A 50,397-nucleotide genomic window follows, 5' to 3' on the forward strand; every position below is an offset into this window, starting at 1 on the left:
TCCATCAAAGCCATGGCCTCCCAGGATGATGAACTGTACCGCTTGTTCATTCGATTCTTAACGTTCGAGACTTCGTATGGGGAGATGAAAATGGGCGATATATTGGCGAAGAGCCGGAATATCGTCGTTTCTTCTACGCTTGATGAATTCCGCCAAGTTGCCCGAGTGGCAAAGGCACAGGATGTCATGGTTATTAACGGCGGGTATGTGCATGACTTTGAACTGGTGCGCAAGCTTTCCGAGCTGGATGAGAATATTGAAGCACTCGTCCTTGATCCGATTAACTTCTCGAATTTTTTTATCACTATCGATCAAACGGATCAGCAGAGTGCAGCAGCGTTTTTGGAGCTGTCTGATCGGCTGCTTGCGCCGTTTCAATGCAGGAGTGTGCTGAAACGCTTTGAGCCTGCTGAGTTAGCAGCGCTCTATAATACAAATGATGAAGTGAATTTTCTGCGCATGGCGGAGCAAACGAAGGAAGAAGCGAATGATTTATTTTCGGAGATCATGGATATTGTCATAAACGAGCTTTATGAACAGCCTTTCGCCAGAATTTGCTACAATTTTAACAATCCGCTTATTCGCAAGGCCATTGCCTGTGACAATTCCGAAATGCAGAAGCTTTGCATTGAAACCGTATATACGCAAGCTTTGCTGCTTGGCAATTATCCGCTCGGTCCTGATGAGCTGAGGCTGTTAAATCAATCGTTTATGCAGGTGCTGGATATCGGACTCAGTCAGGCAGGTGAGCATTAAGGATGAAGCAGCGCTACAATCAGTTGCGAAACGAAGCTTGGAGTTTGCCGCAGGGCAAACAAAAGCTTGCCGTTTTGGAAGAAGTGATTCGGATTGCCGATCAATATATGACGAAAGAGGATACCTACTTCGAGCGGATGACGTATTCCGAAGCGGCGCTCGATTCCGGCTTCCAAGAAAGATTTCTTGTCTCCTTTACATGGTGCTTGACGCAGTTCGAAAAAGATCCTGGCGCTTATTCAAGTTTCTCAATCATCTGGCATTATAAATGGTTCATCAATCAAATTTGGCGCTTCCCGCAATTTGGCGCAGCCCAGATTGCGTTAATATTTGATGATTTCAAGGCAAAATGCTTACAATACGGACACAGCCTGCGTCCCTATTATCAATGCCAGCACCGCTATGCGCTCTCGAGAGGCGATTTGGAAGAGGCACAGAAGTATTACGAACTCTGGCGCAAAACAGCAAGGGACGGCATGTCAGATTGCAGAGCATGCGAACAAAATAGCTTCGGCTATTATCATTTTACAGCTGGCAGATACCGCCGCGGGCTGCAGACGATGAAGCCGATCATGGATGGCCGAATGACTTGTAAAACCATCCCTCAAAACACGTACAGCCATTTGCTTCTACCGCTCCTCGAGACCGATCAAGCAGATGAGGCGGTGAAGATGGCGAAGAAGGGTGCGCGCCTATTAAATGGTCCTGGCTTCCTGACGGAATACGGGAGCTTCCTTGCTTATTACACCGTAACGGATATTAACAAGGCGGCGAAGTGGTTTGAGAATACTATCAGCTTTGCGATGGAAACGAGGGTCGGGTGGGATCGCTTCTTGTACATGAGCTCAGCTCAAGCCTTTCTGCAATTATGGCAGCAGCAGAAGCGGCGCCGTAAGCTTAAAATTAGCAGTGAGCTTTCATATGAGCAGTTAAAACAGGAAACCGAACAGCTTGCCCTTGCTTTTGATCAAAGGAATCAAAATAATTATTGCGCCGAGCTGCTTGCGCAGAAGCTGAAGCAGGTAGAAAAGCTGAGCCGCAATTAATCCGTTTGTTGACGTATAGCGAATGGAAGTGGTTCAATTGAACGATCGGCTGCAGAGTGCTTATTTACCGTTTATTTTTGGCGAATGGTCCTCCGTATCAATTAAATAACAGAGTAACGGTAGTGAAGGAGCTGCGTTATGCTATTCGTTCTTATCGCATTGTGGGCTATTGCAGCCATCATATGGCTTTCCGATCGGAGAGCATCCGTTAATCATTGGCTGGGCGCTGTCGCGTTCAGCGGAGGAGCGGGTGCGCTTGCTGCCGTGTTGGATCTGCAATGGCTGCCTGCAGCGGCGGAAGCTGGGATGAATGAGGTTGCGCAGCAGCTGCTTTACCGTTTGCAGGCGGTCTCATCACTCATTTCGTATTATGGATTGCCCTATTCCTTCGTTTTATTCGCGATTGCGTATCGGCCTGTTCGTTTGTCTAAGCGTTTTCAGGGGCTATTGCCTTTCCTGCTGCTTGTTCCAATCGTATTATGTGTCGTATTTACTCCATTTTATACCATTTTATACCCCATCTCGTTCAAAATTGTAGTCTGGTGGGCTGTGCCTTATATTTTGTACGGGGCCGTTCAGGTTCTCTTGAAACGTCAGCTTCACGCTTCCTTTTCCCGTACGCACTGGATCATTTGCTCCGCAGTTCTTCCGCCAGTCATGTTTAGCATGGTCATGAATTACGTGCTGCCAAGCTTCGGGATGCTGCGAATGTGGGTCTATAATACGTGGATTGTCGGGCTAGGGGTTACCGTATTTGTTATTGCGTTGTTTACATACGGATTCATGGGTGTGCGCGTCAATATCGATCGCCGGAGATATGATTCCACGCTTAGAGCGGTCACGTCAGGAACGGCTATTCTCAATCACGCAATCAAGAATGATGCTGGGAAAATGCGGCTGTTCTCAGAGAAGATGAAGGCTTATGCGGTTGCTACGGATCAGCAAGAACTGCTTGCCGACATTGAAACGGTGCTAAACGCTTCACGCCACATGCAGGAGATGCTTCAACGAGTCCATCGGCGTACGGAAGATCTGGTGCTGCGAGTCGAGCCTGCGGATTTGGCAGCGCTTATCGAGCAGACTATAAAGGGATACGAACCTGTACTTGGCCAAATTAAGCTGAGTACTTCCCTCAGCCAAGGTTGGATCTGTCGCATTGATCCAGCGCAAGTGAGCGAAGCTTTAGGCAATATCGTTGCCAATGCCCTTGAAGCGATGAAGGATAAAGGTGAGTTGTTTATCCAATTAAGCGAAACGAAACGTGAGCTTATCATCGAAATAAAAGATTCAGGCCCTGGAATGAGCAAGAGTGAAATGACCAAGGTTCTCGAGCCCTTCTATACGACCAAAAGCGGCAGCGATACGAATTTTGGCCTAGGGCTGCCCTATGCCTATCATGTCATGCGAAAGCATAAAGGCTTTCTCAATCTTAGAAGCAAGCCGGAGGCCGGGACATCTGTTTATTTGACTTTCCCTAAACGAGCAGTCCAAGCAGGAAAATCAGAATCAGAATAAATTCATGAAGAGGGGAGGGAAACAAATGGATAATATTCGGGTATGGATTGTAGAGGATGACCTTGATTGGCTTCGCGGTCTAGTTGCCTATATCGATAAGGAGCCGGATATGAAGGTCATTTGGATTGCCAGCAAAGCCGAAGACGTCAGGCAAGCCTTACAGGAGGGAATACAGCAAACCTTGCCGCCTGATGTGGTGTTGATGGATATCATGCTGGAAGGCCGTCCGGAGGGTGTTTTGCTCGCCGAGGAGGCTTCAGTTACGACTGGGGCAAAGGTTATCATGCTTACCTCGATGGAGGAAAAAGATCTTATCTTCCGCTCCTTTCAGGCGGGGGCCATAGATTATCAGATCAAATCCGATTTCGAAAGCCTGCCGAATGCGATCAGATCAGCCTCTCGAAGCCAATCGCCCATTAACGCGGCCGTTGCGGAACGCATGCGGGAAGAGTTCCGAAGGCTGAAGCAGCTTGAACGCGAATTTGAGGCAAAGAAGCTTGGTGATCTAATTACCCCGTCGGAGCTGCAGCTGCTTGATTTAATTGATCAAGGCTACACGCAGCCGCAAATTGCCGATAAGCTGGTCGTATCCATACGCACAGTCAAAAATCATGTAAATCATATTTTAAAAAAGCTGAATCTGAGCGGTTCGCGCGAAGCAGCAAATAAAGCCAAAGAAATGGGCTTATTTCATAAGAAGAATGACGAGGATAGTACCATATAAAGTTGGTACTATTTTTTTTATGCCATTTTTCACAAAATGAAGCTAAGAAGTATAACTATAAAAATGGAAAGGGAGGGCAGTCATCATGGCATTTGAGATGTTTTCGGCTGCGCATTATGCGGCATTGGCTGTATTCATCGCAGCATCTGTTTTTATCGTTATTTTCAGAAAGCAAATACGCAAGCCGAAGCTGAATCAAACCATGCGCTATGGACTGGCAATCCTGCTCCTATGCAGCGAGATTTCACTTCAGCTTTCTTACGTTATTGAGCATCGCTGGGGGATTGGCTCTCTGCCGTTCCAGCTGTGCAGCTTGATGGTGCTAATAAGCGCGTTAGTGCTGATGAAGAAACACGAAGGTTTTTATGATTTGCTGTTTTTTCTTGGAAGCATGGGAGCGCTGCAAGCCTTGTTAACGCCGAATCTAGATGAAGCTTTTCCACATTTCCGGTATTTCCACTTTTTCATTGCGCATATCGGCATCATCGGCTCCTCATTGTTCATCATGGCTGTCGAACGATACCGGCCAACCTTTCGATCGGTGCTGCGGGCTATGCTTTGGCTGCATGTCCTCGCCATACCGGCAGCAATAACAAACAGCATCACCGGCACAACGAATTTTATGTTCTTGGCGCATAAGCCAGGCACCGCCTCCTTGCTTGATATACTAGCACCTTGGCCTTGGTATTTGCTGCAGCTTGAGGTCATTGCCTTTGTTTGTTTCGTTCTGCTGTATGCAGCCGTAAAAGCACTGGATTATTGGCGGGGCAGACTTGACGGGAGAACTCAAATGAATAAAACGGAGGAAGAGAAATGAAGGAAATCGTGTATAAGCATTGGACCTCACTGCTTGGCGTTTTATTCGTCATGACTGCGTTTATTACCTTGTTCAAATATTCGGTGGAACAGGGATGGATAACGGAAGCAATGAAAATTGGCTTTGGGCTTTTAGGCGGAGCAGGCATTAGCGTTATTGGCTTAAAGCTGGCAAGCCGGGTGCCTCGAAATCCGATCGGCGAGATCATGATCGGTATGGGCGCATGTATTTTATATGCCACGTTTGCATTTGCCGGCATTTATTATCGACTTTGGGATCCCATGACGATCCTGCTTGGAATGAGTGCAGTTACGATTGGTATTTCGTTATATGCCCTCAAGTATCAAGCTAGATTGCTGATGATCATGGCTATGCTGGGTGGTTTGTTGTCTCCGCTGCTTATGCGGCCGGAAACAGATCAGGTTTTTGCTTTATTTCTATACATGCTTGTACTGAACGTCGCTTTCTTTTTTCTCAGCATAACCCGCGGATGGCATGAGCTTCGAATCATTAGCTTTATTGGCTCATGGCTGATGTATATCGTTTATTTTATCCATTATGACCCATCGACCGAAGGCTTGTGGAGCATGCCGATTCGTTATGCGTTAGCCGCGTTTCTTTTTTATACGATCGGCTTAATGATCTCCTCGTGGCGAAATAAGCTGATCTTCGAAGGGACCGATCTTTACCTTAATGGAGTTAACGGTATATTGTTTGGCTTCTGGGCATTGCTGATTTTGCAAGGCGAGGTGCCTTATGGCTACATACTTATTTTTATCGGCATTGTCTACATGCTGGTCAGCTTCGTCATTTATCAAGCAATAGCTAAGATAACTCCCTCAGCAGCCGGCTTTTTTCTAGGAGGGTTGCTGTTGCTTCTCGTCTCTTTGAGCAGTATTGGAGGCGGTTATGATTCCAAACCTTTGGTTACGGTACTGCTATGGGGCATCATTGCCGTATTTGCCGCTGCCATAGGTCATGCGAAAAGTTGGCAGCTGCTTAGCTTGGGCTCGCTTGTTACCTGGTTTGTAGTGGGCTGTTATTGGTATGTCGTGACTTGGGATACGCCTCGTGGCGAGTGGTTCGGCATGTATATTCCATTCTTGAACTGGGGAGCTTTCGCATGGATTCTGCTTGCGGCGCTTGGTTTTTATTTCTCGAGAAAGCTGATCATTCCTCAGCTTACAGATCAGGCTAATCTCATTTTGGCACGAGTTTATGCGCTGCTAGCCCATTTAATCGTAGGCGGATTGTTGACAAGACAAATCGAAAATATTTTTACAGAATATATGCCGGATTCTTCTACCGTTTACTTGGCATTGGCTTTATCCGTGTCATGGGGCTGCTATTCGCTGCTGCTCATTTTATGGGGTGCTTTTTATCGGGAGCTGCTGTTCAAATGGTTTGGTTCCGCTGTCCTGCTGATTGTTGCAATCAAAGCCATCTTTATGGATTTGAGCGGACAAGAGGCGCTTTATAAAGTAGGGGTGCTGCTGACTCTTGGAGCAATTTCGTTTTTTGTGACATGGATTAATGGGAAATGGCGTATGCGTGACGGTGAAGCTGTGAGTTTATCGGATGATGCTGCCCATGAATCATAATTCTGAATGCGATGGGGATAATGTATCTGTTCGGCTTGACTTTATGTTACTGATAATATAAAGTTACTTACATAAAGTAATTAAATTGGATGGGATATGAATTCGCATTCGATAAAATAACACCACAATTGGGAGGCAGGAAAAATAATGACATCACAAGCATTTTTGGAAGCAGTAAAAACGAGACGTACGATTTACGGGATCAGCAAAGAGTCTGTAATTTCCGATGAAAAAATCGTAGAAATCGTACAAGACGCGGTATTGCACACGCCGTCCGCATTTAACTCCCAGAGCGCGCGGGTAGTCGTGCTGCTTGGCGAAAATCATGACAAGCTGTGGGATATTACGACAAACACACTGCGGGCAATCGTTCCAGCTGATCAATTCGAACCCACCGAGCAAAAAATGGGCGCTTTCAAAAGCGGGTACGGCACGGTGCTGTTTTTCGAGGATAAGAACGTCGTTAACGGCTTAATGGAAAGCTTCCCGTCTTACGCGCAAAACTTCCCGATTTGGTCGCAGCATTCTTCAGGCATGCATCAATTCGTAGTATGGACAGCGTTAGAAAATGAAGGCTTTGGCGCTTCGCTCCAGCATTATAATCCGCTGATTGACGAAGAAGTTAAGAAAACGTGGTCATTGTCCGATTCTTGGCAGTTGGTTGCACAAATGCCATTCGGCAAACCGACAGCGGCGCCGGGCGAGAAAGCTTTCCAACCAATCGAAGAGCGCGTGAAGGTATTCAAGTAAGCTGCTTTTGATTCCTAGATTTCACCATCAAGACCGTTCCTTTTTTCTGGGAGCGGTCTTTTTTTTCGGCTTGAAGGATGAACAGCAATTACTGGTCAATGCTGGTGGAAAGCTCTATAATGGAGATGGTTTTTATGCCTGAAGCGGTAAAAGCGAGTAAGGAGTGGAATTTGTGATAAAAGCGGTTTTTTTCGATTTGGACGATACATTATACGATCAGCTACAGCCTTTTCTGATGGCGATACAGACTGCTGGCATAGGCGGGCTTTTTAGCGATAGACTGCAAATAGAAGATTTATATAAACGGTTAAGACGACATAGCGACCGTTTGTGGGAGCGGCATGTAAGCGGGTTAATGTCGCTGGAGGAGCTTCGCTTCGAACGGACCGCCGCAGCCTTTTTGGATATCGGAATAAACATATCGGAACAGACCGCCTTGCAGCTGCAGCAAAACTACGAACGGGAGCAGAAGCAAATCGCTCTGAGAGAAGGAGTGGAGCCATTATTTGAGCAGCTTGAAGCATGCGGGATTCGCATTGGCTTGATCACGAACGGTCCCGTCGAGCATCAAATGATCAAAATAAGAGCGCTTGGACTTTTGAATTGGATGGACGAACAAGCGATATACATCTCGGACGGAATAGGCATAGCGAAACCTGATCCAGAGGTATTTCACCATGTCCGTTTGCAAACCTGCTGTGAGCCGGAGCGGCTTGTTTATGTCGGTGACGCTTGGCATAACGATATTGTGCCGTCCTACCGGGCAGGCTGGAATTCCATTTGGTTAAATGGCAGATTGCAGCAGCCGCGTGCGGAGGAAAGTGACGTGGAATATATGGAATGTCGGACGATCAATGAGATAATGCCCCTCATTCCTTCCAGCGGCAAAAGTGAAACTGGCTGTTTGCTCTAAAAAAATGTACAATGAAAACCGATAAACTATAATAATTAGATCATTCGTACAAACACATAAACAGACAGCCAGGAGGATATCATGAGTATTGACCCTCGTATTATTAAGACATTATTGCAGCTTCAGCTTGCTCCAAGCTTAGATTTAAAGGTTGCTTCTAACCCGCTGCAAGCTGCTTCAGGGGTTGGCTCTGCTTCCTTTTTCGATACTCTTTTATCACAATATATGTCGGACAGCGCATCAGAGGAAGAGACGGCGGCGCAGATCTTGCCTGCGGATGCGCTTTCCCAGCTTCAATCGCTTAACGGCCTAACGAATATTTCCTATAGCAGCGAAGGGGATTCGAACAGCGCTCCATCCGCCTATGATGATCTTATCCAGCAAGCATCAGCCAAATACGGTGTCGACCCCTCATTGATTCAGGCCGTAATCAAGACCGAATCTGGGTTTAATGCGGATGCGCAGTCAGGCTCTGGAGCCAAAGGGCTGATGCAGCTCATGGACGGTACGGCCAGAGGACTAGGTGTCACCAATTCATTTGATCCCGCGCAAAATATTGATGGCGGAACTAAATATTTGTCCATGCTGCTAAAGAAATATAACGGGAATGAACAGGTTGCATTAGCGGCATATAATGCCGGTCCGGGCAGGGTTGACCGTACGGGCATTAGAACGAACGAACAGCTGATAGAAAACCTCGAATCACTTCCGGAAGAAACCCGGCGATATGTCGCTAAAGTGCTTCAAGCGAAGTGAAACGGCAGCAATAAGATCACGGTTTAGCTCACTGCCCCAAAGGCTGGAGCAATCGATGATCTTTTTCTTTTTTGCAAAGGAGGGAGTATTATTATGTTATATTTTGATCATTGCGCCTCAACTCCGCCCTACGATGAAGTCGTGCAAACGATGATGGAAGTGATGAAGTCCGTTTATGCAAATCCGTCATCCCTTCACCGTGCCGGCGCCGACGCGGATAAATTAATCGAGCGCTCGCGCTCCGTTTTTGCTGAGCGGCTGCAAGCAACGCATGGCAATTGGTTATTTACATCAGGAGGAACAGAGTCTAATAATCTGGCTATAAAAGGGGTCGCACGCCAATATGCCGGCCGTGGAAAACATTTAATAACGACTCAAATTGAACATGCATCGGTTTATGAATCGTTTGCGCAGCTCGAGCAAGAAGGTTTTCGGGTCACGTATTTACCTGTAAGCAAAACAGGGCATGTACGGATCGAGCAATTGGAAGACGCTTTGACGGAAGAAACGATTTTGGTCAGCATCATGCATGTTAACAATGAGATCGGAACCATTCAGCCTATTGAGCAAATCGGCAGGCTGCTGCAGCGTTTTCCAAAAGTAATATTTCATGTTGATGCGGTTCAAAGTATAAGCAAGCTGCCTATTCAGATTAAAGACTGGGGCATTGACTTGCTCAGCGGATCATCCCATAAGCTAAGAGGCCCTAAGGGTGTAGGTTTTTTGTTTGTTCGAGAAGGCGTTTCGCTTTATCCGATGCTTACAGGCGGAACGCAAGAGAACGGATTTCGTGCAGGAACGCAGAACGTGCCGGCCATTGTCGCTTCTGCGAAGGCGCTTCGAATGTCAATGGAGTCGATGGCGCAGCGAGAGAGCAAGATGATGCGACTGAAGCAAATGCTCGTTAAGCTTATTGGGGAGATACCTGAGCTAAAGCTCAACGGAGCAGAGCCGGCCGCCTCACATATCATACATTTCTCGTATCCGGGCATGAAGCCTGAGGTTGTCATTCATATGCTGGAGCAGCATGGTATAATGGCATCGACCAAATCGGCTTGCTCCTCGAAGGATGATAAGCCGAGCCGCGTGCTGCTGGCCATAGGCGCAAGCCATGAGCAGGCAGCAGGAGGCGTTAGAATTAGTCTAGGAGATGAACATGAGGAGCGGGATATAAGCGCCTTGGCAGCAGGCTTGCGCCACGTTGTCGAGCAGTTGAAGCCGCTTGAGAGGAGATTGATTTAATTTTGCTTTACGATCAAATTGTTCTCCGCTACGGAGATTTAATGGTAAAAGGAAGAAACCGCAATAAATTTGAAAAGAGAATGCTTGAGCAGGTAAAGCAAGCGTTAATTCCTTATGAAAATATTACTTATTTTAAATCGTTCGGACGTTTGTTTGTTAAGCTGAACGGCCACCCGTTTGAGCCGATTGCAGATCGCTTAAAAGATTTGTTCGGTATCGTATCTTTAAGCCCGGTTGTAAGCACGGAGCTGGATCTTGAGGAAATAAGGTCAGCCGCGCTTGCACTGATGCAAGCATTGCCGGAGAAGCCCGCCACTTTTAAAGTAAGCGCCAAGCGCGCGTGGAAGAAATTCCCTCATAATTCACAAGAAATGAATCACCTGGTGGGAAGCCATGTACTTCGCGCCATGGCGGATCTCAAGGTGAACGTGAAAAAACCGGATGTCGAGCTGCGCGTTGATATCCAGGAGGAAGCAGCCTATGTATTCTATGATGTTATAGAAGGCGCCGGCGGCTTTCCTTTCGCATCGAACGGCAAAGCCTTGCTCCTGCTTTCCGGCGGCATTGACAGTCCTGTAGCAGGCTGGCTGGCGCTGCGCAAAGGGCTGGAAGTAGAGGCCGTACATTTTCACAGCTACCCGTTCACCAGCGAGCAAGCAAAGGATAAGGTTGTCGAGCTGGCTAAACGGCTCTCGTATTTTAGCGGTGAGCCCATAAAGCTTCATCTGGTGCCTTTTACCGAAATTCAAACGACTTTGGTACAGGCGAAGAGCGATAATCTCATTATCACGTTGATGAGGAGAGCGATGCTGCGCATTACTGAGCAGCTTGCCGAGCGCAATGGAGCGAGCGGTATCGTTACAGGTGAGAGCCTGGGCCAGGTGGCAAGCCAAACGCTGCCGAGCATGAATGTGATTGGACGCGCAACGGATCTGCCGCAGCTTAAGCCATTAATCATGATGGACAAGCATGAAATCATTCGTTTGGCGGAGAGAATAGGCACGTTTGAAACGTCGATTTTGCCTTACGAGGATTGTTGCACGTTATTTTTGCCGAAATCGCCCAGCACGAATCCGAATCTCAGAATTGTTGAGAAGATTGAGTCGCTCATCCCGAATTATAAACAGCTGCTAGCTGCTGCCGTCGATGGAACGGAGGAGCTCCTGCTCACTCCGCAGCTTCAAACCGCCGTGCAATCTGCTGGCGAGGACAGCTGGTTTTAAATGAAATTCAACAAAAAAAGCAGGAACCCCTTAATGGGATACGCTGCTTTTTTCTTGCGCATTTTTCTTGTTCCGTGAGTTCGTCCATAAACCGGCAGCGATGGTGATAATGATTACAAGAATGACGAAAGCCCAGAAGTACAGCTGGTTTTCGAAAAATTCCTTGAATGCTTTTTCATGCGTAATCATCTTCGCGGCTGTGTAAGCGAGAACCGCAGAACCGACATAAACGATCCATTCGAAGCGGTTGATCAGCTTGATAAAGAGGGTACTGCCCCATACGACGACGGGGACGCTGATAATTAGGCCAAGGATAACGAGCAGCGTGTCACCGTGTGCCGCACCGGCAACGGCGATAACGTTATCGATCCCCATTGCCGCATCAGCTATGATTATCGTTCGAATCGATTGCCAAAGCGTATTACCGGATTTAATCCCGTCATGCGGGTCTTCTTGTACAAGCAGCTTATAAGCGATCCATACTAAGAGCAGACCTCCGACAAGATTAAGCCAAGGTACATTTAGAAGCTGCACGACGAGAAGGGTGGCGATGATCCTTATACCGACCGCACCGGCAGTTCCCCAGATGACCGCTTTCTTTTGTTGATCCTTTGGCAGATTCCGAGCTGCCAGCCCTATTACAATGGCGTTGTCCCCGGCCAATATCAGGTCGATGAAAACGATGGTCAACAGGGCGGAGAAAAACTCAACTGAGAATAATTCCATAAGTAATTTCCCTCCTTCCATTAACTAACACTTCTTGAAGTCTACATTAAATACGGGCGGTAGAGAAGAGGGATTCATTTTTTTTTGGACATATTCACCACAGCTTGTTCATACCTCTGATAGAGGGGGTGTGAAACGTGGACAGCCTTATAATATTTATCGAAATCGTGCTTATTAATGTATTGCTTAGCGGTGACAACGCCATCGTCATTGCCATGGCGAGCGGGCAGCTGCCGCCTGAGCAGCGCAAACGAGCCGTGTGGTGGGGCGCTGCTGCCGCGGTCGGCCTAAGATGTTTGTTGACCCTCGTAGCCATCAAGCTGCTCCAAGTGCCGTACTTACAGGCCATAGGAGCACTGCTCTTGCTTTATATCGCAGTGAAGCTGCTTGCAGAGGCAGGGGGGCAGCAAGATAATCACAACGTTAAAAAAGCGAAAACGATCGGTGCGGCAATCTGGACAATTGTCGTCGCTGATTTTGTCATGAGCTTAGATAATGTTCTGGCTATAGCGGCCGTAGCCGATGGAGACCCTATTTTAATCTCGCTAGGCATAGCACTCAGCATTCCGATGATCATTTGGGGAAGCCAAATGCTGGGTACGCTGCTGCAAAAATTTCCGGCTCTTTCTTACATTGGAGCAGCGCTGCTCGCCTATGCAGCCGGAGAGATGCTCATGCATGATCCAGGCCTCGATCAGCTGTTATTTCACGGTTCCAAGACGCTTTCCGAAGCGGTTCCGCTGCTTTGCGTACCGCTTGTAATCGCGCTTGCAGTTGTCAAAAAGAAGCCAGTTTCAACATGATTATGACACGCTCCGTTCACGCAAAATAATGCGGAACGGTTTTTTTTTGTTCAGACCCCCGCTACGTACTGGTATTTTTGTCTCAGTTCCTATAAACTAATATAGATAAAAACTGTCGTCTTTCGTCACAATATGCGATTGGCGTTGTAAGGAGCGGAACGCGAATGCCTAATAACAAATATTCCGCTGGAATCATTTTGCTGTTAGCCGGGGTCGTTATTTTGTTGGGCAAGTTAGGTGTATTCAGCTTTTTGGGCGCAATCTTCTGGCCGCTGCTCGTCTTGATTCCCGGAGTCCTTCTGCATGTGCTGTACTTCGGCAGATTAGTTCCGGCGGTTGTGCTTGTCCCAGGCGGAATGCTCGTCGTATATGCCCTGCTGTTTGTCGTTTGCAACCTTTTTGGATGGGATAGCTTGAAATATTTGTGGCCGCTGTTTATTTTTGGAGTGGCAGCCGGCCTTTACGAATATTATTTGTTCGGTTCATCCAGACCGCGTGTTGTACTCACGGCATCGATTGCGCTTGCTGCCGCATCGGCTGTGTTTGTCGTTCTTGTGCTTTTGTGGAGCTGGGGGATTTATGCGATTGCTGTTGCGTTAATTGCGGCAGGTGTTTGGATGATGCTAAGCAAACGCAGACGTTGGTAAGGAATTAAATAAAAAACAATTGGAGTGGATTACTAGTTATGCAAGCAAGAGAGAATTTACGGAATATCGCCATTATTGCCCACGTTGACCATGGTAAAACAACATTGGTTGACAAGCTGCTACAACAATCAGGTACGTTTCGCGATCATGAAGCAGTACAGGAACGCGCAATGGATTCAAACGATCTTGAGCGTGAACGCGGTATTACGATTTTGGCAAAAAACACGGCAATCAATTACAAAGATTATTTGATCAACATCGTGGATACGCCTGGACATGCTGACTTTGGCGGCGAGGTTGAGCGTATTATGAAAATGGTTGACGGCGTGCTTTTGGTTGTCGATGCTTTTGAGGGCTGTATGCCGCAAACGAAATTCGTATTGCGCAAAGCGCTTGAATCGAATCAAACACCGATCGTGGTTGTAAATAAGATTGACCGTCCGAACGCAAGACCGCAAGAAGTTGTAGATGAAGTGCTTGACCTCTTCATCGAGCTTGGAGCAAACGATGAGCAGCTTGAGTTCCCTGTTGTTTATGCTTCAGCGCTCATGGGTACATCAAGCCTTGATCCAGAGAAGCAAGACGAGAACATGGAAGCTCTTTATGAAACGATCGTAAGCAACATTCCATCACCTACCGAGGATATAACACAGCCATTGCAATTCCTCGTTACGCTGCTTGATTACAATGAATACCTTGGCCGTATTGCCGTAGGCCGCGTCAACCGCGGAATTATTAAGCAAGGTCAAACCGTTGCGGTAATGACACGCGAGGGCGGCAATAAACAAGCGCGCATCGAGAAACTGTTCGGTTTCGTAGGACTTAAGCGCGTGGAGATTGAGGAAGCCGGAGCGGGCGATATCATTGCAATCGCAGGTATTCGCGAAATCAATATCGGTGAAACGATTGCTGATCCACAGAAGCCAGAAGCTTTGCCGGTTCTCAAAATCGACGAGCCTACGCTTCAAATGACATTCCTTGTAAACAACAGTCCGTTTGCAGGACGTGAAGGCAAATGGGTTACTTCCCGTAAGCTTCGTGAGCGCCTCTTCAAAGAGCTTGAGACTGACGTAGCGCTTCGCGTAGATGAAACAGACAGCCCGGATGCCTTTGTCGTTTCCGGACGCGGCGAGCTTCACCTAGGGATTCTAATCGAGAACATGCGTCGTGAAGGCTTCGAGCTTCAAGTATCCAAGCCTGAAGTAATTATCAAGGAGATCGACGGCTCGAAGAAAGAACCTTACGAGCGCTTACTAATTGATACGCCTGAAGAAAGCATGGGCGCTGTTATGGAAAGTCTAGGAACGCGCAAAGCAGAAATGCTTAACATGATCAATCACGGAAACGGCCAAGTTCGTTTGGAATTCAGAATTCCTGCACGCGGCTTGATCGGTTACCGTACGCAATTCTTGACATTGACACGCGGCTACGGCATTATGAACAACGCATTTGACAGCTATGGTCCACTTGCGGGAACAGGCGTAGGCGGCCGTCACCAAGGCGTTCTTGTAGCGAGTGAAAATGGTACTTCCACTTTCTACGGTATGATGGGCGTTGAGGATCGCGGAATCCAGTTCTTGGAGCCGGGTACTGAAATCTATGAAGGCATGATCGTGGGCGAACATACCCGCGAGAATGACATCATCGTTAACATTTGTAAAGTGAAACAGCTGAACAACATTCGTTCTGCTGGTAAAGACGATACCGTAACGCTTAAGAGCCCGCGTCTATTCTCGCTTGAGCAAGCGCTTGAGTACTTGAATGATGACGAGTATTGTGAAATTACGCCAAAATCGATTCGTCTTCGCAAGAAGATCTTGAATAAGAGCGAGCGCGAGCGTGCGGACAAAAACCGTAAAAATGCTCAAGCGAGCGTTTAAGAGCTGAACTTTAAACAAACGTAAGGTTTTGCGCATGCAGAGCCTTACGTTTTCTTTGAAAATATGTGGGATTATAAGTGATGAAACTTATAATCCCACTTATATTTCACAGTGATACTCGCGCGCTGTGCAACTAATTGGCGGCGAAAGCCGTTTACAATCACAGAAGGGGGATTAAGGCATGCAGGCATGGCTTAGCGACCATAAGCTCATTTCTTATCTGATTATTTTAGGTTTCACGATATACATATTCAATAAAGTGTTTCGTGCTCAGCAAAAGTTACCGTTGTTGAAAGAAATACTTGTATATGCGTTAATTGCGTTCGGTTCGTTCGTTCTCATGATTTTACAGGTGGATAAACTTCCGATTATTCAATGTATGGGTGTGGCAGTCCTTATGATGTTAATGCTTCGGGGCCGTCAGCTATATGACAAATGGAAGGGCCGCAAATCCGGCGGGAATGCATCTCAGAATACGGAGTCAGGCAAATGAAGCTGGAGGATGCTCTATTTAACTGGCTGCAGATTAAGCTGGTTGCTACGGCTCGCCAAGACGACCAAGCGGCGCTCGATACACTTGCTTTTTTTGAGCAGATATTAACGGAGGATCATGGCTTGACGGACTTTGCTATAACGAAGACCGACGATACGATGATTCATATTAAATATGAAAAGGATGGACGCGCCAAACTGCAGTTTTATCCTCGCGAACTGGGCGAACAGCTGCTCTCGGACATCGAATCGAATCCCAAATATAACTGAACTTGAAGGTGGAGCATATGAGTAAAGGATCGACGGCGTTACCTCCAAGAACGGGCTCGCGCCAACCGGCAAAACCAAAAAAACAGAAGCCACGCAAGAAGCGCTCGGTGCTTAAAACATTCTTTGGACTGCTGTTTGCGTTACTCCTCATCGTGGCTGTGGGTCTTGCGTATCTCGTTTTTAAAGCAGATAACGCAGTTGACCAAATTTCCGCGCCTGCGGATACGGAGGTCGTTATTCCTGCTGGCGAGTCAGTAAAGGAGAAAGCTGTTGCAATGCTCTTGATGGGCATTGACGCGCGTTCTCACGGCGGCGGTTTGAATACGGACGTGATGATGGTAGCGGTATTTAATCCGAATTCAAAGTCGGCGACGGTCGTAACTATTCCGCGCGACTCGAACATCGATGTGGATGGTTATCGTGCACGCAAAGCGAATAGCTTTTATGCTGATTTTTATATGAACGCCCTTAATGAGAAGAAATTGAAAAAAGAAGCAGCTTATGCGGACGCCAAGCAAGAAGTGCGTAATGTAATGAGCGAATTGTTTGGTATTGACATAAAATATTCAGCAGTCATTAATTTTCAAGGTTTTGCAGATGTTGTAGATGCGTTAGGCGGTGTCGAAGTAGATGTCGATATGCGGATGAAATATAAAGATTCCGCAGATGGCACGAACATTGATCTTGAAGAAGGCGTTCAAGTATTAAGCGGAGATAAAGCGCTTGACTTTGTCCGTTACCGGAAGTCCAATAACGGCAAGAATATGTCAAGTGACTTTGAACGAAACGCACGTCAGAGCCAAGTCGTCGGCGCGCTAACGGACAAAATGAAGTCGTTTGACGGCGTGACAAAAATCGGTTCCGTGATCGAAGCCGTAGGGGCGAATTTAACAATGGATATGCCCTCCAAAGAAATCAAAAATATGATGACCACCTACTTGGGCATGAGTCGGGAGGATATCACCTTCATTCCGCTTGAGGGAACTTGGAGAAGTCCATATGTTTATCTGGACGATACGAAGCTGGATGAAGCACGGGCTGCGCTGCAGGGAAAATTGGCTGAATAACCGTAGACTCTAGCTAATATGTTAGATATAATACATCTACAGAGGCCATTTTTGAAATCTGTTCAGAAGGAGGTCATGCGAATGACCAATACCGTATCCGTAGAATTCGAACTTGCGATCGAAGTTTTGCCAAAACAAGCATTCATTCTATTGCCTAAGATCGATGCGGCTTCTGATGATTTGACCTCGAGCATTGCAAAAGGCGGGGACGCGATGAATAACGCCGCGTGCTTGTCCGCTGTTGCTGCGTGCGACAAACCGAATAAGAACCGTGCAGCGGACAACTTGGATGTACAAGTTTTCGCTGCAATGAAGAAAGCCTAGTGGTTAGCTCACTAGGCTTTTTGTGTCTTCAGGGCATCTTTACAATTTCTTATTCATTTTTGGAGCATCTTGCTTCTCTGGCTCCTGAGGCATGATATCTCGCGGCAGCTGTGGAATTAATCTTCCCATAATATCAGCCATTTCTTCGGCAAATCCGGCGATAGGTCTGCCGCGCTTAACATCGGCACCGATTTCATTGATTCGCTGGGACAAATCCATATCAGCTGTTACGAGAGCGTCTATGCCGTAAGGGTCCTTGCGAAAGGCTTCTGCAACAGAGTATTTAATCGTCCCGACTCTAGAGCGCTCCATCTTGGCATCTACATCGATGCCGACAATAGCTGTATTTCCGAACACGACACAGTGCGCGTTCGTTACTCCTTCAATTCCTTTGGCCAACTGCTCCAGATGTGCCGCAACCTGCTCCGAGTTCTTAATTTCCTTTTTCCTTGGTTCGGTTTGCTGAGCCTGGACACGGCCATTATTTCGTGGAGAGGGTGATGTCTCATTACGTGCGACGGTGCTGCATCCTGTCGCTACAATCGCAACAATGATCGCTGAAGTAAGCCATTTGAACATGTTTGCCACCTCTTTTTTCTCGTTGAAAAACTAAATGTCACCAGTCCGCCATAGTTTACCCGCAGCAGTGTTATGCTATGTATGGCCTCTAAAGAATATCCAACGCCGGGAGGGTTCTCATGAAAAAAATATTCGTGCTCGATACAAATGTGCTGCTTCATGATCCGCAAGCAATTTTTGCTTTCGAGGATAATGAAGTCATAATTCCCGCGGTAGTGTTGGAGGAGATTGATTCTAAGAAGAGGTTGGCTGATGAATTAGGAAGAAATGCGCGCCAAATCTCGCGTCTGCTTGATAAGATGAGAGAAAAAGGGCATTTGCACGAGGGCATCGAGCTTCCAAGCGGCGGCTTGCTGAAGGTTGAATTAAATCACCGCAGCTTTATGCGCGTGCAAGAAATGTTTGGAGAAATGACAAATGATAATCGGATTTTAGCGGTTGCGCTGAATTACCACATAGAGCAGGAAAATGAACCTGAGAAACAAAGCATCGTATTAGTAAGCAAGGATGTGCTCGTACGAATTAAGGCGGATGTCCTTGGTCTGCAGGCGCAGGATTATTTATCGGACCGAGTGGTCGTATCCTCTGACTTTTACGCAGGCTACATGACGCTGTATGTGCATCCTGCAGTTATTGATGAGTTTTACACCTATCGCTTCCTAACAGTCAACAACATGCATTTAAACATCCGGCTGAATCCGAATGAGTTTGTCATATTAAGAGACGAAATGGGAACCTCTAAGTCAGCTCTGCTGAAAGTCAGCCAGGATGGGGCGAGACTTGAACCGTTGTTTCTAAGCAATGATCCCGTCTGGGGCATAACGGCACGCAATGCCCAACAGCGCATGGCGCTGGAGCTGCTTTTAAATGATGATATCCCGCTCGTGACGCTTTCGGGCAAGGCAGGGACAGGTAAGACGCTGCTCGCGCTTGCAGCGGGCCTTCTGAAGACGGAGGATGAGCATAAGTATAAGAAGCTGCTTATCGCGCGTCCAGTCGTTCCAATGGGCAAGGATATCGGTTATCTGCCAGGTGAGAAGGAAGAGAAGCTTCGTCCGTGGATGCAGCCGATCTATGATAATTTAGAGTATTTGTTTGACACTAAGAAGTCGGGCGATATCGATAAAATACTAATGGGCATGGGAAGTATTCAAGTCGAAGCGCTAACCTATATCCGCGGACGTTCGATTCCTGGACAGTTCATCATAATCGACGAAGCGCAAAACCTAACGAAACACGAAGTAAAGACGATCGTATCTCGTGTGGGAGAAGGAAGTAAAATCGTGCTCATGGGTGACCCGGAGCAAATCGATCATCCTTACCTCGATTCCATAAGCAACGGTCTGACCCATATCGTGGAGCGCTTTAAAGGAGAAGGCACAAGCGGTCATATGACGCTGGAGAAAGGCGAACGCTCCAAGCTGGCGCAGCTCGCGGCTGATTTATTGTAATCAGAGAAGGCGTACCCCCTTATCGTTGAGGGGGTCTTTTTTTGTGATCAAGCTGGTAGGAATCACGATCATTTGGACAAAACTGCTATTTCTTGTTATCCTATTTCTAGTAGATTTAAGGATGAAAGGAAGAAAGCTGTGACTCCCAGAAAATATGTGCCATTTTTATTAGGCACTTTACTGTTAGCCGCATTGTTGCTTATCCCCTTCTCGAGAGATGCGAATCCAACAAGCGTAAAGAAGCCTGACGGGAAATCAAGTGTCCAGCCCGTTCCGGGCGAGCTTGTCGTCGATCAACTTGCCAACATTCATGTAAACGTTTCCTTATCGGATCCACAGTTCCAGCAGCTTCAGGAACTAAACATAAATTTTATGATGAAATATCCACATATTCAAGTTAAGCTGACAAACGAGCCGTCTAAAAATAAAGCATACGACCTATGGGTGCTTCAGAGCCAGCAAGGTGAAGCCGCGGATATTATCCTGCTTGATAATGGTTGGGTAAGACCGTTCGCGGTGCGCGGGTTTCTAAAGCCTGCTGACAGCATTTTAACAGGAGATGCGCTTTCAGACCAGATGTCCGGCCTGCTGGATCCGCTCAAATGGAATGGATACTTATGGGGCATCCCCAAGGATTTAAATCCGTATATGATCGTATGGAGCAGTTCGCTTCTTGCCGAGGCGGGGTTAAAGGATCCGCCTGCGGATTGGGATTCTTATCAGTCGGCCGCTTTAAAAATAATCGAGCTCCATCCACAGGCAAGCATAGTAAACTGGACCGCTGGTGATTTACAGCAGCAACTGGCATGGCTGGCAGCCTTTCAATCCGAACAAAGCAACGTGCTGAATGTTTTGTCTGTAAATGAGAGTCAAGAGCATCAGCTTGAATGGTTTCAGGATAAGGAGACGAAGGTTAGCCGAATAAATAGCGATGAGAGGACTCGATTAGAAGAGGCTTTCCAAAATAATCAATTGCTTGCAGCCATTATTCCATGGAACGACTACGAGATGCTTAATGAGGTTACCCGAAATAAACTGACCGTCGACCGTGAACAAATTTATTATCCTTGGTTAAACGGGCGCAGCTACGTGATCTCATCGAGCAGCAAAAGCGAAGAAGAAGCGATGCAATGGATACAGGAAATGACCGATATAAACAACCAACAGGTCAGCTATGACCGTTCAGGCCAGCTGCCCGCCCGGGCATCGCTGTATGCTTTTAACAGCTCGCTTCAAAGTGTACAATCCCATATACCGCCTGCATGGTGGAAGAACGTGCTGGATACGAATAAAACGGATGTGCAGCTTGTAAGCCCGGATCCGTTTTGGCCCGAAAAATGGCAGCAGCGAGAGAGGCTATGGGAACAATTTTCCGAGAACCGCTTTGAAATTGCAGCTTATCTTGACGCGTTAGAAGCTCTGGTTAAATGAAAAAGAGCCTGACCCTCATCATTATGGAGGACAGGCTCTTTCTTGTTGCAACAGGCAAGGGAGAAAGGAGGAAGACGCTAAAGCTTAAGACTAAGCTTGATAGTGAGTTCGCCATCCTTCATTTCAACGGAATTGGCTTTAAGGAAGGAGACAATCAAATCAGGATAGAAACCCAAATCAAACTCCTCCTCTAATGCGCTTCTTGTCGTGTCGGGCAGGGTAAAGCCGTTAAACAGCAGCTCATCGACATGGAATAGGATAGCATTTTTGGGATCATTCTCAATGGTGTAATGACCGCTTATTTTAATTTCCATATTATCGCGTTTGCCTTGTGCTATGACTTTACCATCAACGAATTCAAATGCGAAATTGTTAAAAATGTCATTTTGCTCCCGCAAAAAAGAATTCAAATCGTCTTCAGGTACGCGAATGGTGTACTGAAAACCTTTAATTTCGAGCAGCTCCTTATTGTCCTGTACCCAGCTTGGCAGCTTTCGCATTGCTTTCGACAACGCGCGGAAATACTGTTTGACTTCATCGATGCCGGCGGTTTCCCAGTATGAGGTGAGCTCTTTCATCAAGATCCTTATTCGATCCGCATCAGATCGGCCCGACAGCTCTTCATCAAGCTGTTTTTCGAGAGCCAGCACTCTCTCTCTCTGCGTTCTGAGCTGCTCCTCTATGGCAATTAGCTCGTCCTGCCTCGTTTCAAGCTGCGTATAACCTTCCTTAACCTTGCGATATTGCTCAACGTATGTATTCAAGGTATGCTTGTCATGGGTAAGTATAATTTCGGCATAATCCAGCATTTGGAACAGCTCTGATAATGAATCGAACGATAGAAGAGCGCTAAGCAAAAAGTCCCGTTCTCCCATATAATAAGCGCGCAGGACGCTGCCTGCTTCATCTTGTTTGTCCGATATTTGCTGCTCCTGCAGCATAAGCTGCTTCTCCGTCTCCGTCATGGTCAGCGTGAGCTGCTCTTTCTGTTCCCCGATGCGCGCGATCTCTTTGTCGATTTCTACGACGGATAAGCTTTTTTCAAGTAAGGAATGAATATCCGCCTCATCTACAGGCAGTGGCTCTGCCCATGCGGAAGACTGAAACAGAAGCAATACGACAACAAGCATCGCCGTGGCTGCTACGGAAATACGATTACGCTTGGCTGGCAAAGTCAACGGCATCGTCCCTCCTCAGCATTCATTTTATGCGGAAATCCATTCTATTATATCTTACATTTGGAAAAGGATGAACCTTATCATGAACGAAAAAGAGCTGGCAGCTTCCATTGGAACAGACATTGCAGCTTCATCCTTAATAGGCTGGCCTGTCAATTCACGCGGTGAAGACCGCAGCGTGCCTTGTATTTCATTCCTTCGTTATATGAATGCTTGCCTATACGATGTCCAATACGGCTATTACACTTCTGGGCCAACCCGTGTGGGGAAGGATGGTGATTTTTATACAAGCTCAGGCATAGGACAGGTGCTTTCGGAAGTGCTTGCGGGCTATGCGATAACTTATGGGAAAACGTTAAACGTACCATTGAAGCTTATCGAATGGGGAGCGGGAACAGGCAGATTGTCTGCGCAAATTGCTGCCGCCGGCAGAAGGCGAAGCCATAGCTGGAATTCGAGCTTTCAGCCGATTCTTATCGAGGATCATCCTCTTCACATGCAAGAGGCGAGGCAAACCTTTGCCGACCTAAGCAGCTCGGGTGAAGCTGGGCAGAAGGCGCATTTTTTTTCATCCAATGAGGCATGGGAAGCCAGCTGTCTGCGAGAGCCGGCTCTGGTGCTTGCTAATGAGCTGTTGGATGCATTTCCGGTACATCTCGTCGCTTGTATAGATGGACAGATTGTGGAAATTGGCGTTGCCGGCGATGCAGCGCAAGGCTTTTATGAGGTATACATGCCGCTTACGGACTCGAGAATTAGTGGATGGCTGGAAAGGGATGGCATAAAGCTTAGGGAAGGCCAGCGCACGGAGATTCATTCAGGCGCAGCCGATTTTTTGAAGAGGCTTGGATCTGTGATGACGAGGGGACGTCTTATTCTCATCGATTATGGCCATGAGGCTGACGAATACGCGGCGGAGCATCGGATGCGGGGGACATTGATGTGTTACTGGCGGCATATAGCAAGCGATAACCCGTATATCAGAATAGGCCAACAGGATATTACCTCGCATGTGCCATTTACTTTTGTGCGGAATGAAGCACTGGAGAGCGGATGGAGAGTGATCGACTACATAACCCAAAAGCAGTTCTTGATCGAAAACGGAGTGCTGGAGATGCTTCAAAACTATAATGGTACGGATCCCTTCAGCGAGGAAATGCGAAAAAATCGAGCGATTAGGCAGCTGCTTCTTAGCGATCAGATGAGTGAATCCTTTAAAGTCATGGTGCTCGACAAAATATAGCCAGTACATAGAAAAAAGGTGCCAATCCTATAGGATTGGCACCTTTTTCTAATCAAATACAAGTATGTACAGCAGCTGCTGTTACGTCACTTATACTCCGTACCTCATAAGCTTTCTTGGAACGGCTTGCCTTGGTTAGAACGGCAAGTCCATCTTGAAGACAGACCAATACGTGAAACCCACGAATGAAATGATCATATATCCCCAGAACATAACGATGTATGTTCTTTCGGAGAAGTTCAAGTAGCCTAGAAATACGAAAGCAACGGCCTGCGCGAAAAACAATAGCGCAAATTCCGTCATATGGCCTGCGAAAGCCATTAGTCCGATTACCAGGGTCCAAAAGCCAAGTACCCGATACATGCGTGCCATGATAATATCCCCCTCTCGCTGCGACCCGATTTTCTAATGATCATTATAACGTTTGGCGAAATAAGTGTAAACCAAAATCAGTGACGAAATCGCAAACTTTTTGTATTCATACGGTTAATGCCTGCAGACTTAGATATAGTTTGCTCAAATATACGAGCTAACATGTATGAGCAGAAGAAAAAATGGTTATACAAATTAGTATCCAATAGATTCTATGAACTCTACCAAGGGCATAGAGATAAAGTAAGCGCCTTTACGTTAGGAGGTTTTCGTTGCATGACAGCAGTCAGACAAGATGCGTGGAGTCCGGACGATGATTTAATTCTCGCCGAGGTTACACTACGCCATATTCGCGAAGGAAGTACCCAGCTGGCAGCTTTTGAAGAAGTTGGCGAACGAATCGGACGTACATCCGCAGCCTGCGGATTCCGTTGGAACAGCTGTGTTCGCAAAAGGTATGAGGATGCCATTCAAATCGCTAAGCAGCAGCGCCAGAAGCGCAATTATTTGAAAAAACAAACGATTGTCGCTACGCCGCATGTTTCATCAATTGCCGTTTTTGAGACGGATGAACGTGGTTTCAAGCAAGAGAGCGGAACCATTGAAGAAGGTCTGTCGGTTGATGCAGTTATTCGTTTTCTCCGTGGATGGAAGACGACCTATCAGGATCTAACGCGTCAAATTAAATGGTTTGAGAAGGAACTGAAAGAAAAAGAGGATGAGCTGTATCGTTTGCGAGATCAGAATGAGAGATTGTCCAAAGAGGTTAACAACGTTCAAACCGATTACCGCGCCGTGAATGACGATTACAAAACGTTGATCCAAATCATGGATCGCGCGAGAAGGCTCACCGTATTGACGAACGAAGATGAAGCAAAACCTAGATTTAAGATGGATGCTAATGGTAATTTGGAACGTATTGAATAAGTTATAAAATGAACATAAGCGAGACTGGCCTAAACAATGGGCTGGTCTCGCTTTTTTTGCACGGATGCTAAAATGAGTTGCCATATTTTCTGTAAATTTGATACGATATTTGCTAAATAGTATTGAGCAGCGTTGTTCGGAAGGAGTACGGGGTGCAAATTGATGTGGTGGGCGGAGGTTCGCTAGGACTGCTCTATGGGGCGAAGCTTGCAGAGGCAGGCGCGGATGTGACCATTTGGACGCGCAGCAAGGAACAAGCAGCTTTGTTAACCGATCAGGGAACGATGGTTCGTGAGCTCGGTGGAACAAGGGAACACGTCGTCCGAATAAAAGGCGTATGGGGCGGTCATGCTGACCGTGCCGGAATGAGAACCGAGAATAACGGTACTGGATTACGCTGGCTCGTACTTGCCGTTAAGCAAACGGATGTGGACGAGCTGCTTTTAGAATTGCTCGACCAGCTTGCTGCTTGCTCAAATGATGAGCATACACCGATTATCTGTTTACAAAACGGCATTGGTCATCTGGATCGCATTAAGTCCAAGCTTCCTAACAATCCATTGTTTGCCGCGGTCACGACAGAAGGCGCTAAACGACTCGATGCTCGTTCGGTTGAGCATACGGGCAGGGGAGAGCTGTGGCTTGGTGAATGGGCAGGAAATGAGCGCAATCCAGACAATACCCAAGATATCTCGCTAAAAATGTTGGTTTCCACGCTGCAATCGGCAGGATTTGCCACCTTTCTGTCGAATGACATGGAGAATCGAATTTATTATAAACTACTCATAAATGCGATAATAAACCCGTTGACGGCTCTATTCGATGTGGAGAACGGGGAGCTGCCTCTTCATCCATCCCGCAAGAAACTGATGCGAGCATTATATGCGGAATCCGAGTTTATTCTGGAGAGAGCAGGGATGGCCTTACAACAGGACGGTTGGCAGCTAGTTTTAGACGTATGCAGGAACACCAGCCGTAACATATCCTCTATGCTTAGCGATATTCGAGCAGGAAGAGCGACAGAAATAGATGCAATTAATGGTGGCGTTGTCATGTTAGCCGAGAAATTCGGGCTGCAAGCGCCGCTAAATCAAGCCGTAATAGAATTCGTTAAAGCGCTGCATCCGATGCCGAGTATGGGGGAGTGAAGCATAATGGAATGGATATGGGAAAGCATCAAGCATGTATATGCTTATTTGGCTGTTATTCCAATCATACCTTTCGCAATCGTATTATTTGGTTATGGGGCATATATTCAAGATCGAAAAAAAGCGTTCCGGATGGCCATGGACATAACCACCGCGTTATTAATTGGCTGCGTGGCCGTATTATTCGATAAGCTTTTCAACAGCCAATTCGGTATTTACGGTATTTTGTTGTTTATGCTGCTTAGCGGGGGATTGCTCGGTAATGCTCAGTTTCGCAAGAGAGGCAAGATTGACGGCAAAAAGATTTTCAAGACGATTTGGCGGCTTAGCTTTTTTACGATGAGCTTGCTGTACATCGTCTTCATGTGCATCGGAATTGGCAAATTGGTGTTCACCGCTTAACTGAAGAACGACGCGCTAAGCGCCTCTTTTTAATAGAGGCGTTTTTGTTTTGACGGACGGCTTCCCCTTTGTGTACAATTAAAGGGTTAAGTTTTTTTCATATAAAGTCGCTTAGACGACTATAAAGCGGGAGGTTACAGGCTGCGCTATGAGAAAAGAAACGTATTCATTGCCAAGCGCTCAGCCTTTGACAGAGGCTTATATACATCGGACAGATGACCGTATCGATGCCTTGTATGGCTATCATGCGGGAGCGGAAGAGGATTGGGAAAGACGTTATCAACGATTGGAGCAAAGCCGTGATGTACGTGTCGAGGCTGTTGAAATCGCACGCGTGCTGCGCACATATAACGAGGCGGTTACGTCTGCACCGGAAGTGTTTGCATCCATTTCAGCAATAGCGGAAGGAGCTCCTGTCGTCGTCGGAGGACAGCAGGCGGGATTATGGACGGGGCCGTTGCTAGTTATACATAAGGCGGTATCCATTATTGGAGCTGCGAAATCTGCAAGTGAGCAGTTAGGACAAACGGTTGTGCCCGTTTTTTGGATTGCCGGCGAGGATCATGATTGGGATGAAGCCAATCATGCTTATGTGCTTACAGCCGAGCATGAGCTGCGCAAGCTGAATGTGCAGCGCCCGGAAGGAAGCCGTACATCGGTAAGCCGTACGAGCATCGACGCAGAAACATGGGAGCAGCTGCTGCAAGACTTGGAGCAAGCGCTGCCTCCTTCTGAGTTTAAGCCTATTCTGCTCGAGGAATTAAAACAGATGTCTCAAAAGGCAAAGTCTTTATCTGATTTTTTTGCGATGATCATAAGTCATTTATTTGGAAAGCAGGGCTTAGTGCTGCTTGATGCCGACTTTGAGGGCATCCGCCGATTAGAAGCTCCGATGTTCAGAAAGATCATTGCAAAGAATGATGATTTAGAGAAGGCGTATGCCGCTTCTGCCGCCAAGGTCAAGGAGTTCGGTTATGAGCTGCAAGCGGATGTAACGCCAGGCAGCGCAAATCTGTTCCTTTTCAACGCGGCGAGTGAAGGGGATAGGACGCTGCTTCACAAGAAGGATGGCTTATTTCAGGATCGTAAGGGTCAGCTGTCGTTGACACGGGAGAAATTATTATCCATCGCTGATGAAAAGCCGCAGCAGCTTAGCAACAACGTCCTTACTAGACCGTTGATGCAGGATTATTTATTTCCTGTTCTTGCAACCGTGCTGGGTCCCGGCGAGATCGCTTATTGGGCTTTGACCGGAGAAGCTTTCCGGACGCTCGGTATGGAAATGCCGATCATCGTTCCCCGCATGTCTTATTCGTTGATAGAGGGAACGGTAGCTAAGCATATGGGCAAATATGAGCTTACGTTCGAGGATGTGATGGTCCGATTTGAGGAGCGTAAGGGGAATTGGCTGAAAGAGCAGGACGGATTATCGATCGAAGAGCAATTTGCGCAAGCGAGACAGACGTTCGAACAGCTGTACAAACCGCTGCTTGATCTGGCAACATCTGTTCAACCTTCGCTCTCTAAGCTGGGTGACACGAATCTGCAAAAAATCGTGGAGCAAATCAACTATATGTCTTCGAAGACAGTAGATGCTTTCAATAAACAATTTGAAGCTTCCACCCGCCAACTCGACCGAATCCATCTTTCGATTAAACCTCATGGAAAACCGCAGGAGCGCGTGCTGAATATGACGGCATATTGGAATCGGTACAGCTTGAGCTGGCTGGAGAAGCTGCTTGAGGCTCCATACTACCGCACCGGCGGACATGAAATCGTTTATTTATAGAAATCAATAGGAGGTAAATAATATGAGTACTGCAGAAAAAAGCATCGTTGCCGATTTGTCTTTGGCACCCGAAGGACGTTTGAAGATTGATTGGGTAGCAGCACATATGCCGGTATTGAATACGATACGCGCGCAGTTCGAGAAGGAGCAGCCATTTAAAGGCCTAAAAGTAACAATCGCCCTCCACTTGGAAGCGAAAACCGCTTATTTGGCTAAGGTGGTTAAAGCCGGAGGCGCTGAAGTTACGATTACAGGCAGCAACCCGTTGTCCACGCAAGATGATGTGTGCGCTGCGCTAGTTGAAGACGGTATTACGGTGTTCGCAAAATACAATCCAAGTCCAGAGGAGTTTAAGGCGCTCAACGTAAAAGCGCTGGAATGGAAGCCGGATTTGATCATAGACGATGGCGGAGACCTTGCGACGATTCTAAACTCGGAGCATCCTGAATTCGGTGAAAACCTTCGCGGCGGTGCGGAAGAAACAACGACAGGGATCATTAGGCTGAAAGCGATGGAGAAGGATGGTTCGCTGCGGTTCCCAATGGTAGCGGTAAATGACGCTTATTGCAAACATCTTTTTGATAATCGCTACGGCACAGGCCAATCGGTATGGGACGGTATCAACCGTACTACGAACCTGATGGTTGCGGGTAAAACGGTTGTTGTTGTCGGATATGGCTGGTGCGGAAAAGGTGTTGCGATGCGTGCGAAGGGTCTTGGCGCAAACGTCGTCGTAACAGAAATCGATGCAATCAAAGCGGTTGAGGCATACATGGACGGCTTTGCGGTTATGCCGATGATTGAAGCTGCCAAGGTTGGCGAATTTTTCGTTACGGTTACGGGAAATCGTGATGTCATTCGCGGCGAGCACTATGAGGTTATGAAGGATGGAGCTATCATTTCCAATGCCGGACACTTTGACGTGGAGGCGAATAAGCCTGAGCTTGCCGCGTTGTCTTCAAGCGTTCGAACCGTTCGCCGGAATATCGAAGAATATAAGCTGCAGGACGGACGCAGCATTTACTTGCTAGCGGAAGGCCGGTTAGTTAACTTGGCTGCGGGTGATGGACATCCAGCGGAAATTATGGATATGACATTCGCGCTTCAAGCCGTAGCTTTGAAATACGTTAATGAGCAGTACAAAGCAATTGGCAGTAAAGTTGTCAATGTTCCTTACGAACTTGATGAACAGGTCGCGAGATTGAAGCTGCAATCGCTTGGCTTTGGCATCGATAAGCTGACAGATGAGCAGAAGTCGTATTTGGATAGCTGGAAAGAAACGGAATAATAAAGCAGGGAAGCCGCGAGCAATCGCGGCTTCTTTTTTATTTGAATATATAATCATGTAACCTTTTATTCCCATCCATCGTCTGAAGGGTAATAAACAGAAGGGGGTTTTACTATGCTTAGACATAAATACGGGCTGGGTAAAGGTGTTTTCATTCTACTGCTCTTGATTTCTTTGCTTGCGGGCTGCTCGGCTTCAAACGGGAATTCGGCGACTTCGGACGGCAAAATGGCGATAGAATCCGAATCGGCAGCGGCAGGCAATGTTAGTTCTGAGATGAACAACAGTGAAGCCGCAGCGGCAGACTCAGACTCTGCCGCTCCTGTTGAAGGAAGTGGAACGACTGCGACAGCTGGCGGAGGGTTCGCATCGGAGACGGCTGCGGATGGAAATGGTATTAATCAAAAAATTATTTACACAGCTACACTTAGCATGCAGGTTGATGAATTGGAAGCTGCCGGAACCTCGCTGCGCAATGCCATCCATCAGAGCGGAGCTTATATCCTGCAGTTTCAAGACACGAAGCATGAAGGAGAAATTGGCGCGAGCTATACCATTAAAGTGCCAGCTTCCGGATTCATGTCTTTCATAGACCGAATCGAGGAAATCAAACATAATGATTTTGAACGGAATATCGGAGGGAAAGACGTATCGGAAGAATATGTCGATCTCGAATCCCGATTGAAAGCTAGGCAGCTGGTAGAGACAAGGTTGCTATCCATGATGGATAAAGCGGTAAAGGCGGATGATTTGCTGAAATTTTCGCAGCAGCTCTCTGAGGTGCAGGAGGAAATAGAACGTATAAAAGGCCGAATCCGTTATTTGGATAATAATGTAGCCTTCTCGACAGTGGAACTGCGGATGTACCAAACGAATCAAACACTAGAAAATAAAAGCAATGAGTATCCGAAATTAGGCGGACGGATGTCGGATGCTTTAGTAAGCAGCACGAAAGTCGTGTGGGATGCAATTAACTTTTTGCTGGTGGTGCTGGCTGGCGCTGTTCCCGTGCTGGTGCTGCTGGCTATAATCGGAGTTCCTGTTTTGTGGTTTTATCGCAAAGGTAAACGAAAAGATAATAAGAAGGCGAATGCTGATGATAAGGAAGATGATCGCCAGGAGCCAATTCTTTAATTATTAATAATCATTAATACTATGAAATATTTTAGAAAAATCCTGCTCATGGAGCAGGATTTTTATTTTAGGTGGCGAACTATTGTATCTTAGTGGGGAAAAGTGGGGCAAAGTGGTGGATATGGGGGAAGGGGTGGTTCGAAATCATGTTTATGGGTGAATATCAACATAGCATTGATGAGAAAGGCCGCATCATCATACCTTCCAAATTCCGAGATTCGCTTGGCGCCTCGTTTATTGCTACCCGCGGTTTAGACAATTGCTTATTCGTATATCCCATGAGTGAGTGGAGCGTATTGGAGCAAAAGCTAAAATCACTGCCGCTGATGAAATCAGACGCACGGGCATTTACCCGGTTTTTCTTTTCCGGGGCGACCGAATGTGAGCTTGATAAACAGGGAAGGGTAAATATACCTAGCCATCTTCGCGATTATGCAAAGCTGGACAAAGATTGTATGGTGCTCGGCGTATCCAGTCGCGTTGAGATTTGGAGCAAGCAGACATGGGACGGCTATTACGAGCAATCAGAGCAAACCTTTAACGAAATCGCTGAGAAGCTCGTTGATTTCGATTTCAACTTCTAGAATGGACAACAAGAATGGAGGGCTGAGGCGTGTTTCAGCATATTACAGTGCTTTTGGAAGAAGCGGTTGACGGTTTGGCTATTAAGCCGGACGGCATCTACGTCGATTGTACGCTTGGAGGGGCGGGGCATAGCGAGCTTATTGCGTCCCGTTTAGGCGAAGGAGGGCGGTTAATCGCATTCGATCAGGATGACTTGGCGCTGGACAATGCTCGCGTTAGGCTTGCTCCTTATATGGATAAAGTAACGCTGGTCCGAAGCAATTTCCGGGATTTGGAGCAGGAGCTAAGAGGCTGTGACGTTCCAATGCTTGACGGCATTCCGCAGGTCGACGGAATTTTGTTTGATTTAGGAGTTTCCAGTCCGCAGTTAGACGAGGCGGAGCGAGGTTTTAGTTACAATCATGATGCACCGCTCGATATGCGTATGGACCGTGAAAGTGATCTAACGGCTCACGAAATCGTGAATACCTGGGATGAACGCGATATTGCCCGCATTTTGGATCGATACGGCGAAGAAAAGTTCGCTCGTTCAATCGCAAGAAACATCATAAAGGCGCGCGAAAAATCGCCAATCGAGAAAACCGGCGAGCTAGCCGAGTTAATTAAAATATCCATACCTGCTGCAACCAGACGTACAGGCGGCCATCCTGCCAAACGATCCTTCCAAGCCCTTCGCATTGCAGTTAACGATGAGCTTGGCGCAGAGGAAGAAGCACTTGAGCAGACGATTCGTTGTTTGAATTCAGGCGGCAGAGCATCCGTTATCACTTTTCATTCGCTAGAGGATCGTATCTGCAAGCAGATGTTTGCTAAGTTTGTGGAGAAATGCACATGTCCGCCAGATTTTCCATTATGCGTTTGCGGTAATAACGGATCAGTGAAATTGGTAAACCGCAAGCCGATCGTCCCATCCGAGAGAGAGCTGGAGCTTAATCCGCGTGCAAGATCGGCAAAGCTTAGAATAGCAGAAAAATTGTAAGAGGGGGATTTAAATTGGCGTATGTGAATGGCAATCTAGCGCTGCAACCTAAGCGAAAGCAGGACCAGCAACCCGCAATAAAGGAAACGAAACGACTTGTAAAGACGCGCAAATCCTTACCCGTACAAGAAAAGCTGCTTTATATGTTTACAGTATTAATGTGTGTTGTAGTCGCTAGTGTCATTATTTTTCGCTATGCGCAAATCTATGACATGAATTTGGAGATCAAGAAGCTAAACAATAATTATCAGACGATGAATGTCGAAATGGAAGACTTGAAGAAGCAGGTAGAGATGCTTAGCAACCCTGAACGCATTCGCAATTTGGCCGAGAAGCAAGGAATGGTCAGCTCGATAGAAGGCGGAATAACAGTGAACACCGGTGATACCGAGATAAAATCGGCAATGAGTGAATAGGGTGATCAATGATGAAAAAGAGAATTAGAGCACGGACACTGTTGTTTGGAGGGCTAATGACCCTCCTTTTTCTCATTTTAATAAGCAGAATCTATGTTGTTCAAGTAGTAGAAGGCGCGAAATGGTATGATTTAGCGAAAAAGAGATGGTCAACCGAAGAAACGCTCGTAGCTAAACGCGGCTCAATCGCGGATCGTAACGGCAATGTGCTGGCCATGGATACAATTGCCTACAATGTTTCGGTTAACCCACAGGTGATCAACGATGAGGAACTTACAGAGGATATCATTGATGGCTTGCACGACATCCTTGGCATTTCCAAGGAAGAGCTTCGGAAAAGCGTAACGGCTAAGAAGGAAGACGGGAATTTTGTTGTTCATCGGGAGATCCGAAACGGAGGCTGGCAGATCGACAAGACGCTAGCCGATAAAATAAGAAAATTCCGTGAAGAGTTGTCAAAGGAAAAAAAGGTTTATGATGTTGGCATTGATTTGGCGGAAAACCTGAAGCGGTACTATCCGAGAGATTCGTTAGCTTCACAGGTTGTAGGCTATTTGGATAGAGACGGAGTGGCTATGACAGGCATTGAAGCTTCGTTTAATGAGCAATTAAGCGGGGAAAACGGAATTATCAAGTATGAAAAAGACGGAAAACGCGTGCAGTTGGCTGAAGGCGAGGTTGAATATAAGCCTGCGGCGGACGGCCAGAACATTCAATTGACCATTGACAGCGATATTCAGCGTTACGTCGATGAAGCGCTGCAGGAGATTCAAAAGAAATACGCGCCGAAAAGCGCAACGGCCATTGCAGCCGACCCGAATACAATGGAAATTTTGGCAATGGCGAACATTCCTCAATATAATCCGAATGAATATTGGAAAAACAATGCGAACTCCTATAATCATGCGATAAAATCATTGTACGAGCCAGGCTCTACCTTCAAAATCGCAACGCTTGCCGCGGCAGTTGAAGAAGGTGTTTTTAATCCGGATGAAACTTATAAATCAGGCAGAATAAAAATCCCAGGTATTCCTAATCCGATTCGAGATATCAAGCGCGAGGGCTGGGGGACGATCACATTTTTGGAAGGCTTGAAGTATTCCAGTAACGTTGCGTTCGTTAAGCTTGGCTATGAAAGATTAGGCGAAGAGAAGCTGAGAAAATATTATACGGATTTTGGGTTCGGACAAAAAACAGGCATTCAGCTTGGTAATGAGCTGAAGGGCTCGATTCGATTTCAATATCCGAGTGAGATAGCTAATGCAACATTTGGTCAAGGGGTTTCCGTTACGCCGATCCAGCAGGTTGCCGCTGTAGCGGCAGTTGCGAATGGCGGAAAGCTGCTTCAACCGCAAATCGTGAAAAGTATTACTGATCCTAACACAAAGACGACAACGAATATCGAGCCGAAGGTCGTTCGTCAAGTGATTTCGGAAGAAACGTCCCGTAAGGTTGGCGAATATTTGGAGCAGGTCGTTTCGGATCAGGAAAAAGGAACAGGTAAAAACGCCTATATCGAAGGCTACCGCGTAGCTGGTAAAACAGGTACGGCCCAAAAGGTTGACGGCACCAATTATTCGACTACCAAATTCGTAGTATCCTTTATTGGCTATGCGCCGGTGGACAATCCGAAAATCGTTGTTTATATCGTTGTCGATGAACCGAATGACTCTCTTGTAGGGGGAGGTACGGTTGCGGCTCCGGCGTTTAAGCAAATTGTGCTGAAAAGCTTGCGTAAGATGGGGGTTGCGCCTAACTACGCGGCCGATTCGGATAGCGCGGCAAAGGAAGTCACGATGACGATTCCGGATGTTACAGAATTAAAAGTAGCACAGGCCAAGGCGGAGCTAAAAGCAAAAGCGGTTAATTTTGAACTCGTTGGCAACGGCAAAACGGTCCTGCAGCAAATACCGGCCGCGGGCTCGTCCGTACATCCCACGCAGCGAATCTATTTGATTACGGAGCAAAAGGAAAAGCTGGCTATTCCTGATTTGAAGGGCGTTTCGCTTCGGGATGCGCTCGAAATCACATCGCTTATCGGGATTCGGCTTATCCCTGAAGGACAAGGCTTTGTCGTGTCCCAGAAGGAAGAGACCTTAAACAACGTGCGAGTATTACAGGTCGTGCTTGCACCTCCAAATGGAACAGAGGGGCAAGGCGGCACACCGGCTGTTGGTACCGATAATGCAGCGAATGAAACTTCTGATGGAAATGAGTCGGCAGCTGGGGCGGATCTGGAAGCCAATTCCGATTCAAACAGTAGCAGCTCTAACGATTCCGCAGCCGAGTAATGCCTGAAAAATACTAAAAGATTAACATGCGGCAGTCAATGCATAAGCTTGTTCTATCCTCCGCTTGTCCCGAATAGTCTGGGAATGAGCGTCATTGCGCGCTCCTTTCGAAACAGTCAAGCGGAGGGGGAACAAGTTGTGAAGGTATCCAATGTAACGGTTAGACGACGCTTATTTATCGTGCTAATATTGGCTGGGGTTTCATTCCTGGCCTTATGTTTGAGACTTAGCTTTGTACAGCTTTGGCAAGGTGAGGAGCTGGCAGACAAAGCAGAGAATTCATGGCGGCGCGATATTCCGTACGTGGCTAAGAGAGGCGAGATTGTTGATCGCAACGGTATTCAGCTTGCTTATAACATCAGCTCGCCTACCGTATACGCCATCCCGGTTCAAATCAAAGATAAACAAGCTGTTGCATCTGCGCTTGCGCCGCTTCTAGACATGTCTCAGGAATCGCTTTATGACAAAATCAAGACCAAAAAGATGATCGTCAAGCTTGGACCCGGCGGCCGTAAAATTACGATCGACAAGGCAGATCAAATTCGAGAGCTTGGACTTCAGGGAATCGTTGTCGCAGAAGACAACAAACGATTTTATCCCTTTGGCAGCTTGGCGGCACATGTGCTTGGATTTACGGGAATCGACAATCAAGGTTTGACAGGCATTGAAGCCAAATACAATACAGAGCTCAGCGGGATCGGCGGCAGCGTATCATTCCTGTCGGACGCCGCAGGCAGGCAGATGCCCAATTCCTCGGACACATACGTCGAGCCGAAGGACGGGCTAACGATGCAGCTCACCATAGATAAGCAAATTCAGACGGTTATGGAGCGCGAGCTGGACCAAGCGATGACCAAGCTGCAGCCGGACGGCATCATCGCCATTGCGATGGATCCGAATAACGGTGAAATACTAGGCATGGCCAGCCGCCCAACCTATGAACCAGATAAATATCGCGAGGTGCCTACGGAAGTCTACAATCGGAATCTTCCGATTTGGATGACGTACGAGCCTGGTTCTACTTTTAAAATCATTACGCTTGCCGCTGCTTTGGAGGAAAAAAAGGTTGATCTCACGAACGAGCGCTTTTTTGATCCCGGTGCAATCGAGGTTGGCGGAGCCAGACTCCGCTGCTGGAAAAAGGGCGGACACGGCAGCCAGACCTTCTTGGAAGTCGTTGAGAATTCCTGTAACCCTGGCTTTGTAACGCTCGGCCAGCGGCTTGGGAAAGAAAAGCTGTTCGATTATATTAAAAATTTCGGTTTCGGAACGAAAACCGGTATTGATATTGGCGGCGAAGAGAACGGGATCCTCTTTAAGCTAAGTCAGGTTGGACCTGTGGAGCTTGCTACAACCGCGTTCGGACAAGGGGTTTCCGTTACACCAATTCAGCAAATTACAGCCGTCTCCGCTGCGATTAATGGCGGTACGCTTTATAAGCCCCATGTAGCAAAAGCGTGGATAAATCCTGACACGGGAGCTACTGTAGAAACCGTCGAATCTGAGGCAGTAAGAAAGGTCATTTCCAAAGACACCTCCAAGCAGGTCCGAGAAGCGCTGGAGAGCGTGGTAGCGAAAGGAACGGGCCGAAATGCATTTATCGATGGTTATCGCGTAGGCGGCAAAACCGGTACAGCCCAGAAAGTTATTAACGGACGTTACTCACCAAACGAGCATATCGTATCCTTTGTCGGCTTTGCGCCTGCGGATGATCCGCAGATCGTCATTTACGTTGCAGTTGACAATCCACAGGGTATACAGTTCGGGGGAGTCGTAGCTGCGCCGATCGTTCGCAATATGATGGAGGATGCGTTATCGATCCTGGAAATTCCTGCGCGCGAGAAGCAAATCGATCGGATCTATAAATATGGAGAAACGCCGATTGTTACCGTTCCGAATTTAATTGGCAAAACCGTGTCGGACTTGTATGAAGATATGACGATGGATTTTATGCTCACCACAGCGGGTTCTGGTAAAACGGTCATTCGTCAGGCTCCGGCAGCAGGCACGCGCGTAGACCGCGGTTCGACGATTCGCATCTATTTGGGCGAAGAAGATAATATATCCCACTCCCATTGACTATAATGGTACTTAACGAGGGTGCTGCAGGCGGCATGATCTAAATTGTCGGCGCTTTAGGGAGGAGTGGGGCAGATGCGTTTAAAGGAAGTTGCGGAGCTGCTTATAACCGCGCGACTCATTGGAGATGGGGAAACGGAACTGACGGGAATCGAAACCGATTCGCGGAACGTCACCAATGGTCAATTGTTTATCTGCTTGCGGGGACATACCGTTGATGGTCACTTATTCGCATCTCAAGCGGCGGCAGCTGGTGCTGCAGCACTTATTGCGGAACGTGAGCTCGATCTGCCTGTTCCCCAAATCATCGTCAGGGACTGCCGGTTAGCTATGGCTGTTGTTGCTAATTATTATTATAGGTATCCAAGCGATACGGTAAAGCTGATTGGGGTGACGGGTACAAACGGCAAGACGACGACGACGTATTTGATCGAGCAAATTTTGAATGACCAACAGCTGCCGACAGGGGTCATCGGCACAATCGAGCGTCGTTTTGCGGGCCGATCCTATCCGATGACGAGCACAACCCCGCAAACGCTTCAGCTGCAGCGCTATTTAAGCGATATGCGCGACGCGGGCACTGAGTATTGTGCAATCGAAGTTTCATCTCACGCTTTGGAGCAGGGCAGGGTGAAGGGCTGTCGTTTTCGAACGGCAGTCTTTACGAACCTTTCACAGGATCATCTGGATTACCATGAAACGATGAATCGTTATGCAGCGGTAAAAGGTTTGTTTTTTTCCAGGCTTGGCAATGTGTATGCTGCGGAAGAAGCCGCACGATCTTATGCCGTTTTAAACGCGGATGATGCCTTGGCGGCCGAGTACGCGGAGTTAACCGCAGCGGAGGTTGTGACTTACGGAATCGATAAAGAAGCGGATGTACGCGCCTCGAACATAAAAATTACTGCGCAGGGAACTACCTTTCATGTGGAAACGTTTCGAGGTAAAATGGATGTTACCCTGCAAATGGCAGGGAAGTTTAATGTATACAACGCGCTTGCGGCAATAAGTGCCGTGCTTATTGAAGGAGTAGAGCTAGCTGCCATTACAGCAAGCTTAAGCGCAATCCCCGGCGTGCCTGGACGTGTCGAGGCGGTTAATGCCGGCCAAGATTTTGCTGTAATTGTCGATTATGCGCATACGCCGGATGGACTGGAGAATGTATTGCGGGCAATTGAGCAGTTTGCCGAGAATCGGATCATTTGTGTTTTTGGATGCGGGGGAGACCGCGATCGCTCGAAGCGTCCGCTAATGGGAAATATCGCAGTAAAGTACGCCGATTACGCCATCATAACATCTGATAATCCTCGAACGGAACCGCCGGAGCTCATTTTAAAAGATATCGAAATTGGGCTTCAAAACAGCGGCACGGATCCTTCGACTTACGAATTTATAACGGATCGCAGGGGAGCGATTCAAAAAGCGGTTGAAATGGCAAGCCCAGGCGATGTAGTATTGATTGCGGGGAAAGGCCATGAAACCTACCAAGATATGAACGGAATCAAGCATCCGTTCGATGATCGAAAAGTAGCGAAAGAAGCGATAAGGGGAATCATACATTGATTAAACGTACGATCAAGCAAATTGCCGAAATGAGCGGCGCAAAATGGAATGGAAACAATACAGAGCTATTGATAACGGGTGTAACGACTGACTCGCGGCAGGCTGCCGCGGGCCAGTTGTTCATTCCGCTCGTCGGGGAGCAGTTTGACGGGCATGCTTATCTCGAGCAGGCTATTAATAACGGGGCGGTTGCTGCGATCTGGCAGAAGGGACGCGAGGTGCCGGCATCGCTTGAAGGCGTGCCGCTTCTCATTGTTGGGGATACGCTCGTTGCCTTGCAAAGATTAGCAACGGCTTACCGCAGCGAGCTGGTCGTTCGCGTGGTCGGCATTACAGGCAGCAACGGGAAAACGACCACGAAGGATATGACAGCATCGATTCTGGGAACCTCTTATAAAGTCCATAAAACGGAGGGCAATTTAAATAATCATATCGGACTGCCGCTAACTGTGCTTCAACTAGAAGAGGATACAGAGGTTGCGGTTCTTGAGATGGGAATGAGCGGTTTCGGTGAAATTGAGCTGCTCACAAAGATCGCCCAGCCTGACGCGGCAATCATTACGAATATCGGCGATGCCCACTTGCTGCATCTCGGTTCAAGAGCGGGCATTGCAAAGGCAAAGCTCGAAATCGCCCTTGGCTTAAGCGAGGACGGCTTACTGCTTTATAACGGCGATGAGCCGCTTCTGGAAGCTGAGCTTAAGCGGGCCATACTCCCTGCGGGAATTGTGCGTCGTACCTTTGGGTTATCCGCTCAAAATGAGTGGTCAGCCGCTGACATCGTGATCGAAACGGAAGCTGCGACTTTTACCGCGATCTTCAATGGAACGCCGAGTGGGCTTGGGTCCGTTCGTATTCCGGTGCCAGGACAGCATAATGTCAGCAATGCGCTTGCAGCAATCGCGATTGGCCGTTTCTTTGGTGTTCCGTCAGCAAAGATCGCAGAGGGACTAAGCCATCTGAAGCTGACAGGCATGCGCATACAGCCGGTGCGCGCGTTCAATGGCGCGATGATTCTAAACGATGCTTATAACGCAAATCCAACAGCCGTTCGCGCCGCGATTGACCTTGTGGAGCAATTGGAAGGTTATAGCCGGAAATGGATCGTGCTTGGCGATATGCTTGAGCTTGGCCCGGAAGAGCAGACGCTGCATTTTGAGGCGGGGGCTTATATTACGCCAAGCAAGGCGGATATGGTTTTAACGTTCGGACCGTTGGCTGTCCATATCGCTGAAGGTGCGAAATCGCGCATCCCGTCGGCTGCCGCGAATGAAGCCGTGAAACATTTTGGAGACAAAGATGAGCTTGCAGGTTGGCTGCGCAATCATCTGGAGCCAACGGATCTCGTGCTGATAAAAGGTTCTCGAGGCATGCGGATGGAACAGATTGTCCAAGCATTGGAAGTGGGGTGAGGATATGGACATGATGGTCATTTTATTTTCGATTGGCGCCTCATTCCTTCTAGCGGTTTTGCTTGGACCATTGTTCATACCGCTGCTTCGCCGCTTAAAGTTTGGTCAACAAATCCGAACGGAAGGCCCTCAGAGCCATTTGAAAAAAAGCGGAACGCCGACAATGGGCGGCATCATTATTATGTTTGCGCTGATGATTGCTTTTTTGAAGTTCTCTGACAAAACACCTGAATTTTGGGTGCTGCTGACGTCCTCGCTTGGTTTTGGGCTCGTTGGTTTTCTTGATGATTACATCAAAATCGTATTCAAAAGGTCTCTTGGCCTGACGGCGAGGCAAAAGCTGTTCGGTCAGCTTCTGTTCTCCATCATCGTGTGCGCAATGCTCTACAATATGAATCACAGTACCGAAATTACGGTACCTGGTACAGGCTGGGGCTTTGATCTCGGATGGTTCTATTATCCGCTTGTCGTAATCATTATGTTCGCAGCGAGCAATTCCGTTAATTTTACAGATGGGTTGGACGGTCTGTTAGCGGGGACGAGCGCGATTGCGTTTGGCGCTTTCACTGTCGTTGCTTTGCAGACATCTGCGCATGAATCTGCGGTTTTTTCGGCTGCAATGGTCGGCGCTGTATTAGGGTTTCTTGTATTTAACGCCCATCCGGCGAAGGTGTTCATGGGAGATATGGGCTCGCTCGGCATTGGCGGAGGGATAGCGGCAGTTGCTATTTTGACGAAAACAGAGCTGCTGCTCATCATTATCGGCGGTGTTTTCGTACTTGAAATGCTTTCTGTTATTTTGCAGGTGGGCTCTTTCAAGCTGCGTGGCAAGCGTATTTTCAAAATGAGTCCCATCCATCATCACTTCGAGCTGATTGGCTGGTCGGAATGGAAAGTTGTTACAGTATTTTGGCTTGTCGGTTTAGTGCTTGCAGCAATTGGGTTACTATTTGTAATATAATGAATAGAAATGAAACGGAAAGCGGCTTCCAATTAAATTTGGAGCCGCTTCATGTATCCATAGAAGGGACTGTCAGAAATGAACCATCCGGCATCGTATGAAGGCCGCCGAGTAGTTGTTTTAGGCTTGGCTAGAAGCGGAGTAAGCGTAGCAAAGGTATTTCATCAACTAGGCGCGGAAGTCGTTGTTAACGATATGAAGAGTCGTGATTTATGTCCCGAAGCGGATGAATTGACTGCTTTGGGCATTTCTGTGCTATGCGGTTATCATCCTGATGATCTAATTACGGAAGAAACTGCGCTGCTTATAAAAAACCCTGGAATTCCATATACGTCTTCCCCCGTTCAACGTGCAGAGGAGCTCGGCGTTGAAATTATAACAGAGGTTGAAGCGGCCTACTGGCTTTCACCTGCCCCGATCATAGGCATTACGGGCTCGAACGGTAAAACGACGACGACGACCTGGCTTGGCGAGATTTTAAGCGCAGCGGGCTTAAAGCCGATCGTAGCGGGGAATATCGGCCGCCCCCTTTGTGAAGCGGCAGCGGAAGCGACGTCCGATCAGTGGATCGTAGCCGAGCTTAGCAGCTTCCAGTTGAAAGGAACGAGCGCATTCCGTCCTCATATTGCGCTTTTGCTCAACATCGCCGAGACCCACCTCGATTATCACGGCGATATGGATGATTACGTGAATTCAAAAGCCAAGCTGTTTGATAACCAAACCGAAGACGATATTGCCATTATCAATTGGGATGACCCGGAATGCAGGGCGTTATCCGAGTTTTTGGTTGCTGAGGTAATTCCATTCTCCTTATATGAGAAACTAGATTCGGGCATTTATATTGATCCTCCATTTGTGCGTGATGCCGGAATCTCGCAGGCGGGAGACGGGGATGAATCAGCCAATGTTAGGCAAATCGTTTTCAGGCAGGCGGATGGCGTTGAAACGATAATTTTACCCGTATCCGAGCTTGGCATACCAGGCGTCCACAATGCCGCTAACGCGCTTGCGGCTATTGCCGCGAGTATTGCTGCCGGAGTGGCTCTTGAGCAGCTTATAGCGCCACTCAGGGAGTTTAACGCTGTAGAACATCGACTGGAGTTCGTTAGAGAAGTGAACGGGGTTAAATATTACAATGATTCGAAAGCAACGAATACCGTTGCGACAACGATTGCTGTAAAATCTTTTGACCGACCAATCGTCCTCATAGCTGGAGGACTTGACCGAGGCTCCGATTATATGGAACTTGAGCCATTGTTCCGTGACAAGCTGAAGGCGCTTGTTGCATTTGGTCAGACTAGCGAGAAGCTGTCCCGCGTCGCGGAGCTGGCAGGTTTAGCTAAGGTGGAAATCGTCGAACCTAGTGAGGACGCCGAATCAGTCCTCAAGCAAGCGGTGAAACAAGCTGCGGCAATCGCAGAGCCAGGTGATGTCGTGCTATTGTCACCGGCATGCGCAAGCTGGGATATGTTTGCATCGTATGAGCAAAGAGGGCGCATTTTTAAAAATTCGGCGCATACCTTGTAAGTAGGGGGCATGTCCCTACTTTCCCATGCTAAGAGGTGTGTTCGCTATGGCCAAAGCACGATCTGCCCCGGATATTTGGATGCTTTCTGCAATTGGGCTTATTCTCGCAATCGGGCTAATTATGGTTTACAGCGCTAGCGCTGTGCTTGCTTTTCATGAATTTGGCGACCGATTCTATTTTGTGAAGCGTCAGGTATTATTTGCGGGACTAGGTATCGGCGCGTTACTATTTACTATGAACACTCACTATACCGTGTGGAAAAAATGGGCGCCGATGGCTTTGATCGTCTGTTTCGGCCTGCTGCTGCTCGTTTTGATTCCGGGAGTCGGCGTCGTACGCGGCGGCGCGCGCAGCTGGCTCGGCATCAGTTCCTTTGGTATTCAGCCGTCTGAATTTATGAAGTTGGCCATGATTTTGTTTCTGTCAAAATGGCTATCGGATAAGCAGCAAACGATCACGCAGTTCTCTAAAGGGCTAATGCCGCCGCTCGGACTGGTTGGACTAGCCTTTGGCTTGATTATGCTTCAGCCGGATTTGGGTACTGGAGCGGTTATGGTAGGCGCTTCTTTGATACTTATCTTTTCGGCAGGCGCCAGAATGGCCCATTTGGGCGGATTGGCGCTTATCGGTGCCGCAGGCTTCATTGGACTTATTATTGCGGCACCCTATCGTTTGAAACGGATTACAAACTTCCTTGATCCTTGGGCAGACCCGCTTGGCGGGGGATATCAAATCATCCAATCCTTGTATGCGATCGGACCCGGAGGGTTAGTGGGGCTTGGCCTAGGCATGAGCCGTCAGAAATTCAGTTATTTGCCAGAACCGCAAACGGATTTTATTTTCTCAATATTAGCCGAAGAACTTGGTTTTATAGGCGGGATTACTCTAATTCTATTATTTTTAATTGTGGTGTGGCGCGGAATCCGTGCGGCCATCGCTGCCCCGGATACATTCGGAAGCTTGCTCGCAGTGGGCATCACGGGTATCGTGGGCGTTCAGGTTCTTATTAATATCGGGGTTGTTATCGGAATGATGCCCGTTACGGGGATTACCCTGCCTCTTGTTAGCTACGGTGGTTCGTCCCTTACGCTTCTTCTAACAGCGCTGGGTATTTTATTGAACATATCTCGTTATTCGAAGTGAGGGTTGATGCCTGGTTCGCTAAACGGCGGGGAAGGCATAAGCGGCCTTTCCGCATATTATGGGATAGTTGATGGCAACTACATACAGCGGTTGGGCATGCGGATGCCTTGCGAGACAGCAATAATGTTAGAACGAATCTGCATCTTTAAACCAGTGCAATGGGATATATATTTATCAGAGGGCACTCGTCCGGCTACGAAAGGTTTGCACAATGCGAAGCAGCAGGTGCAAATGTTCTAGCCGGATTCTGCTGTTACGATGAAGAATGAAAAGTCGATTAGGTTTTAAATTCAAGCATTTCATACGGCGGGTGTCGCTTCGACGAGCACGCATAGGAATTCCAATATAACCTTACATTGAATAGAACGGGCATTTTCTGCAGAAGTGGTGGAGCTTCGAGTTGTGCCTGAATGGATAAATAGGTATGGGATCAGGAAGCTTGGTCAATACGCCAAATGGCTCTGTATAGGCCACTGTCACACAAGGGCCTACAAGGGCATAAGATACACTATATTCGTGACCGTCGCCCAAATGGAGCGGTTATTGCAGCAGAAGGACCTGGAGGCAGCCGGTTTGGGCTTGTTGACAGGAGTCTCGAATCGTTTTATTCTCATTTTTTACGGTAAGGCATCTGCTAACGTACTGGTTTTGCTTCACAAAACCTAAGCGAATGCTTACGAAGCTGGTTTTGCTTCACAAAACCTAAGCGAACGCTTACGAAGCTGGTTTTGCTTCACAAAACCTTAAGGAGGTTCTACTAATGGAAGCATTTAAAGCGGAATTGGAACAAGCCAATCTTGGCGAAGTTTTGTATAACGAACCGCTCTCGAACTATACAACATGGAAAATCGGCGGCCCCGCTGATATATTAATCCTCCCTCGAAGCAAAGAAGAATTAGTTGCTGCGGTTCAATTGGTGCGGAAGCATCAAATGCCATGGACTAATTTGGGCAGAGGCTCCAACATGCTGGTGAGCGATAAAGGGATTCGAGGTGTTGTGATAAAACCGCACAGAGGGTTAGATTACGTGCGTTTTGAAGGATCGCTAGTCATAGCAGGTGCTTCATATTCATTAATAAAGCTATCAGTCATGGCGGGTAAAGAAGGGCTGACCGGGCTTGAATTTGCAGGGGGAATTCCCGGCACGGTAGGCGGAGCCGTTTATATGAATGCTGGCGCGCATGGTTCGGATGTGTCACGTATTTTTAAATCAGCTGATATTGTACTGGAAACAGGAGAATTGGTTCGCTACGATCGCGAGGATATGAATTTCTCTTACCGACATTCTATTCTTCATGAGCAAAAAGGCGTCGTCGTTGAGGCAACCTTCGAGCTGTCTGAAGGAGATAAGAAGGAAGTTCTCGCTATGATGGCCTCTTACAAAGAGAGAAGATTGAGAACCCAGCCGCTGCAGCTCGCATGCGCAGGGAGCGTGTTTCGCAATCCGCCCAATGATTTTGCAGCTAGGCTTATTCAAGAGGCTGGATTAAAGGGTGAAAGCCTCGGAGGAGCGCAAGTATCGGAGCAGCACGCCAATTTTATTGTAAACACCGGGCAAGCAACAGCTGAAGACGTTCTCGCCCTCATGACTCATATTCAAAGCACGGTTCAGGAACGCTACGGCATCCTGTTAGTGCCAGAAGTATTGGTGGTGGGTGAGCGGTAATTCGGAGGTGATACATTGGACAAATTGGTGATTGAAGGCGGGAAACCTCTCTCAGGAACCATAGTTATCCAAGGAGCGAAAAATGCCGCTTTGCCGATTCTGGCTGCCAGTTTATTGGCTGAAGGCACAACAACTTTAGATCATGTGCCAGATTTGCTAGATATCGACGTCATGCTGAACATTTTGCGCGAATTAGGATGCCGGGCCGAGCATTCGGGAGGAACCGTAGTACTGGATACTGTAACCGCACATACGTCCCACGTGCCGGAATCGTTAATGAGACAGATGCGTTCTTCTATTTTTTTAATGGGACCCTTGCTTGCTAGGTTTGGTGAAACCCAGGTCTATCAGCCTGGCGGATGTGCAATTGGGGAACGGAAGATTGATCTACATTTAGAAGGTCTGCAGGCTCTTGGTGCAGAAATAGAAGAGTTTGGCAATCGTATTGTATGCCGTGCCGATAAACTGCGGGGAGCTGACATTCATTTAAGCTTTCCAAGCGTCGGGGCAACGGAAAATATAATGATGGCGGCTGCTTTAGCGGAAGGTCGGACAACGATCAGCAATGCCGCAAGAGAGCCGGAAATCCAAGATTTACAAGGATTCCTAAACGCAATGGGCGCGAAAATAATGGGCGCCGGAACCGACACGATAACGATAGATGGGGTACAGTCGCTAACACCATGTCGTTATAAGGTTATTCCGGACCGAATAGTTGCTGGAACAATTATGGTTGCTGCCGCAGCGACACGCGGTCAGGTAACGCTCCAGAACACGCAGCCCGCGCATTTATCTTCATTGATCCATGTTCTTCGTCGTGCAGGTGTTCAAATAGTTGTCGACGGTGATATAATTAAAGTTGGCAGTGCAACCAGACCCAGAGCGGTTGAAAGAATCGTAACCTCTCCGTACCCGGCTTTTCCTACTGATTTGCAGTCTCAGGTAATGGTGCTGCTTACGCTTGCGGATGGTGTGAGCGTATTGAAAGAAACGATTTTTGAAGGCAGATTGAAGCATGTGGATGAATTGTCACGTATGGGTGCCGACATTCGGGTAGATATGAATGCTGCATTCATTCGCGGGGTGCCTAGACTATACGGCGCAACGGTTGAAGCAACCGACCTTCGAGCGGGCGCTGCCCTTGTCATTGCCGGCTTAGCGGCGCAAGGAAAGACGGTCGTGGAACAAATTCACCATATCGATCGAGGCTATGAGAAAATCGAAACGATGCTCTCTCGACTGGGTGCGCGAATATCGCGTTATTCGCCAGTGCCTAATAACTAATACTATGCGCATGAGCTGCAAGATAGAAACAGCCGGACCCTTTGATGCTGAGCGATGGTGAAGCGAAGAGGTTAGCCGGATGTTTTTTGGGGAAAGAAGGGACAAGTTATGAGCGCGCAGATGCCTGTACTGAAGGAACCGAGTAAAAAACGAATGGGCAGCAGGAAGCTGCTGTATATTCTCATTTTATTATTTCTGGCTCTTTTAGCGGTGCTGTTTTTTAATTCCTCGATTAGCAAAATATCAGAAATACAAATTGAAGGTACAAGATTTGTGTCGAAAGAGGATATAAGCAAGACTTCTGCTATATTGGTCGGCGATGCTTTCTTCCGTACATCATCCTCTACAATAGAAGAAAGAATTCTTACACTGCCGCAAATCAGTGAAGTCAAGGTTACGAAGTTGTTTCCTGGACTTTTGAAGATCTCAATCGAGGAGTTCCCAGTCGTTGCTTTTGAGCTGTCAAAGCAGGGTGAATTGACAGCATTACTGTCTAATGGAACCAGCGTGGAAGCTGATAACGATGAAATGCAGCTAGTGGACAAGCCGGTGCTGTCAGGCTGGACCGAAGGAGACCCAATAAAAGCCGAATTGACGAAGCAATTGGGGAAAATTTCAGCAAAGCAGTTATCCGATCTATCCGAAATATTGCCGTTTCCTTCTTCTGCTTATCCAGACCGGGTTGTGATGTATACGCGTACTAAATTTGAAGTGGTCACAGCTGTTTCTGTACTGCCTGAAAAAATCGAAGCATTGAATGCCGTAATTGAGACGCAGGAGCCAGGTAAGATTACGATGCTGCTTGCGGATACTTATGTTCCTTTTCAAAGTGAAAGTCTGGAAAATATGGACTCCGAGCAAAAAGAGACTACTCAATAGCTTGAAAGAATGGTAGAATTTTATTTATCGCATTTATACTCGATGAGGCTGGATAACATTAGGACATATAGAGTGAAGCAAGGGGCGGAACTCGACACAAAGCGAAAAAACAATGAAAACTTTGTTGAAAAAAGAGGGAAAATATTAAAGGCGTTGAATAAGTAAAAAGACCTTAAACTTGTGCAATAATAAATATTTATTTGAAACGGAGGTGCCGCAGGATGAGCAGTAACGACATCATCGTCAGTTTGGACATCGGTACATCCAAAGTTCGTGCTATTATTGGTGAAGTGAATAATGGAGCCATTAATATTATTGGAGTTGGATCAGCCGACTCAGAGGGTATTCGCAAAGGAGCAATAGTAGATATTGACCAGACTGTGCAATCGATTCGCAATGCAATTGAGCATGCGGAGCGCATGGTAGGCATTCAAATATCAGACGTTTATGTTGGTATTCAGGGCAATCATATTGCGCTGCAAACCAATCGTGGCGTCGTTGCAGTATCCAACGAGGATCGTGAAATCGGTGAAGAAGATATTGAACGAGTATTGCAAGCAGCAAAAGTAGTCGCGCTTCCACCAGAACGTGAAATTATTAATTTGGTACCTAAGCAGTATTTAGTTGACGGTTTAGAAGGAATTTCTGATCCGCGCGGTATGATTGGCGTACGTCTAGAAGTTGAAGCGACGATCGTAACGGGAACGAAGACTGCCATACATAACCTTATGCGTTGTGTAGAGAAAGCGGGACTTCGTATTTCTGGCGTGATTTTGTTATCATTAGCTTCTGGCGTTGTTTCATTGACTAAGGATGAGAAATCTATGGGTACCGTACTTACAGACATCGGAGCAGGCTCCTGCACAATTGCTATTTATGATCAAGGCGGACTAGCGGCTACATCTACACTTCCAATTGGCGGTGAATATGTAACGAATGATGTTGCTTATGGCTTGCGCACACAAAGTGATCAAGCGGAGAAAATTAAATTAAAATACGGATGCGCTAATGTTCTTGATGCAGCCGAAGATGTGAAGTTTAAAGTAGTGCGGATGGGCAGCAATGTGGAGAAAGAGTTTTCACAGGTTGATCTTGCCAGCATTATTGAACCTCGTATGCAAGAAATCTTCCATCTCATTCGACAAGAGGTGAGAAGACTCGGATATGGGGAAAAGGTTAACGGCTATGTCTTGACAGGCGGCACGGTATCGATGCCAGGAACACTAGCTTTGGCCCAGACAGAGCTTGAGTCTTCCGTTAGAATCGCACTTCCGGATTATATCGGTGTAAGAGACCCTGCATACAGCAGCGGTGTTGGCATGATTCAATATGTGTCGAAATATATGGGAGCTCGTGGAACTGGAGCAGTGAAGAAAACGGCAGGCCGCAAAGCAAGTCCAGCACCTTCAACTAAACCCGGTATGTTCGAGCGGATCAAAAGCATGTTTAATGAGTTTATTTGAAAATATAAGATAATATAAGTTTCACCTCTATACGATGCTTATATTTTACCGCGAAACGTTGCTGTACCGTATCGTAGGATGCTATCAGCAGTTTACGCTTGACTGGGGGAAAATGAAAGATGTTGGAATTCGACTTTGAGCTTGAGCAGCTTGCTCAAATAAAAGTAATAGGTGTTGGCGGTGGCGGCAGTAATGCTGTAAACCGTATGATAGAGAATGGTGTTAAAGGCGTAGAGTTTATTACGGTGAACACGGATGCACAAGCATTGCATCTGGCAAAATCTGAGCATAAACTGCAAATCGGCGATAAGCTGACACGCGGTCTTGGTGCAGGAGCTAATCCGGATGTAGGCAGCAAGGCAGCCGAGGAATCCCGCGAAATCATTATGAATCAGCTTAAAGGTTCGGACATGGTTTTCGTTACAGCGGGCATGGGTGGCGGAACAGGTACAGGAGCAGCTCCAGTTATTGCTGAAATTGCACGCGAATGCGGTGCTTTGACAGTCGGCGTTGTTACTAGACCATTTACTTTTGAAGGTCGCAAGCGCTCTGGACAAGCCGAGCTTGGTATCGAAGCGCTAAAAGAAAAAGTAGATACGCTAATCGTTATTCCTAATGACCGTTTGCTCGAAATCGTAGACAAGAAAACGCCAATGCTGGAAGCATTCCGTGAAGCGGATAATGTACTTCGTCAAGCGGTACAAGGCATATCTGATCTCATTGCAGTACCTGGTTTGATCAACCTTGACTTTGCAGACGTGAAAACGATCATGACTGAACGCGGATCCGCGCTTATGGGTATCGGTATCGCTACAGGCGAGAACCGTGCTGCTGAAGCGGCAAGAAAAGCAATCATGAGTCCGTTGCTTGAAACTTCAATTGATGGCGCACGCGGCGTAATTATGAACATCACTGGCGGCAGCAACCTATCGTTGTATGAAGTCAATGAAGCCGCCGAAATCGTTATTTCTGCTTCGGATCCTGATGTAAATATGATTTTTGGTGCAATTATCGATGAAGATCTGAAGGACGAAATTAAAGTTACCGTTATTGCTACGGGCTTTGAGCATAAGTCGGCAGCTGCTCGTCGCATACCTCAACAACAGCCGGAATCGGTTGATACGAGACAAACGGGAAGCACTAATGCCGTTAAGCCATTCGGGGCTAGCAATACATCAAGCGACCAGCTTGAAATACCTGCATTCCTTCGCAATCGTCCACGCGGCGATCGCTAAAGTAAACTCAATCCGCCTCACCAGCCTTTGGTGTGGCGGATTTTTTGTTTTGATGCGTGTTAATAACACAGACTTACTTACAGAGCGAATATGGCGTATTGGAGCGCTCAAAAAGACGCATTAAGCAAGCATATGTGCTTAGAGTGCTTAGAGGGAAGAAGTAATCTATAAAAGTTGTCTATAAGCACACAGGCGAGCATAAAGAGGGAAAACGCGTGTCCGACTGCTAGAAAGGATGCTGTAAGAATAATGTGGAGCAGCAATTACTAAATAAAAAAACTATATAAGTTGAATTAAAGAACTCAAACTTCGCAGAGCGAAAATAAGCTTAAACCCTTGATATATCACGCTGCTCGAAGATAATTATTCATCTCTTGCAAAATAGAAAACACCACTTCAGTTTGGTATAGTGATTGTGT

46 protein-coding genes (1 of these 46 cut by a window edge) are annotated in these 50,397 nt (G+C 47.3%); 42 read left to right on the forward strand and 4 right to left on the reverse strand.

Annotated elements, in window-relative coordinates; all coding sequences use genetic code 11:
- The 11 genes from RCO25_RS20335 to thiI form a co-directional block, all read left to right on the forward strand.
- Nucleotides 1-756: the 3' portion of an HSP90 family protein gene (locus tag RCO25_RS20335; RefSeq protein WP_308997955.1), read on the forward strand. The gene continues 1,020 nt to the left of window position 1, outside the view; 756 of the gene's 1,776 nt are visible here — the last part of the coding sequence; the start codon falls outside the window, past its left edge; the stop codon is at nt 754-756.
- 2 nt (nt 757-758) lie between these two features.
- A complete protein-coding gene (locus RCO25_RS20340) occupies nt 759-1,802 on the forward strand; it encodes a hypothetical protein (RefSeq protein ID WP_308997956.1) in 1,044 nt (347 codons plus the stop codon).
- A 138-nt stretch (nt 1,803-1,940) separates the two neighbouring features.
- On the forward strand, nt 1,941-3,317 hold the full coding sequence (locus RCO25_RS20345; protein ID WP_308997957.1) for a sensor histidine kinase: 1,377 nt from the start codon (nt 1,941-1,943) through the stop codon (nt 3,315-3,317).
- Between the two features lie 25 nt (nt 3,318-3,342).
- The gene (locus tag RCO25_RS20350; RefSeq protein WP_308997958.1) at nt 3,343-4,041 is read left to right on the forward strand and encodes a response regulator transcription factor; all 699 of its coding nucleotides are present in this window, start codon (nt 3,343-3,345) and stop codon (nt 4,039-4,041) included.
- A gap of 85 nt (nt 4,042-4,126) precedes the next feature.
- The gene (locus RCO25_RS20355; RefSeq protein WP_308997959.1) at nt 4,127-4,858 is read left to right on the forward strand and encodes a YwaF family protein; all 732 of its coding nucleotides are present in this window, start codon (nt 4,127-4,129) and stop codon (nt 4,856-4,858) included.
- Nucleotides 4,855-6,459, forward strand: a complete 1,605-nt coding sequence (locus RCO25_RS20360; RefSeq protein WP_308997960.1) for a DUF2339 domain-containing protein — start codon at nt 4,855-4,857, stop codon at nt 6,457-6,459. Before RCO25_RS20355 ends, RCO25_RS20360 begins: the two co-directional genes overlap by 4 nt.
- 147 nt (nt 6,460-6,606) lie before the next feature.
- The gene (locus RCO25_RS20365; protein ID WP_308997961.1) at nt 6,607-7,209 is read left to right on the forward strand and encodes a nitroreductase family protein; all 603 of its coding nucleotides are present in this window, start codon (nt 6,607-6,609) and stop codon (nt 7,207-7,209) included.
- A 172-nt stretch (nt 7,210-7,381) separates the two neighbouring features.
- Nucleotides 7,382-8,122, forward strand: a complete 741-nt coding sequence (locus tag RCO25_RS20370) for an HAD family hydrolase (protein ID WP_308997962.1) — start codon at nt 7,382-7,384, stop codon at nt 8,120-8,122.
- An 81-nt stretch (nt 8,123-8,203) separates the two neighbouring features.
- Nucleotides 8,204-8,878: a lytic transglycosylase domain-containing protein gene (locus RCO25_RS20375; RefSeq protein ID WP_308997963.1), complete on the forward strand. Its 675-nt coding sequence runs from the start codon at nt 8,204-8,206 to the stop codon at nt 8,876-8,878.
- A 93-nt stretch (nt 8,879-8,971) separates the two neighbouring features.
- Nucleotides 8,972-10,120 carry a cysteine desulfurase family protein gene (locus RCO25_RS20380; RefSeq protein WP_308997964.1) on the forward strand — a complete coding sequence of 383 codons (1,149 nt, stop codon included), beginning with the start codon at nt 8,972-8,974 and terminating at the stop codon, nt 10,118-10,120.
- Between the two features lie 2 nt (nt 10,121-10,122).
- Nucleotides 10,123-11,343 (forward strand): tRNA uracil 4-sulfurtransferase ThiI, encoded by a 1,221-nt coding sequence (gene thiI / locus RCO25_RS20385; protein ID WP_308997965.1) that lies wholly within the window; start codon nt 10,123-10,125, stop codon nt 11,341-11,343.
- 30 nt (nt 11,344-11,373) lie between these two features.
- On the opposite strand, the gene RCO25_RS20390 is transcribed toward thiI, so the two are convergent.
- Nucleotides 11,374-12,069: a TerC family protein gene (locus RCO25_RS20390; protein ID WP_308997966.1), complete on the reverse strand. Its 696-nt coding sequence runs from the start codon at nt 12,067-12,069 to the stop codon at nt 11,374-11,376.
- 137 nt (nt 12,070-12,206) lie between these two features.
- On the opposite strand from RCO25_RS20390, the gene RCO25_RS20395 reads away from it, so the two are divergent.
- The 7 genes from RCO25_RS20395 to RCO25_RS20425 all read left to right on the forward strand — a co-directional run bounded on the left by RCO25_RS20395 (nt 12,207) and on the right by RCO25_RS20425 (nt 17,552).
- Complete coding sequence (locus RCO25_RS20395) at nt 12,207-12,872, forward strand: TerC family protein (protein WP_308997967.1); 666 nt, start codon at nt 12,207-12,209, stop codon at nt 12,870-12,872.
- 164 nt (nt 12,873-13,036) lie between these two features.
- Nucleotides 13,037-13,519: a hypothetical protein gene (locus tag RCO25_RS20400; protein ID WP_308997968.1), complete on the forward strand. Its 483-nt coding sequence runs from the start codon at nt 13,037-13,039 to the stop codon at nt 13,517-13,519.
- Nucleotides 13,520-13,557: 38 nt separating this feature from the next.
- Nucleotides 13,558-15,399, forward strand: coding sequence for a translational GTPase TypA (gene typA / locus RCO25_RS20405; protein ID WP_308997969.1), 1,842 nt, complete (start codon nt 13,558-13,560; stop codon nt 15,397-15,399).
- A gap of 181 nt (nt 15,400-15,580) precedes the next feature.
- Complete coding sequence (locus RCO25_RS20410; protein ID WP_308997970.1) at nt 15,581-15,892, forward strand: YlaH-like family protein; 312 nt, start codon at nt 15,581-15,583, stop codon at nt 15,890-15,892.
- On the forward strand, nt 15,889-16,161 hold the full coding sequence (locus RCO25_RS20415; protein WP_308997971.1) for a hypothetical protein: 273 nt from the start codon (nt 15,889-15,891) through the stop codon (nt 16,159-16,161). The genes RCO25_RS20410 and RCO25_RS20415 overlap by 4 nt, the downstream gene beginning before the upstream one ends.
- A gap of 17 nt (nt 16,162-16,178) precedes the next feature.
- Entirely contained in the window at nt 16,179-17,228 is a 1,050-nt protein-coding gene (locus RCO25_RS20420) for an LCP family protein (RefSeq protein WP_308997972.1), read from the forward strand.
- Between the two features lie 81 nt (nt 17,229-17,309).
- Nucleotides 17,310-17,552 (forward strand): hypothetical protein, encoded by a 243-nt coding sequence (locus tag RCO25_RS20425; RefSeq protein ID WP_308997973.1) that lies wholly within the window; start codon nt 17,310-17,312, stop codon nt 17,550-17,552.
- A 39-nt stretch (nt 17,553-17,591) separates the two neighbouring features.
- Here the strand turns inward: RCO25_RS20425 and RCO25_RS20430 are convergent, their stop codons facing one another.
- The gene (locus tag RCO25_RS20430) at nt 17,592-18,131 is read right to left on the reverse strand and encodes a YhcN/YlaJ family sporulation lipoprotein (protein ID WP_308997974.1); all 540 of its coding nucleotides are present in this window, start codon (nt 18,129-18,131) and stop codon (nt 17,592-17,594) included.
- Nucleotides 18,132-18,250: 119 nt separating this feature from the next.
- Here RCO25_RS20430 and RCO25_RS20435 point away from each other — a divergent pair, with 119 nt between their 5' ends.
- Together RCO25_RS20435 and RCO25_RS20440 are read left to right on the forward strand one after the other, a co-directional pair.
- On the forward strand, nt 18,251-19,582 hold the full coding sequence (locus tag RCO25_RS20435; RefSeq protein ID WP_308997975.1) for a PhoH family protein: 1,332 nt from the start codon (nt 18,251-18,253) through the stop codon (nt 19,580-19,582).
- 138 nt (nt 19,583-19,720) lie between these two features.
- Complete coding sequence (locus tag RCO25_RS20440) at nt 19,721-21,013, forward strand: ABC transporter substrate-binding protein (RefSeq protein ID WP_308997976.1); 1,293 nt, start codon at nt 19,721-19,723, stop codon at nt 21,011-21,013.
- 77 nt (nt 21,014-21,090) lie between these two features.
- Here RCO25_RS20440 and RCO25_RS20445 read toward each other — a convergent pair whose 3' ends face one another.
- Nucleotides 21,091-22,197 carry a coiled-coil domain-containing protein gene (locus RCO25_RS20445; RefSeq protein WP_308997977.1) on the reverse strand — a complete coding sequence of 369 codons (1,107 nt, stop codon included), beginning with the start codon at nt 22,195-22,197 and terminating at the stop codon, nt 21,091-21,093.
- Nucleotides 22,198-22,273: 76 nt separating this feature from the next.
- On the opposite strand from RCO25_RS20445, the gene RCO25_RS20450 reads away from it, so the two are divergent.
- The gene (locus RCO25_RS20450) at nt 22,274-23,434 is read left to right on the forward strand and encodes a class I SAM-dependent methyltransferase (RefSeq protein ID WP_308997978.1); all 1,161 of its coding nucleotides are present in this window, start codon (nt 22,274-22,276) and stop codon (nt 23,432-23,434) included.
- A gap of 135 nt (nt 23,435-23,569) precedes the next feature.
- Here RCO25_RS20450 and RCO25_RS20455 read toward each other — a convergent pair whose 3' ends face one another.
- A complete protein-coding gene (locus RCO25_RS20455) occupies nt 23,570-23,806 on the reverse strand; it encodes a DUF2626 domain-containing protein (protein ID WP_053375484.1) in 237 nt (78 codons plus the stop codon).
- Nucleotides 23,807-24,082: 276 nt separating this feature from the next.
- Here RCO25_RS20455 and RCO25_RS20460 point away from each other — a divergent pair, with 276 nt between their 5' ends.
- The 21 genes from RCO25_RS20460 to ftsZ all read left to right on the forward strand — a co-directional run bounded on the left by RCO25_RS20460 (nt 24,083) and on the right by ftsZ (nt 49,978).
- On the forward strand, nt 24,083-24,733 hold the full coding sequence (locus tag RCO25_RS20460; protein ID WP_308997979.1) for an RsfA family transcriptional regulator: 651 nt from the start codon (nt 24,083-24,085) through the stop codon (nt 24,731-24,733).
- Between the two features lie 152 nt (nt 24,734-24,885).
- Complete coding sequence (locus tag RCO25_RS20465; RefSeq protein ID WP_308997980.1) at nt 24,886-25,881, forward strand: ketopantoate reductase family protein; 996 nt, start codon at nt 24,886-24,888, stop codon at nt 25,879-25,881.
- Nucleotides 25,882-25,887: 6 nt separating this feature from the next.
- A complete protein-coding gene (locus tag RCO25_RS20470) occupies nt 25,888-26,283 on the forward strand; it encodes a DUF3397 domain-containing protein (RefSeq protein ID WP_308997981.1) in 396 nt (131 codons plus the stop codon).
- A 148-nt stretch (nt 26,284-26,431) separates the two neighbouring features.
- Nucleotides 26,432-28,072, forward strand: coding sequence for a bacillithiol biosynthesis cysteine-adding enzyme BshC (bshC, locus tag RCO25_RS20475; protein WP_308997982.1), 1,641 nt, complete (start codon nt 26,432-26,434; stop codon nt 28,070-28,072).
- Nucleotides 28,073-28,094: 22 nt separating this feature from the next.
- Complete coding sequence (locus RCO25_RS20480) at nt 28,095-29,360, forward strand: adenosylhomocysteinase (RefSeq protein ID WP_308997983.1); 1,266 nt, start codon at nt 28,095-28,097, stop codon at nt 29,358-29,360.
- Between the two features lie 114 nt (nt 29,361-29,474).
- The gene (locus RCO25_RS20485; protein WP_308997984.1) at nt 29,475-30,494 is read left to right on the forward strand and encodes a DUF4349 domain-containing protein; all 1,020 of its coding nucleotides are present in this window, start codon (nt 29,475-29,477) and stop codon (nt 30,492-30,494) included.
- Nucleotides 30,495-30,640: 146 nt separating this feature from the next.
- Complete coding sequence (mraZ, locus tag RCO25_RS20490; RefSeq protein ID WP_308997985.1) at nt 30,641-31,078, forward strand: division/cell wall cluster transcriptional repressor MraZ; 438 nt, start codon at nt 30,641-30,643, stop codon at nt 31,076-31,078.
- Nucleotides 31,079-31,107: 29 nt separating this feature from the next.
- A complete protein-coding gene (gene rsmH, locus RCO25_RS20495) occupies nt 31,108-32,058 on the forward strand; it encodes a 16S rRNA (cytosine(1402)-N(4))-methyltransferase RsmH (protein WP_308997986.1) in 951 nt (316 codons plus the stop codon).
- A 23-nt stretch (nt 32,059-32,081) separates the two neighbouring features.
- Nucleotides 32,082-32,474: a cell division protein FtsL gene (ftsL, locus tag RCO25_RS20500; protein WP_308998001.1), complete on the forward strand. Its 393-nt coding sequence runs from the start codon at nt 32,082-32,084 to the stop codon at nt 32,472-32,474.
- A gap of 56 nt (nt 32,475-32,530) precedes the next feature.
- Nucleotides 32,531-34,765: a penicillin-binding transpeptidase domain-containing protein gene (locus tag RCO25_RS20505; protein ID WP_308997987.1), complete on the forward strand. Its 2,235-nt coding sequence runs from the start codon at nt 32,531-32,533 to the stop codon at nt 34,763-34,765.
- 138 nt (nt 34,766-34,903) lie between these two features.
- A complete protein-coding gene (locus RCO25_RS20510; RefSeq protein WP_308997988.1) occupies nt 34,904-36,844 on the forward strand; it encodes a stage V sporulation protein D in 1,941 nt (646 codons plus the stop codon).
- A gap of 75 nt (nt 36,845-36,919) precedes the next feature.
- Nucleotides 36,920-38,407 (forward strand): UDP-N-acetylmuramoyl-L-alanyl-D-glutamate--2,6-diaminopimelate ligase, encoded by a 1,488-nt coding sequence (locus tag RCO25_RS20515; RefSeq protein ID WP_308997989.1) that lies wholly within the window; start codon nt 36,920-36,922, stop codon nt 38,405-38,407.
- Nucleotides 38,404-39,819: a UDP-N-acetylmuramoyl-tripeptide--D-alanyl-D-alanine ligase gene (locus tag RCO25_RS20520; RefSeq protein ID WP_308997990.1), complete on the forward strand. Its 1,416-nt coding sequence runs from the start codon at nt 38,404-38,406 to the stop codon at nt 39,817-39,819. The genes RCO25_RS20515 and RCO25_RS20520 overlap by 4 nt, the downstream gene beginning before the upstream one ends.
- 4 nt (nt 39,820-39,823) lie before the next feature.
- Nucleotides 39,824-40,780: a phospho-N-acetylmuramoyl-pentapeptide-transferase gene (mraY, locus tag RCO25_RS20525; protein ID WP_308998002.1), complete on the forward strand. Its 957-nt coding sequence runs from the start codon at nt 39,824-39,826 to the stop codon at nt 40,778-40,780.
- 78 nt (nt 40,781-40,858) lie between these two features.
- Nucleotides 40,859-42,307, forward strand: a complete 1,449-nt coding sequence (murD, locus tag RCO25_RS20530; protein ID WP_308997991.1) for a UDP-N-acetylmuramoyl-L-alanine--D-glutamate ligase — start codon at nt 40,859-40,861, stop codon at nt 42,305-42,307.
- 46 nt (nt 42,308-42,353) lie between these two features.
- Complete coding sequence (gene spoVE, locus RCO25_RS20535) at nt 42,354-43,451, forward strand: stage V sporulation protein E (RefSeq protein ID WP_308997992.1); 1,098 nt, start codon at nt 42,354-42,356, stop codon at nt 43,449-43,451.
- A 760-nt stretch (nt 43,452-44,211) separates the two neighbouring features.
- Nucleotides 44,212-45,117, forward strand: coding sequence for a UDP-N-acetylmuramate dehydrogenase (gene murB / locus RCO25_RS20540; protein ID WP_308997993.1), 906 nt, complete (start codon nt 44,212-44,214; stop codon nt 45,115-45,117).
- Between the two features lie 15 nt (nt 45,118-45,132).
- A complete protein-coding gene (murA, locus tag RCO25_RS20545; RefSeq protein WP_308997994.1) occupies nt 45,133-46,401 on the forward strand; it encodes a UDP-N-acetylglucosamine 1-carboxyvinyltransferase in 1,269 nt (422 codons plus the stop codon).
- A gap of 108 nt (nt 46,402-46,509) precedes the next feature.
- Nucleotides 46,510-47,280 (forward strand): cell division protein FtsQ/DivIB, encoded by a 771-nt coding sequence (locus RCO25_RS20550; RefSeq protein ID WP_308997995.1) that lies wholly within the window; start codon nt 46,510-46,512, stop codon nt 47,278-47,280.
- A gap of 221 nt (nt 47,281-47,501) precedes the next feature.
- Nucleotides 47,502-48,743, forward strand: a complete 1,242-nt coding sequence (gene ftsA, locus RCO25_RS20555) for a cell division protein FtsA (RefSeq protein WP_308997996.1) — start codon at nt 47,502-47,504, stop codon at nt 48,741-48,743.
- Nucleotides 48,744-48,862: 119 nt separating this feature from the next.
- Nucleotides 48,863-49,978 carry a cell division protein FtsZ gene (ftsZ, locus tag RCO25_RS20560; protein WP_308997997.1) on the forward strand — a complete coding sequence of 372 codons (1,116 nt, stop codon included), beginning with the start codon at nt 48,863-48,865 and terminating at the stop codon, nt 49,976-49,978.
- Nucleotides 49,979-50,397 lie beyond the last annotated feature (419 nt).

Source organism: Paenibacillus sp. LHD-38 (assembly GCF_031157315.1).
Lineage (GTDB): Bacteria > Bacillota > Bacilli > Paenibacillales > Paenibacillaceae > Pristimantibacillus.

Bases quoted from the DNA above. Each gene is read 5' to 3' on its own strand.
- RCO25_RS20340 (WP_308997956.1), top strand. From the start codon at position 759: ATGAAGCAGCGCTACAATCAGTTGCGAAACGAAGCTTGGAGTTTGCCG.
- RCO25_RS20345 (WP_308997957.1), top strand. From the start codon at position 1,941: ATGCTATTCGTTCTTATCGCATTGTGGGCTATTGCAGCCATCATATGG.
- RCO25_RS20350 (WP_308997958.1), top strand. From the start codon at position 3,343: ATGGATAATATTCGGGTATGGATTGTAGAGGATGACCTTGATTGGCTT.
- RCO25_RS20355 (WP_308997959.1), top strand. From the start codon at position 4,127: ATGGCATTTGAGATGTTTTCGGCTGCGCATTATGCGGCATTGGCTGTA.
- RCO25_RS20360 (WP_308997960.1), top strand. From the start codon at position 4,855: ATGAAGGAAATCGTGTATAAGCATTGGACCTCACTGCTTGGCGTTTTA.
- RCO25_RS20365 (WP_308997961.1), top strand. From the start codon at position 6,607: ATGACATCACAAGCATTTTTGGAAGCAGTAAAAACGAGACGTACGATT.
- RCO25_RS20375 (WP_308997963.1), top strand. From the start codon at position 8,204: ATGAGTATTGACCCTCGTATTATTAAGACATTATTGCAGCTTCAGCTT.
- RCO25_RS20380 (WP_308997964.1), top strand. From the start codon at position 8,972: ATGTTATATTTTGATCATTGCGCCTCAACTCCGCCCTACGATGAAGTC.
- RCO25_RS20390 (WP_308997966.1), bottom strand. From the start codon at position 12,069: ATGGAATTATTCTCAGTTGAGTTTTTCTCCGCCCTGTTGACCATCGTT.
- RCO25_RS20400 (WP_308997968.1), top strand. From the start codon at position 13,037: ATGCCTAATAACAAATATTCCGCTGGAATCATTTTGCTGTTAGCCGGG.
- typA (WP_308997969.1), top strand. From the start codon at position 13,558: ATGCAAGCAAGAGAGAATTTACGGAATATCGCCATTATTGCCCACGTT.
- RCO25_RS20410 (WP_308997970.1), top strand. From the start codon at position 15,581: ATGCAGGCATGGCTTAGCGACCATAAGCTCATTTCTTATCTGATTATT.
- RCO25_RS20415 (WP_308997971.1), top strand. From the start codon at position 15,889: ATGAAGCTGGAGGATGCTCTATTTAACTGGCTGCAGATTAAGCTGGTT.
- RCO25_RS20420 (WP_308997972.1), top strand. From the start codon at position 16,179: ATGAGTAAAGGATCGACGGCGTTACCTCCAAGAACGGGCTCGCGCCAA.
- RCO25_RS20425 (WP_308997973.1), top strand. From the start codon at position 17,310: ATGACCAATACCGTATCCGTAGAATTCGAACTTGCGATCGAAGTTTTG.
- RCO25_RS20430 (WP_308997974.1), bottom strand. From the start codon at position 18,131: ATGTTCAAATGGCTTACTTCAGCGATCATTGTTGCGATTGTAGCGACA.
- RCO25_RS20435 (WP_308997975.1), top strand. From the start codon at position 18,251: ATGAAAAAAATATTCGTGCTCGATACAAATGTGCTGCTTCATGATCCG.
- RCO25_RS20445 (WP_308997977.1), bottom strand. From the start codon at position 22,197: ATGCCGTTGACTTTGCCAGCCAAGCGTAATCGTATTTCCGTAGCAGCC.
- RCO25_RS20450 (WP_308997978.1), top strand. From the start codon at position 22,274: ATGAACGAAAAAGAGCTGGCAGCTTCCATTGGAACAGACATTGCAGCT.
- RCO25_RS20455 (WP_053375484.1), bottom strand. From the start codon at position 23,806: ATGGCACGCATGTATCGGGTACTTGGCTTTTGGACCCTGGTAATCGGA.
- RCO25_RS20460 (WP_308997979.1), top strand. From the start codon at position 24,083: ATGACAGCAGTCAGACAAGATGCGTGGAGTCCGGACGATGATTTAATT.
- RCO25_RS20470 (WP_308997981.1), top strand. From the start codon at position 25,888: ATGGAATGGATATGGGAAAGCATCAAGCATGTATATGCTTATTTGGCT.
- bshC (WP_308997982.1), top strand. From the start codon at position 26,432: ATGAGAAAAGAAACGTATTCATTGCCAAGCGCTCAGCCTTTGACAGAG.
- RCO25_RS20480 (WP_308997983.1), top strand. From the start codon at position 28,095: ATGAGTACTGCAGAAAAAAGCATCGTTGCCGATTTGTCTTTGGCACCC.
- RCO25_RS20485 (WP_308997984.1), top strand. From the start codon at position 29,475: ATGCTTAGACATAAATACGGGCTGGGTAAAGGTGTTTTCATTCTACTG.
- mraZ (WP_308997985.1), top strand. From the start codon at position 30,641: ATGTTTATGGGTGAATATCAACATAGCATTGATGAGAAAGGCCGCATC.
- RCO25_RS20505 (WP_308997987.1), top strand. From the start codon at position 32,531: ATGACCCTCCTTTTTCTCATTTTAATAAGCAGAATCTATGTTGTTCAA.
- RCO25_RS20515 (WP_308997989.1), top strand. From the start codon at position 36,920: ATGCGTTTAAAGGAAGTTGCGGAGCTGCTTATAACCGCGCGACTCATT.
- mraY (WP_308998002.1), top strand. From the start codon at position 39,824: ATGGACATGATGGTCATTTTATTTTCGATTGGCGCCTCATTCCTTCTA.
- murD (WP_308997991.1), top strand. From the start codon at position 40,859: ATGAACCATCCGGCATCGTATGAAGGCCGCCGAGTAGTTGTTTTAGGC.
- spoVE (WP_308997992.1), top strand. From the start codon at position 42,354: ATGGCCAAAGCACGATCTGCCCCGGATATTTGGATGCTTTCTGCAATT.
- murB (WP_308997993.1), top strand. From the start codon at position 44,212: ATGGAAGCATTTAAAGCGGAATTGGAACAAGCCAATCTTGGCGAAGTT.
- RCO25_RS20550 (WP_308997995.1), top strand. From the start codon at position 46,510: ATGAGCGCGCAGATGCCTGTACTGAAGGAACCGAGTAAAAAACGAATG.
- ftsA (WP_308997996.1), top strand. From the start codon at position 47,502: ATGAGCAGTAACGACATCATCGTCAGTTTGGACATCGGTACATCCAAA.
- ftsZ (WP_308997997.1), top strand. From the start codon at position 48,863: ATGTTGGAATTCGACTTTGAGCTTGAGCAGCTTGCTCAAATAAAAGTA.